The sequence below is a fragment of the Pseudomonas sp. B16(2017) genome (assembly GCF_002113205.1).
In the GTDB taxonomy this organism is placed as follows: Bacteria; Pseudomonadota; Gammaproteobacteria; order Pseudomonadales; family Pseudomonadaceae; genus Aquipseudomonas; species Aquipseudomonas pharyngis.
The window spans coordinates 113,284-170,954 of sequence record NZ_NEKA01000013.1 but is presented as its reverse complement, the minus strand read 5'-3'; the positions used below and the strand labels follow the sequence as shown (position 1 = coordinate 170,954).

At 62.0% G+C, this 57,671-nt stretch carries 24 protein-coding genes (2 of these 24 only partly in view); 13 read left to right on the top strand and 11 right to left on the bottom strand.

Going from position 1 to position 57,671, the window contains the following annotated elements; translation table 11 throughout:
* From CAG25_RS21760 to CAG25_RS21750, 3 genes are all read left to right on the top strand, one after another.
* Positions 1-12,220, top strand: partial view of a non-ribosomal peptide synthetase gene (locus CAG25_RS21760; protein ID WP_085612875.1) — the 3' portion only. It extends 3,341 nt beyond the left edge of the window; 12,220 of the gene's 15,561 nt are visible here — the last part of the coding sequence; its start codon lies beyond the left edge, outside the window; its stop codon occupies positions 12,218-12,220.
* A gap of 21 nt (positions 12,221-12,241) precedes the next feature.
* On the top strand, positions 12,242-25,855 hold the full coding sequence (locus CAG25_RS21755; RefSeq protein ID WP_371857740.1) for a non-ribosomal peptide synthase/polyketide synthase: 13,614 nt from the start codon (positions 12,242-12,244) through the stop codon (positions 25,853-25,855).
* A 63-nt stretch (positions 25,856-25,918) separates the two neighbouring features.
* Positions 25,919-26,866, top strand: a complete 948-nt coding sequence (locus CAG25_RS21750; protein ID WP_085612871.1) for an alpha/beta hydrolase — start codon at positions 25,919-25,921, stop codon at positions 26,864-26,866.
* A 99-nt stretch (positions 26,867-26,965) separates the two neighbouring features.
* Here CAG25_RS21750 and CAG25_RS21745 read toward each other — a convergent pair whose 3' ends face one another.
* The 7 genes from CAG25_RS21745 to pvdM all read right to left on the bottom strand — a co-directional run bounded on the left by CAG25_RS21745 (position 26,966) and on the right by pvdM (position 37,545).
* Positions 26,966-27,226 (bottom strand): bacteriocin immunity protein, encoded by a 261-nt coding sequence (locus tag CAG25_RS21745; RefSeq protein ID WP_085612870.1) that lies wholly within the window; start codon positions 27,224-27,226, stop codon positions 26,966-26,968.
* A complete protein-coding gene (locus CAG25_RS21740; RefSeq protein ID WP_256575374.1) occupies positions 27,223-29,325 on the bottom strand; it encodes an S-type pyocin domain-containing protein in 2,103 nt (700 codons plus the stop codon). Before CAG25_RS21740 ends, CAG25_RS21745 begins: the two co-directional genes overlap by 4 nt.
* A 289-nt stretch (positions 29,326-29,614) precedes the next feature.
* Positions 29,615-32,041 carry a TonB-dependent receptor gene (locus CAG25_RS21735; protein ID WP_085612868.1) on the bottom strand — a complete coding sequence of 809 codons (2,427 nt, stop codon included), beginning with the start codon at positions 32,039-32,041 and terminating at the stop codon, positions 29,615-29,617.
* 153 nt (positions 32,042-32,194) lie between these two features.
* The gene (locus CAG25_RS21730; protein ID WP_085612866.1) at positions 32,195-33,844 is read right to left on the bottom strand and encodes a cyclic peptide export ABC transporter; all 1,650 of its coding nucleotides are present in this window, start codon (positions 33,842-33,844) and stop codon (positions 32,195-32,197) included.
* 118 nt (positions 33,845-33,962) lie between these two features.
* A complete protein-coding gene (locus tag CAG25_RS21725; RefSeq protein WP_064594772.1) occupies positions 33,963-34,856 on the bottom strand; it encodes a formylglycine-generating enzyme family protein in 894 nt (297 codons plus the stop codon).
* A 30-nt stretch (positions 34,857-34,886) separates the two neighbouring features.
* Positions 34,887-36,167: an aminotransferase class V-fold PLP-dependent enzyme gene (locus tag CAG25_RS21720; protein ID WP_085612865.1), complete on the bottom strand. Its 1,281-nt coding sequence runs from the start codon at positions 36,165-36,167 to the stop codon at positions 34,887-34,889.
* Between the two features lie 28 nt (positions 36,168-36,195).
* Positions 36,196-37,545 (bottom strand): pyoverdine-tailoring dipeptidase-like protein PvdM, encoded by a 1,350-nt coding sequence (gene pvdM, locus CAG25_RS21715; protein WP_064594775.1) that lies wholly within the window; start codon positions 37,543-37,545, stop codon positions 36,196-36,198.
* A gap of 222 nt (positions 37,546-37,767) precedes the next feature.
* Between pvdM and CAG25_RS21710 the strand changes: the two genes are divergently transcribed.
* The gene (locus CAG25_RS21710; RefSeq protein WP_085612863.1) at positions 37,768-39,396 is read left to right on the top strand and encodes a PvdJ/PvdD/PvdP-like protein; all 1,629 of its coding nucleotides are present in this window, start codon (positions 37,768-37,770) and stop codon (positions 39,394-39,396) included.
* Between the two features lie 100 nt (positions 39,397-39,496).
* Here CAG25_RS21710 and CAG25_RS21705 read toward each other — a convergent pair whose 3' ends face one another.
* From CAG25_RS21705 to CAG25_RS21695, 3 genes are read right to left on the bottom strand one after another with little or no spacing between them, the layout of a single operon-like run.
* The gene (locus CAG25_RS21705) at positions 39,497-40,900 is read right to left on the bottom strand and encodes an efflux transporter outer membrane subunit (RefSeq protein ID WP_085612861.1); all 1,404 of its coding nucleotides are present in this window, start codon (positions 40,898-40,900) and stop codon (positions 39,497-39,499) included.
* Between the two features lie 7 nt (positions 40,901-40,907).
* The gene (locus CAG25_RS21700) at positions 40,908-42,881 is read right to left on the bottom strand and encodes a MacB family efflux pump subunit (protein ID WP_085612859.1); all 1,974 of its coding nucleotides are present in this window, start codon (positions 42,879-42,881) and stop codon (positions 40,908-40,910) included.
* Entirely contained in the window at positions 42,882-44,054 is a 1,173-nt protein-coding gene (locus CAG25_RS21695; protein ID WP_085612857.1) for an efflux RND transporter periplasmic adaptor subunit, read from the bottom strand.
* A 333-nt stretch (positions 44,055-44,387) separates the two neighbouring features.
* Here CAG25_RS21695 and CAG25_RS21690 point away from each other — a divergent pair, with 333 nt between their 5' ends.
* The 7 genes from CAG25_RS21690 to CAG25_RS21660 all read left to right on the top strand — a co-directional run bounded on the left by CAG25_RS21690 (position 44,388) and on the right by CAG25_RS21660 (position 54,894).
* Complete coding sequence (locus CAG25_RS21690; RefSeq protein WP_085612855.1) at positions 44,388-44,870, top strand: sigma-70 family RNA polymerase sigma factor; 483 nt, start codon at positions 44,388-44,390, stop codon at positions 44,868-44,870.
* A gap of 133 nt (positions 44,871-45,003) precedes the next feature.
* On the top strand, positions 45,004-46,341 hold the full coding sequence (locus CAG25_RS21685; RefSeq protein ID WP_085612853.1) for a lysine N(6)-hydroxylase/L-ornithine N(5)-oxygenase family protein: 1,338 nt from the start codon (positions 45,004-45,006) through the stop codon (positions 46,339-46,341).
* A gap of 571 nt (positions 46,342-46,912) precedes the next feature.
* On the top strand, positions 46,913-49,612 hold the full coding sequence (mgtA, locus tag CAG25_RS21680) for a magnesium-translocating P-type ATPase (protein ID WP_064594790.1): 2,700 nt from the start codon (positions 46,913-46,915) through the stop codon (positions 49,610-49,612).
* A 54-nt stretch (positions 49,613-49,666) separates the two neighbouring features.
* Positions 49,667-50,383: an MgtC/SapB family protein gene (locus CAG25_RS21675; RefSeq protein ID WP_085612851.1), complete on the top strand. Its 717-nt coding sequence runs from the start codon at positions 49,667-49,669 to the stop codon at positions 50,381-50,383.
* Positions 50,384-50,492: 109 nt separating this feature from the next.
* Positions 50,493-50,927 carry a chemotaxis protein CheY gene (locus tag CAG25_RS21670; RefSeq protein ID WP_085612849.1) on the top strand — a complete coding sequence of 145 codons (435 nt, stop codon included), beginning with the start codon at positions 50,493-50,495 and terminating at the stop codon, positions 50,925-50,927.
* A gap of 108 nt (positions 50,928-51,035) precedes the next feature.
* The gene (locus CAG25_RS21665) at positions 51,036-51,662 is read left to right on the top strand and encodes a response regulator transcription factor (protein WP_085612848.1); all 627 of its coding nucleotides are present in this window, start codon (positions 51,036-51,038) and stop codon (positions 51,660-51,662) included.
* A 10-nt stretch (positions 51,663-51,672) separates the two neighbouring features.
* Positions 51,673-54,894 carry an ATP-binding protein gene (locus tag CAG25_RS21660; protein WP_143492970.1) on the top strand — a complete coding sequence of 1,074 codons (3,222 nt, stop codon included), beginning with the start codon at positions 51,673-51,675 and terminating at the stop codon, positions 54,892-54,894.
* A 4-nt stretch (positions 54,895-54,898) separates the two neighbouring features.
* Here CAG25_RS21660 and dkgB read toward each other — a convergent pair whose 3' ends face one another.
* Positions 54,899-55,702 carry a 2,5-didehydrogluconate reductase DkgB gene (gene dkgB / locus CAG25_RS21655; RefSeq protein ID WP_085612846.1) on the bottom strand — a complete coding sequence of 268 codons (804 nt, stop codon included), beginning with the start codon at positions 55,700-55,702 and terminating at the stop codon, positions 54,899-54,901.
* Between the two features lie 221 nt (positions 55,703-55,923).
* On the opposite strand from dkgB, the gene CAG25_RS21650 reads away from it, so the two are divergent.
* Both CAG25_RS21650 and CAG25_RS21645 read left to right on the top strand, forming a co-directional pair.
* Entirely contained in the window at positions 55,924-56,790 is an 867-nt protein-coding gene (locus CAG25_RS21650; protein ID WP_085612898.1) for a pirin family protein, read from the top strand.
* A 139-nt stretch (positions 56,791-56,929) separates the two neighbouring features.
* On the top strand, positions 56,930-57,671 hold the 5' portion of the coding sequence (locus CAG25_RS21645) for a mechanosensitive ion channel family protein (RefSeq protein ID WP_085612844.1). It continues 701 nt past the right edge of the window; only the first 742 of its 1,443 coding nucleotides appear in the window; the start codon lies at positions 56,930-56,932; its stop codon lies off the right edge, out of view.

Below are 57,671 nucleotides of genomic sequence, written 5' to 3'. Positions count from 1 at the left end.
GATGCCTCGGCGTGAACATTGGAACCAGTCACTGTTGCTGACCCCGCGCGAGGCGCTGAATGCGCAGTGGCTCGATGCCGCATTGACCCATGTGATCAATCATCACGATGCCTTGCGCCTGCGTTTTGTCGAGGGCGCGGAAGGCTGGCAGCAAGCGTACGCCGCACAGGTCGAACGCGCTGAGCTGTGGCTGCGCACGGCCGAGACGACCGAGCAGTTGACGGCCCATTGCGACGATGCCCAGCGCAGTCTTGATCTGGCCAACTGGCCGTTGTTGCGTGCCGTGTTGGTGACCATGGCCGATGGCAGTCAGCGCCTGTCGCTGATCCTCCATCACCTGGTGGTGGACGGCGTGTCGTGGCGCGTGTTGCTGGAAGATCTGCAGCAAGCCTACGAACAGCTGGCGGCGGGCGGTGGCGTGCAATTGCCGGCCAAAACCAGCGCGTTCCAGAGCTGGACGGCGCGCCTGAGCACCGAGGCTTCGCGCTTCGACGATCAACTGGCTTACTGGAAAGCCCAGCACCACGACGCACGGGATCTGCCGTGCGAGCGCCCTGAAGGCAGCCTGCAAAACCGCTTCGGGGAAAAGATCGAATGGCGTCTGGACGCCGAGCGCACGCGCCAGTTGCTGCAACAGGCGCCGGCGGCGTATCGCACGCAGGTCAACGATCTGCTGCTGACGGCACTGGCGCGCACCATCAGTGGCTGGAGCGGTCAGCCGGGCACCTTGATTCAACTCGAAGGCCATGGCCGTGAAGACCTGTTCGACGACATCGACCTGACGCGCAGCATCGGCTGGTTCACCAGCCTGTTCGCCGTCAATCTGGTGGCGAGCGAGGATCTCGACGGTTCGATCAAGGCGATCAAAGAACAACTGCGTGCGGTGCCGGACAAAGGTCTGGGTTACGGCGTGCTGCGTTATCTGGCAGCGCCGTCGGTGCGTGAAGAGCTGGCGTTGCTGCCGCCGCCGCGCATCACCTTCAACTATCTGGGGCAATTCGACCGGCAGTTCGATGAGCAGGCGTTGCTGGTGCCATCCACCGAGTCCGGCGGTGTCGCCCAGGATTCACAGGCGCCGCTGGATAACTGGTTGACGATCGAAGGCCAGGTCTATGGCGGCGAATTGAGTCTGAGTTGGGGCTTCAGTTCGCAGATGTTCGACAGTGCCACCGTGCAAAGGCTGGCTGATCGCTACGCCGCCGAACTGACGGCACTGATCGAGCACTGCTGCACCCTCGACACCGCGCAAGCGACGCCATCGGACTTCCCGTTGGCACGCCTCAGCCAGGCGCAACTGGATGCGTTGCCGGTCGCCGCCGCTGTCATCGAAGATGTCTATCCGCTGTCGCCGATGCAGCAGGGCATGTTGTTCCACACCTTGTACGAACCGCAGGCCGAGGCCTATATCAGCCAGATGCGTCTGGACATCCAGGGCCTTGATCCGCAGCGTTTTGCCAGTGCCTGGCAAGCGGCGCTGGCGCGTCATGATGTGCTGCGCAGCAGCTTCCACTGGCAAGGCCTGGACAGCGCCCATCAGGTGATCAGCCGCGAGGTGCAACTGCCGCTGCAGATACTGGACAACACTGACACCGATGCGCTGGCCGAGACCGAGCGGGCGCAGGGTTTCGAACTCGACTGCGCGCCGTTGCTGCGCCTGAAACTGGTGCGCACCGGCGCCGATCATTGGCACTTGATCTACACCAGCCATCACATCCTGATGGACGGCTGGAGTAATGCGCAGTTGCTCGGCGAGGTGATTTCCCACTACGCCGCCGGGCGCTCACTGCCGGCGCCGGTCGGGCATTACCGCGATTACATGGGCTGGTTGCAGCAGCAGTCGGCGGGCACCGGCAAGGCGTTCTGGAATGCTGCGCTGGCCCCGTTGCAGGCGCCGACGCTGCTTGCCGACACCCTGCGTCCACCCGTGGGCGGCCACGGCACAGACGAACATCGCGAGGTGCTCGACGAAGCCGCAACACGGCGTCTGGGCGAGTTCGCCCGTCAGCAGAAAGTCACCCTCAACACGTTGTTGCAAGCGGCCTGGAGCCTGCTGCTGCAACGCTATACCGGTCAGGACTGCGTAGCGTTCGGCGCCACAGTGGCCGGTCGTTCGGCGCCGCTGCCGGGCATCGAGCAGCAACTGGGGCTGTTCATCAACACCCTGCCGCTGGTGTGCAACCCGCGCCCGGATCACCGCGTCGGCCAGTGGCTGGCTGATCTGCAGGCGCAGAACCTGGCCCTGCGTGAGTTCGAGCATGTGCCGCTGTACGACATTCAGGGTTGGGCAGGGCATCAGGGCTCGGCGCTGTTCGACAGCCTGCTGGTGTTCGAAAACTTCCCGGTCGCCGAGGCGCTGAAACAAGGTGCTCCGGCCGGGTTGACCTTCGGCAACCTGCACAACCACGAACGCACCCACTATCCGCTGACGCTGGGTATCGAACTCGGTGCCACGCTGACTCTGGAGATGAGCTACGACGCCGCACGATTCAGCGCCGCCCAGGTGCACAGGCTCTGCGCCAACCTGCGCCACTTGCTTGAACAACTGATCAGCAATGCCACAGGCTGCCTGGGCAACCTGACGCTGCTCGATGACGCCACCACGCGCGCCATGCTCGCCCACTGTCAGCCGCCAGCGTTGCAGTTGCAGCATGCAGGTCTGGTGCACGAACGCATTGCCGCGCAGGCCAAAGCCACACCGCAGGCGCTGGCCGTGCAGTGCGGTGAACAGCGCCTGAGCTATGACGAACTGAACCGCCAGGCGAATCGCCTCGCCCACCGTTTGCTGGCCAGCGGTGCGGCGCCGGGCAAGCGTGTCGGCCTGGCGCTGCGTCGTGGCCCGCAAATGATCGTCAGCCTGCTGGCAGTACTGAAGACGGGCGCCGCGTACGTGCCGCTTGATGCCAACTACCCGGCCCAGCGTCTGGCCTACATGATCGAAGACAGCCGTGTCGATCTGCTGCTCGATGAATCCGCTCTCCTGCAAGACGTGCCGCTTGCGGCTGGCCTGGAGTATTTGCACCTGGGCGACATCATCCAGACGCTGGGCGCTTATCCGGACAGCGATCCGCTGAATCACGCCACGGCCGATGACCTGGCCTACGTGATCTACACCTCGGGCTCCACCGGTCAGCCAAAAGGCGTGGCGATTGCTCACGCGGCGCTGCGCGAGTTCTGCCAGACCGGTGCCGAGTATTCGGCGCTCACGGCCGATGATCGCGTGCTGCAGTTTGCGACCTTCAGCTTCGACGGTTTTGTCGAGCAGTGTTACCCGCCGCTGTGTGTCGGCGCGGCGCTGATCATGCGCGGCGACGAACTCTGGGACGTCGTGCAACTGGCGGACGAGATCGTCGACCATGGCGTGACTCTGGCGGACTTGCCGGCGGCCTACTGGTTCTTGCTGGCGCGTGAATGCGCGGGCGGCAACATCACCGGTCTGGGCGCGTTGCGTCAGGTGCATGTCGGCGGCGAAGCCATGTCGGTCGAAGGGCTGCGCCTGTGGCACGAAGCAGGACTGAGCCACGTGCGCTTGCTCAACACCTACGGGCCGACCGAGGCGACGGTGGTGTCGAGCGTTCACGACTGCCGCTTGAGCGATGCCAGCGACAGCTTCGGCATTCCGATTGGCCGGGCCATTGCTGGCCGCGCGTTGTACGTGCTCGACAGCGCCGGGCAATTGCTGCCTGCCGGTGGCGTCGGCGAGTTGTGCATTGGCGCGAGTGCCTGTCTGGCGCAGCAGTATTTCGATCGTCCGGCCCTCACCGCCGAACGTTTCCTGCCAGACCCGTTTGCCACCGAGCCGGGGGCGCGGCTGTATCGCAGTGGCGACCTGGCGCGTTACAACGAAAACGCTGATCTGGAGTACGCCGGGCGTATCGACCACCAGGTGAAGATCCGTGGCTTGCGCATTGAAATGGGTGAAATCGAAGCCTGCCTGCAAGCACAGGAGGGCGTGCGCGCCGCTGCGGTGATCGCGCAGGATTTCCCGGGTGGCGCGCAACTGGTGGCTTATGTGGTGCCCGAGACAGGAACCGAACCTGCGACCGCGCAGGCGCAGTGGCTGGACTCGCTCAAGGCTTCGCTGCAACAGCTGCTGCCTGATTACATGGTGCCGGCGCACCTGCTGTCGCTGGACGCGTTGCCGTTGAACAACAACGGCAAACTTGATCGCACCGCACTGCCGAAAGTCGAGCTGAGCCAGGACCTGTGCGCATATGTTGCGCCGCAGACCTTGCTGCAACTGCAACTGGCGCAGATCTGGGAAGCCGTGCTGGAGTCCGGCGCGGTGGGGCTCAACGATCACTTCTTCGAGCGAGGCGGTCACTCGCTGCTGGCCACCCAGGTGATTTCCCGGGTCCGCCAGACGCTCAAACTCGATGTGCCGATGCGCACCCTGTTCGAGCAGCCGACGCTGCAAGCCTTTGCCGCCGCCTGCGCCACCCTGCAACACAGCGAAAGCGTGCCGATGATGGCGCTGCAACGCGGTGCTGCACTGGCGTTGTCTTATGCCCAGGAACGGCAGTGGTTCCTCTGGCAGCTGGAGCCGGACAGTGCTGCTTACCACGTGCCGAGTGCGCTGCGCTTGCGCGGTGCTCTGGACATCGTCGGGTTGCAGAACAGCTTCAATCAACTGGTGGCGCGTCACGAACCGTTGCGCACCACGTTCCGCCAGGACGACGAGCGCACTGTGCAGGTGGTTCATGCGCACGGTCAATTGACGATTGAACAGCACAGCCTCGACGCCGAGGACAATCTTTCGAGCTGGGTGCAGGCGCAGATTCGCCAGCCGTTCGATCTGCTGAACGGGCCGCTGCTGCGCGTCAGTCTGTTGCGGTTGGCGGCGGATGATCACGTATTGGTGATCACCCAGCACCACATCGTGTCTGACGGCTGGTCGATGCAAGTGATGGTGCGCGAACTGATGGCGATGTATGCCGCAGAACGCGCCGGAAAACCGCTCGAACTGGCCGCGCTGCCGCTGCAATACGCCGATTTCGCGCAGTGGCAACGGCAGTGGATGGAGGCGGGCGAGCGGCAGCGTCAACTCGATTATTGGGTGGGCCAGCTTGGCGGCGAACAACCGGTGCTGGAGTTGCCGCTGGACCATTCGCGTCCGGCAGTGCAGAGCTACCGTGGCGCGCGGCTGGAGGCGCCATTGGAATCTGCATTGAGCGCGCAGTTGCAGGCGCTTGCCCGACGTGAGGGGGTGACGATGTTCATGCTCTTGCTGGCCTCGTTCCAGACCCTGCTGCACCGTTACAGCGGTCAGGACGATATCCGTGTCGGCGTGCCGATTGCCAACCGCAACCACGCCGAAACCGAGGGCCTGATCGGCTTCTTCGTCAACACCCAGGTGATGCGCGCACAGTTTGCCGGCGACCTGAGTTTCCGTGATCTGCTGGCGCAGACCCGTCAGGCTGCAATGGGCGCCCAGGCGCATCAGGATCTGCCGTTCGAGCAATTGGTGGAAGCACTGGCGCCGGAGCGCAGCCTCAGCCACAGCCCGTTGTTCCAGGTGCTGTTCAACCATCAGCGTGACGCCGCGCCGGTCACCGATGTGGCGGATCTGCGCATCGAAGGCCTGCCGTGGGACAGCGCCACCGCACAGTTCGACTTGACCCTGGACACCACGGAAACCGCCGCCGGGCTGATGGTCAGCCTGACCTACGCCAGCGACTTGTTTGAAGCGGCAACCATCGCGCGCCTGTTCGAACACTGGCAGGCATTGTTGCGGGCGATTGTCGCAGCGCCGCAGCAATCGGTCGCTGCGTTGCCGATGCTCGCCGCGCAAGAACGCCAACGGATTCTCGAAGACTGGAACGCTACCGCCACCGAGTACCCGTTACACCTGAGCGTGCAGCAGCTGATCGAGGCACAGGTCCTGCGCACCCCGGACGCCGCAGCGCTGAAGTTCGCCGATGAATGCCTGAGCTACGCGCAGCTCAATGCCCGCGCCAACCGGTTGGCACACAAGCTGATGGCGCTGGGTGTCGGACCTGAAAGCCTGGTCGGCATCGCTGCCGAACGGTCGATGGAAATGGTCGTCGGTCTGTTGGCCGTGCTCAAGGCCGGAGGCGCCTACGTGCCGCTCGACCCGGAATACCCGCAGGATCGCCTGGCCTACATGATCGAAGACAGCGGCGTGCAGCTGTTGCTGACCCAGGCGCATCTGCTCGATGCCTTGCCATTGAACGGGCAGGTGCAAACCCTGTTGCTTGAAGCATCGCTGGAGGGCTTCGCCAGCCACAATCCGGACGTCGCGGTCACCGGGGAAAACCTCGCCTATGTGATCTACACCTCCGGTTCCACCGGCAAACCGAAAGGTGCCGGCAACCGTCATGTCGCCCTGACCAACCGTCTGTGCTGGATGCAACAGGCCTATGAGATCGGCGCGGGCGACAGCGTGCTGCAGAAGACGCCGTTCAGCTTTGACGTTTCGGTGTGGGAGTTCTTCTGGCCACTGATGACCGGCGCACGGCTGGTCGTCGCAGCGCCGGGCGATCACCGCGATCCAGCCAAACTGGTGGCGTTGATCAAGCGCGAACACATCACCACGCTGCACTTTGTGCCGTCGATGTTGCAGGCCTTCCTGCAGGACGCCGACGTTGCCACGTGCACCAGCCTGCAACGCATCGTGTGCAGCGGCGAAGCGCTGCCGGCGGACGCGCAACAGCAAGTCTTCGCCAAACTGCCAACGGCCGGGCTTTATAACCTTTACGGCCCGACGGAAGCCGCCATCGACGTCACGCACTGGACGTGTGTAGAGGAGGGCCGCGACAGCGTGCCGATCGGACAGCCGATTGCCAACCTCGGCTGCTACATCCTTGACGATAACCTCGAACCGGTGCCGACCGGTGTGCTCGGCGAGTTGTACCTGGCGGGCGTCGGTCTGGCGCGGGGCTATCATCAGCGTCCGGCGCTGACCGCCGAACGTTTTGCCGTCAGCCCCTATGGCGATGGCGAGCGGATCTACCGCACCGGTGACCTGGCGCGTTACCGCGCCGACGGCGTGATCGAATACGCCGGCCGGATCGACCATCAGGTCAAGCTGCGCGGCTTGCGTATCGAGCTCGGTGAAATCGAAGCGCGTCTGCTGGAGCATGGCAACGTCCGTGAAGCGGCGGTGCTGGTGATCGACGGCAAGCTGCTGACCGCTTACGTGGTGTTGAACGAAGAAAGCGCGGACTGGCGCGACGCCCTGATGCGGCATCTGCACGCCGGACTGCCGGAGTACATGGTGCCCAATCAGTGGCTGAATCTTGCGCAGATGCCGTTGAGTCCCAATGGCAAGCTGGACCGCAAGGCGCTGCCGAAACCTGAATCGGGGGCGGGCAAGGCCGAATACATCGCGCCGCGCAATGCGCTGGAGCAGCGTATCGCTGCGGTGTGGGCCGATGTACTGAAGCTGCCGCGAGTCGGGCTGGGCGATAACTTCTTTGAACTGGGTGGCGATTCGATCATTTCGATTCAGGTGGTGGCCCGTGCCCGTCAGGCCGGCATCCGCTTTACCCCCAAAGACTTGTTCCAGTACCAGACCGTCCAGGCGCTGGCGGGTGTGGCGACGCTGGGCGATGGCGCGGGGCAGATCGATCAGGGCCCGGTCGGCGGCGCTACGCCGCTGCTGCCGTTCCAGCAGTGGTTCTTCGCGACAGACATTGCCGAGCGTCACCACTGGAACCAGTCGGTGATGCTCAAGCCGGCCATCAGCATCGAGGCCGATGCACTTGAGCAAGCCTTGCAAGCGTTGGTCGAGCATCACGATGCCTTGCGCCTGTCGTTCACTGAAACCACCGACGGCTGGACCGCGAATCACCACGCAACAACCGTCAGACACCACCTGCTGATGCAGGCTTCAGTCAGCGATGAACAACAGTTGCAGGCCGCCTGCCTGGCAGCGCAGCGCAGCTTCGACCTGGCGCAAGGCCCGCTGTTGCGTGGCTTGCTGGTGACTGTGGGCGATGGTTCGCAACGCTTGCTGCTGGCGGTGCACCACCTGGTGGTGGACGGTGTGTCCTGGCGGATTCTGCTGGAAGATCTACAAAGCGCTTATCAGCAGCGCATCGACGGCAAGCCCCTGGTTCTGCCGGCCAAGACCAGCGCCTTCAAGCACTGGGCAGAACGTTTGCAACAGCACGCGCCACGACTCGCGGGTGAACTCGAGCTGTGGCGTACACAACTGGCCGATGCGCCGGTCGACCTGCCGTGCATCAATCCGCAGGCCAGTCTGCAAAACCGCGATGCGCACACCGTACAGACACGCCTCGATCAAGCGCTGACCCGACAACTGCTGCAACAGGCGCCGGCGGCGTATCGCACTCAGGTCAATGACTTGCTGATGACCGCGCTGGCCCGAGTCATCTGTCGCTGGACGGGGCAGGCTTCGACCTTGATTCAGCTGGAAGGGCACGGTCGTGAAGACCTGTTCGACGACCTTGACCTGAGTCGCAGCGTCGGCTGGTTCACCAGTCTGTTCCCGGTGCGCCTGACCCCGACTGCGTCGATTGACGGTTCGATCAAGCAGATCAAGGAGCAGTTGCGGGCGATTCCCGGCAAGGGCCTGGGCTTCGGCGTGCTGCGTTACTTCGGTGATGAAGCGACCCGCCGTGAGCTGGCGGCGCTGCCGACACCGCGCATCACGTTCAACTACCTCGGACAATTCGACCGCCAGTTCGATGACGGCGCGCTGTTCGCCCCGGCCCGCGAAAAAGCCGGGGACGAACAGAGCCCGTTGGCGCCACTGGGCAACTGGCTGGAACTCAATGGTCAGGTTTACGCGGGCGAGTTGAGTCTGGGCTGGACGTTCAGCCGCGAGATGTTCGATGAAGCCACCATTCAGCGACTGGCCGATGAGTACGCGATCGAACTGGCGGCGCTGATCGAGCATTGCTGCGCTGCACAGAACGCCGGCGTCACGCCGTCGGACTTCCCGTTGGCGCCGCTCGACCAGCAACAGCTCGATGCCTTGCCGGGCGCCGGTGCCGAGGTCGAAGACATCTACCCGCTGTCGCCGATGCAACAGGGCATGTTGTTCCACAGCCTGTACGAACAGGGTTCGGGGGATTACATCAACCAGATGCGCGTCAGCGTCGAAGGCCTCGATCCCGAGCGTCTGCGTCAGGCCTGGCAGGGCGCCGTTGATCGCCATGGGATTCTGCGCACGCGTTTTGTGTGGATTTCCGAGCAGGAGCAGCCGCTGCAAATCGTCCAGCGTCAGGCCGAATTGCCGTTCAGCCTGCATGACTGGCGAGGTCGCGCTGACCTGACGGGGGCGCTCGACGTGCTGGCACAGGAGCAACTGCAACAAGGCTTCGACCTGTTGCAGGCGCCACTGCTGCGTCTGGTGCTGGTCCGCACTGACGATGACCGCTTTGAGATGATCTACACCAGCCATCACATTCTCATGGACGGCTGGAGCAACTCGCAGTTGCTCGGCGAAGTGATGCAGCGCTACGCCGGTGAAACCCCGGCCGCGCCGGTGGGCCGTTATGGCGATTACATTGGCTGGCTGCAGCGTCAGGACGGTCAGGCCAGCGAGCGATTCTGGACTGAGCGTCTGGCCGACCTGGATGAGCCGACCCACCTGGCCCGCAGCTGCCTCGATACGCTGGCGACCGCCGGGCAGAGCGGTTACGACCAGCAGACCCGTTGGCTGGACCGTGAGCAGACTCAACGTCTGGGGGCGTTCGCCCGTCAGCACAAGGTCACCCTCAACACCGTGGTGCAGGCCGCCTGGTTGTTGGTGTTGCTGCGTTACACCGGGCAACCGACCGTGGCGTTCGGCGCTACGGTCGCCGGGCGTCCGGCCGAGCTGCCAGGTGTCGAGCAACAGATCGGTTTGTTCATCAACACCTTGCCGGTGATCGCCACCCCGCGTGTCGAGCAATCCCTCGGTGAGTGGCTGCAAACGGTGCAGGCGCTGAACCTGGCCATGCGCGAATTCGAATACACGCCACTGGCGGACATTCAGCGCTGGTCCGGGCAACGCGGCGAAAGCTTGTTCGACAGCCTGCTGGTGTTCGAGAACTACCCGGTGTCGGAGGCGTTGAACAACGGTGCGCCGCAAGGCTTGCGTTTCGACCAGGCACGCAGCCAGGAACAGACCAACCTGCCGCTGACGGTGCTGGTGGACCTGAGCGACAGCCTGTCGTTGCAATTGGCCTATGCCCGGCAGCATTTCAGCGCTGCGCAGATCGAGCAGATCGCCGGCCACTTGCAGCACCTGTTGCAGCAAATGGCCGACTCGCCCGCGCAACGTCTGCTGGCCGATCTGAGCCTGTTCGATGCCGCACAACAACAGGCGACGCTGCACGACTGGAACCGTGCGCCAGCCACCTTTGCCCAAACCCGCACCCTGCCACAGCTGATCGAAGCACAGGTGCGTCGCGCACCGCAGGCGATTGCCGTGAGTCTGGGCGAGGAGCAATTGAGCTACGGCGAACTCAACGCCCGTGCCAACCGTCTGGCTCATGCCCTGATCGCGCGGGGTGTCGGTGCCGATGTGCTGGTGGGTCTGGCTGCCGAGCGATCCATCGAAATGATCGTCGGCCTGGTCGCCATCCTCAAGGCTGGCGGGGCTTACCTGCCGCTGGATCCGCAGTACCCGGCCGAACGTCTGCAGTACATGATCGAGGACAGCGGCATTGCCCTGCTGCTGATGCAGCCGGGTGTGCTCGATCACCTGGAGGTTGCCGAGAGCGTTGAAACCCTGCTGTTGGGTGATGACAGCCGCTGGCAGGATCAGTTGGCAACCGACCCGCAGGTCTGGGCCGACAGCGCCAGCCTCGCTTACGTGATCTACACCTCGGGCTCCACCGGCAAACCGAAAGGTACGCTGCTGGCTCACGACAACGTGCTGCGCCTGTTCGAGGCAACAGAGCCTTGGTTCAGCTTCGGTGCCGAGGATCGCTGGACGCTGTTCCACTCCTACGCGTTTGACTTCTCGGTCTGGGAAATCTTCGGCGCACTGCTGCATGGCGGGCGCCTGGTGATCGTGCCGCACAGCGTCAGCCGCTCGCCGCAGGAGTTCCATGCGCTGCTGTGCCGTGAGCGCATCACCGTGCTCAACCAGACGCCGTCGGCATTCAAGCAACTGATGCAGGTCGCTTGCGACGCGCCCCAGGATCCGCAACTGTCGTTGCGTTACGTGGTGTTTGGCGGTGAAGCGCTGGAAGTACGCAGCCTGCGCCCATGGTTCGAACGCTTCGGCGATACCGCGCCACAGCTGATCAACATGTACGGCATCACCGAAACCACGGTTCATGTGACTTACCGTCCGTTGACCCTGGCCGATCTCGAACAGGACGCCGGCAGCCCGCTGGGCGAGCCGATCCCGGACCTGGGCTGGTACGTGCTCGACGCCGACCTGAAACCGGTGGCCAAGGGCTGCATCGGCGAGTTGCACGTCAGCGGCGCCGGGCTGGCACGCGGTTATCTCAAGCGTGCCGACCTCAGCGCCTTGCGTTTCGTGCCCAACCCGTTCGGGGGCGACGGTGCGCGGCTGTATCGCACCGGTGACCTGGCGCGCTATCGCGCCGATGGCCGGATCGAGTACGCCGGGCGCATCGACCATCAGGTGAAGATCCGTGGTTTCCGGATCGAGCTGGGTGAGATCGAGGCGCAACTGTTGGCACTGCCGCAAATCCGTCAGGCCGTGGTGCTGGATCAGCCAGGCGCCGGCGGCGTGCAGCTGGTGGCGTATCTGGTGGCCGATCAGTCGGTCGAACTCGACCAACAGGGCCAGTGGCGTGAGCTCCTGCGCCAGGCGCTCAAGCACAACCTGCCGGATTACATGGTGCCGGCGCACCTGTTGCTGCTCGACAGCCTGCCGCTGACCGCCAACGGCAAGCTTGACCGCAAGGCCCTGCCACAACCGGACGCCAGCCTGCTGCAAAACAGCTATGTGGCGCCTGATAGTGAACTGCAACAGCAGATCGCCGGGGTCTGGGCCGACGTCTTGAAACTGGAGCGGGTCGGCCTGACGGACAATTTCTTCGAACTCGGCGGCCATTCGTTGCTGGCCACCCAGGTGGCCCTGCGTCTGCGCGAGTTGCTGGGCTTCGACGTGCCGTTGGCCAGCCTGTTCGCCAGTGCCGATCTGGCGGCTTTCAGCGACGCCGTACAAGCCCTGCAACCCGATTTGCAGCCCGTTCATGATGTTTTGGCTAAATCCTTGGAGGCTCTCAATCGTTTATCAGCAGATGAACTTGAAAAACTGATTTCCTGAGAGGACCACGGCATGCAGCAGTTGATTGAATCGGTAGGCGCGCTTTCTCCCGAGAAACGCAAGGCGCTGGCGATTCTACTGGGCAAACAGGGCATTAACCTTTATGGCATCGCGCCGATTTTTCGGCGCACCGAAGGTGAACCGCTGCTTTTGTCTTATGCCCAGGAGCGGCAGTGGTTTCTCTGGCAGATGGAGCCGGACAGCGCGGCGTACCACATTCCCACGGCGTTGCGCTTGCGCGGTGCCCTGGACATGGCGGTACTGCAGCGCAGTTTCGATACGCTGATCGAGCGTCACGAGAGTCTGCGCACCGGGTTTGCCCGAGGTGATCAGGACAAGGCCATTCAGCTGATCAAGGCGCCGTTTGCCTTGCAGATCGAGGTTCGCGAGCTGGAGGGCGAAGTCGATGAGCCGCGTTTGCGCGCGGCCATCGAAGCCGAAATTGCCCGCCCGTTCGATCTCGAACAGGACACCTTGCTGCGCGTCTGCCTGCTGCGGCTGGCACCGGACGATCACGTTCTGGTGATGGTGCAACATCACATCATTTCCGATGGCTGGTCGATGCAAGTGATGGTCGGCGAACTGATCGAGCTCTATGCCGGGTTCAGTCAGGGCGCACCGGCCACGCTGGCACCGTTGCCGATCCAGTACGCCGATTTCGCCCAGTGGCAACGCAGCTGGATGGACGCCGGTGAGCGCGAACGGCAATTGAGCTATTGGGTCGAGCATCTGGGTTCGGATCCGGGCGTGCTGGAACTGCCGGCCGATCACCCGCGCCCGCTGGTGCAAAGCTATCGCGGTGCACGTCTGGATATGCAGCTGGACGCCGCGTTGAGCAAAGGCCTGCAAGATCTTGCGCGTCGTGAAGGCGTGACGATGTTCATGCTGTTGCTGGCAGCGTTCCAGACCTTGCTGCATCGCTACAGCGGTCAGGACGACATTCGCATCGGCGTGCCGATTGCCAACCGCAACCGTGCGGAAACCGAAGGGCTGATCGGCTTTTTCGTCAACACCCAGGTCTTGCGTACCACCCTCGACAGCAGCATGACGTTCAGCGCCTTGCTGGCCCAGGCCAGGCAATCGGCGCTGGGCGCGCAGGCGCATCAGGATCTGCCGTTCGAGCAATTGGTCGAAGCCTTGGCGCCAGAACGCAGCCTGAGCCGCAGCCCGTTGTTCCAGGTGATGTTCAATCACCAGAGTGGCGCGCGGCAGGCCGGACAGGCCATGCAATTGCCGGGGCTTGCCGTTGAAAGTGTGAACTGGGACAGCCTCACGGCGCAGTTCGACCTGACCCTGGAAACCCATGAATCGCCGGAAGGCGTGTGGGCCTCGCTGATCTATGCCACGGACCTGTTTGAAGCGGCGTCCATCGAGCGTATGGGCAGGCATTTGCAGACGTTGCTCAAGGCTATCGTCAGCGATGCGCAACAACGTGTCGGCGAGTTGCCATTGCTCGATGCCCGTGAGCGGCAGGTATTGCTGCACGACTGGAACCCCGTGGACGCACCGTTTGCCAGCGATCTGTGCATTCATCAGTTGATCGCTCGTCAGGCGATTCGGACCCCGGATGCGCGGGCGGTGACCTTTGCCGAGCGGCATCTGACCTATGCTCAGCTTGAAGCACGGGCCAACCCGTTGGCGCATGCCTTGATCGAGCGAGGCGTCGGCCCGGAGGTGCGCGTCGGTGTGGCGATGCAGCGCTCGGAGAATCTGCTGATCGCGCTGCTGGCCGTGCTCAAGGCCGGGGGCGTGTACGTGCCGCTGGATCCGGATTACCCGGCCGATCGCGTCGCCTACATGCTCGAAGACAGCCGCGCGCTGTGCCTGCTGACCGAACGGGAGGTCGCCGCCAGTCTGGCGATTGCGGCGGACACCGACGTGCTGCTGATGGACAACGCCGCCGATGATTTCGCCGCGTACCCGGCGCATGCACCGCAAACGCGGGTGTCGGCCGATAACCTTGCGTATGTGATTTACACCTCCGGTTCGACCGGCAAACCGAAAGGCGTGGCGATTGCCCACCGCAACGTGCTGGCGCTGATCGACTGGTCGCAATCGGTGTACAGCCGCGACGATATCCAGGGCGTGCTGGCCTCGACGTCGGTGTGTTTCGACCTGTCGGTGTGGGAGCTGTTTGTCACACTGGCCAACGGCGGTTCGTTGATCATCGCCCGTAATGCCCTGGAGTTGCCGCAGTTGCCGGCGCGCGATCAGGTGCGTCTGATCAACACCGTGCCGTCGGCGATTGCCGCCCTGCAACGCAGCGGCGAGATCCCGCCGAGCGTGCGCATCATCAATCTGGCCGGCGAGCCGCTCAAGCAGTCGCTGGTCGACACCTTGTATGCGCAACCGACGGTCGAACACGTTTTCGACCTGTACGGCCCGTCGGAAGACACCACCTATTCGACCTGGACACGGCGCACGGCCGATGGCCAGCCAAGCATCGGCCGGCCGCTGAAACACACCGCCAGCTATGTCCTTGATGGCGAGCTGCAACCGGTGCCGCAAGGCGTCGCCGCCGAACTGTATCTGGCCGGTGCCGGCATCACGCGCGGTTATCTGGCACGGCCGGCGTTGACCGCAGAAAAGTATCTGCCGAACCCGTTCGGCGCTCCGGGCGAGCGTTTCTACCGCACCGGTGACCTGACGCGTTATCAGGCTGACGGCAACCTGCAATACGTCGGGCGTATCGACCATCAGGTCAAGGTGCGTGGTTTTCGCATCGAGCTGGGCGAGATCGAAGCGCGTCTGCTGCAACAAGACACGGTGCGCGAACTGGCGGTGCTGGCGCAGGAAGGCGCGAGCGGTCAGCAATTGGTCGCCTACATCGTGCCGAGCGCTGCGCTGGGTAACGCCGAAGAACGAGCGCGGCTGCGTGAAGTGCTCAAGGCCGGCCTGCGCGAGCACCTGCCGGAATACATGGTGCCGGCGCACTTGCTGTTCCTCGAACAGCTGCCGCTGACGCCCAACGGCAAGCTCGATCGCAAGGCTTTGCCCAAACCTGACGCAGCGCTCGAGCAGCACACCTATCTGGCGCCGGGCAACGACAACGAACGGCAGTTGTGCGAGATCTGGCAAGCCGTGCTCGGGCTGGAGCAGGTAGGCGTCACGGATAACTTCTTTGCCCTTGGCGGCGACTCGATCATCTCCATTCAGGTGGTCAGCCGTGCACGTCAGGCCGGCCTGCGCATCACCCCCAAGGATCTGTTCCAGTACCAGACTGTGCAAGGTCTGGCCCGGGTCGCTCAGCGGGGTGAAGCGGCGTTCAGCATCGAGCAGGGCGCTGTCACCGGCAGCACGCCGTTGCTGCCGTTCCAGCAACGATTCTTCGAACTGGCGATTCCCGAGCGGCAGCGCTGGAACCAGTCGTTGCTGCTGAAACCTTCGCAGGCCATTGACGCCAGTGTCCTCGAACAGGCCTTGCAGGCGCTGGTTGCGCATCACGATGCCTTGCGCCTGAGCTTCAGCGAAGGCGCTGAAGGCTGGACGGCCACGCACCGCGCGCCGGATAACCGGCCGTTGCTGCAACAGGCGAGCGTGCAGCACACCGACGAAATCGAAGCGGTGTGCGACGCCGCGCAAGGCAGCCTCGATCTGCAAGACGGCCCGTTGTTGCGCGCCGTGCTGTTGAATGTGGCTGACGGCAGCCAGCGCTTGTTGCTGGCGATCCACCACCTGGTGGTCGACGGTGTGTCCTGGCGCGTGTTGCTGGAAGATTTGCAGAATGCCTGCGAGCAGGCGCAAAGCGGCCAGGGGATCAAGCTCGCGGCCAAGACCAGCCCGTTCAAGGACTGGGCGCAACGCCTGCAAACGTTCGCCGCCGGCGAGCTGCACAACGAACTGACGTGGTGGGCCGGACAGTTGGGCGAGGCGCCCGCCGATTTGCCCTGCGACAACCCCGCGGCGACCTTGCAAAACCGTCACGTGGTGAGCGTGGAAACCCGCCTGAATGCGGATCAGACCCGCCAACTGTTGCAGCAGGCGCCCGCCGCCTATCGCACGCAGATCAACGATGTGCTGCTGACAGCACTGGCGCGGGTTATCTGCCGCTGGACCGGTCAGGCCTCGACCCTGATCCAACTCGAAGGTCATGGCCGTGAAGAACTGTTCGACGACATCGACCTGAGCCGCACCGTTGGCTGGTTCACCAGCCTGTTCCCGGTGCGTCTGACCCCGGCCGTGGGCCTGGCCGACTCGCTCAAGTCAGTCAAGGAACAGCTGCGTGGCGTACCGAACAAGGGCCTGGGTTTTGGTGCCCTGCGTTACCTGGGCGATGAACACGCGCGACAGACGCTCGCCGCGCAGCCGGTCCCGCGCATTACCTTCAACTACCTGGGCCAGTTCGACAGCCAGTTCGACGAGGCTGCGCTGTTTGTGCCCGCCAGTGAAAGCACCGGCCGCGAACAAAGTTCGCTGGCACCGCTGGCGAACTGGCTGGACATCAACGGCAAGGTCTATGGTGGTGAGCTCAATCTCAGCTGGTCGTTCAGCCACGAAATGTTCAATCAGGCGACGATCCAGCGTCTGGCTGATGACTATGCGCAAGAACTCAATGCGCTGATCGCCCATTGCTGTGAAGCGCACAACCGCGGTGTGACGCCGTCGGACTTCCCGCTGGCTGAGCTGACTCAGGCGCAGCTCGATACGCTGATCACGGATCCGCAAGCGGTGGACAACGTTTATCCGCTGTCGCCGATGCAGCAGGGCATGCTCTTCCACACCCTGTACGAACAAGGTTCGGGGGATTACATCAACCAGATGCGGGTGTCGGTGGAAGGGCTTGATGTCGAGCGTTTCCGTCAGGCCTGGCAAGCGGCGCTGGAGTCCCATGACATTCTGCGCACGCGGTTTGTCTGGGGAGGGGAGCAGGCCCAGCCGCTTCAGATCGTCGAACGCTCGGCGACGCTGCCGTTTACCGTTCACGACTGGCGCGGCCAGCCGGGCGAAGCGCTGGATGCGCTGGCCGAGGCCGAGCGCTGCCGTCCGTTCGATCTGAGCGAGGTGCCGCTGTTGCGCCTGGTGGTGGTGCGCACCGCGCAGGACCGTCACGAACTGCTCTACACCAGCCACCACATTTTGCTGGACGGCTGGAGCAACTCGCAGTTGCTCGGTGAAGTGTTGCAACGCTATGCCGGGCAAGTCCCTGCAACGCCCATTGGCCGCTACAGCGATTACATCGCCTGGCTGCAGCGTCAGGACAGTCGCCTCAGCGAGCAATTCTGGCTTGAGCGTCTGGCCCGGTTCGATGAGCCAACCCGCCTGGCCCAGGGGCTGGCGGACCGTTCGGCGAACGCCGATGGCGGTACCGGACAATATCAGCAGTGGATCGACGCCACTGGCACGTTGCGCTTGAGCGAGTTTGCCCGTCAGCAGAAAGTCACCCTCAACACCTTGGTGCAAGCGGCGTGGCTGTTGCTGTTGCAACGTTACACCGGGCAACCGACCGTGGCCTTCGGCGCCACTGTGTCGGGACGTCCGGCCAACCTGCCGGGGGTCGAGCAGCAGGTCGGCCTGTTCATCAACACCTTGCCGGTGATTGCCCGTCCGGAACCGCAACTGACGGTCAGCCAGTGGCTGCAAACCGTGCAGGAACTCAACATCGCCCTGCGTGATTTCGAACACACGCCACTGGCCGATATCCAGCGCTGGTCGGGGCAGGGCAGCGACGGCCTGTTCGACAACCTGTTGGTGTTCGAGAACTACCCGATCTCCGAAGCGCTGGAGCAAGGCTCGTCGCTGGGCCTGAAGTTCGGCGCGGTCGACACCCGTGAACAAACCAATTTCCCGCTGACGGTCGGGGTCAACCTCGGCGAAACCCTCTCGGTGCATTACAGCTTTGCCGCCGCCCGTTTCAGCACGGACTCCATTGTGCGTTTGCACGCGCAACTGGCCTCGCTGCTGGAGCAGTTCGTACAGTCGGCGAATGCGCGTCTCGGCGCGTTGACCCTGCTCAGCGGTGAAGAGCAGCGTCGATTGCAGGAAAACAATCGTGCGCAACCGTGCACGGATCCGTTGCTGGTGCATCAGCGCATCGCGGTGATTGCGGCGCAGCAGGCGCAACAGGAAGCCGTGCGTTGTGGCGATCAGGCGTTGACCTTCGCCGAGCTTGAAAGCCACGCCAATCGCCTCGCGCATGTGCTGATCAATGAAGGCGTCGGGCCGGAAGTGCGCGTCGGCGTAGCCCTGCCGCGCAGCCCATCGATGCTGGTGGCCTTGCTCGCGGTGCTCAAGGCCGGCGGCGCCTATGTGCCGCTGGATGCCAGTTATCCGCGCGAGCGCCTGGCCTATCTGATCGAAGACTCGGGCATCGCGCTGTTGCTCAGCGATTCGCAACTGCGTCCTCGGTTGCCACTGAGCGCCGGAGTGCGTGCCCTGGATCTGGACACGTTGTCGACTGCCGAATGGCCAGACGTTGCGCCGCAGGTCGAGGTACACGCGCAAAACCTGGCTTACGTGATTTACACCTCGGGTTCCACCGGCCAGCCCAAGGGTGTGTGCGTGGAGCACGGACCGCTGGCGATGCATTGCCAGGCCATCGGCCAGCGCTATGAAATGACCCCGGACGATTGCGAGCTGCACTTCATGTCGTTCGCGTTCGACGGCGCTCATGAACGCTGGTTGACCCCGCTGACCCATGGCTCGCGGCTGTTGCTGCGCGATGACAGTCTGTGGAGCCCGGAGCAGACCTACACCGCCATGCAACAACACGGCGTGACGGTGGCGGCGTTCCCGCCGGTGTACTTGCAGCAATTGGCCGGGCACGCCGAACAGGTCGGCCAGCCGCCCGCTGTGCGGATCTACTGTTTCGGCGGCGATGCCGTGCCCAACGACAGTTTCGAGCGGGCGCGTGCGGCGCTGGCGCCGCAGTACATCATCAACGGTTACGGGCCGACCGAAACCGTGGTCACCCCATTGATCTGGAAGGCCGGGCGGCATGACGCATGCGGCGCAGCCTATGCACCGATCGGCACGCGGATCGGCGACCGCAGCACCTGTGTGCTCAGCGCTGACCTCAATGCGTTGCCCCAGGGCGTGATGGGCGAGCTGTATCTGGGCGGCACCGGGCTGGCCCGGGGTTATCTGGATCGTCCGGCGCTGACCGCTGAGCGCTTTGTACCCGATCCGTTCGGGGCGCCGGGCAGTCGTCTGTACCGCAGCGGTGACCTGGTGCGTGAGCGCGCCGATGGCGTGTTCGACTATCAGGGCCGCGTCGATAACCAGGTGAAAATCCGTGGTTTCCGCATCGAACTGGGCGAAATCGAAGCGCGTCTGCTGGAACTGAGCAGCGTGCGCGAAGCCGTGGTGCTGGCGCATGCCGGGCCAAGCGGCAAGCAACTGGTGGCCTATCTGGTCCCGACACAACCGGTGGCAGACGCACATCTGGCTGAATGGCGCGACAGCGTGCGCAACGCTCTCAAGGAGCGTCTGCCAACGCACATGGTGCCGGCGCACTTGATGGTGCTGGCGCACCTGCCGCTGACCCCGAACGGCAAACTGGACCGCAAGGCGCTGCCTGCACCGGACGCCAGTCTGCTGCAGAACAGCTACGTGGCGCCGCGCAATGAAATGGAGCAACGTATCGCCACGATCTGGGCCGATGCGCTGCGCCTTGAGCAGGTCAGCGCCACGGACAATTTCTTCGAGCTGGGCGGCGATTCGATCATCTCGATTCAAGTAGTCGGCCGTGCGCGGCAGGCCGGTATCCAGTTCACGCCCAAGGATCTGTTCCAGCACCAGACCGTGCAGGCACTGGCGGCGGTAGCACAGTCGGGCGGCACGGTGCTGAGCATCGACCAGGGGCCGGTCAGCGGTGCGACGCCGTTGTTGCCGTCCCAGCAATGGTTCTTCGCCAGCGAGATCCCCGAGCGGCATCACTGGAACCAGTCGTTGCTGCTCAAACCGGCGATGACGCTGCACGCCGAGACCGTTGCGCAGGTGCTCCAGGCACTGGTTGCGCATCACGATGCCTTGCGCCTGTCGCTCATTGAAACGACTGACGGCTGGACAGCCACTCACCGCCCGATCGAGCCTGTGCAAGCACTGCTCTGGCAGCGCACGCTGACGGATTCGGCTGCAATCGAAGTGCTCTGTCAGCAGGCCCAGGGCAGTCTCGATCTGCACGACGGTCCGCTGCTGCGCGGCGTGCTGTTCGATCTGCCGGATCAGACTCAGCGCTTGTTGCTGGTGGTGCATCACCTGGTGGTCGACGGTGTCTCCTGGCGGATCCTGCTGGAAGATCTGCAAACCGCATTCAGCCAGATCCAGGCCGGGCGCGAGGTCGCGTTGCCGGCCAAGACCAGCGCCTTCAAAGCCTGGGCCGAGCGCCTGCAGGCGCACACCGTCAGCCTCGATGACCAACAGGCCTTCTGGCGTGGGCATTTGCAGGGGGCGACCGCCACGTTGCCGTGCGAGCGCCCGGACGGCAGCCTGGAAAACCGCTACGCGCAAAGTGTGCAGACGCGCCTTGCCCCTGAACTGACCAGACAACTGTTGCAACAGGCCCCGGCGGCTTATCGCACGCAGGTCAACGACTTGCTGCTGACCGCACTGGCCCGGGTCATCAGTCGCTGGAACGGACAGGCCTCAGCCCTTATTCAACTGGAAGGACATGGTCGTGAAGACCTGTTCGACGACATCGATCTGAGCCGCACCGTTGGCTGGTTCACCAGCGTGTTCCCGGTGCACCTGACCCCGGCCAGCGGTTTCGCTGATTCGATCAAGCAGATCAAGGAGCAGCTGCGTGCGATTCCCGACAAGGGCATCGGTTTTGGCGCCTTGCGTTATCTGGGCGATGCCTCGGCGCGTGAGGCTCTGGCAGAACTGCCCACGCCGAAAATCACCTTCAATTACCTCGGCCAGTTCGATAGCCAGTTCGACGAAGCCGCGCTGTTCCTGCCGGCCGGCGAAAGTGCCGGCAGTGACCTCAGCGATCGCGCCCCACTGGGTAACTGGCTGTCGGTCAATGGTCAGGTGTATGGCGGTGAACTGAGCCTGTCGTGGAGCTTCAGCGAGCAGATGTTCGACACCGCGACCGTGCAGGCAGTGGCCGATGAATACGGGCGTGAACTGACCGCTCTGATCGAACACTGCGTGACCCCGGGCAACCACGGCCTGACGCCGTCGGACTTCCCGCTGGCAGCGCTGGACCAGACGCGTCTGGACGGTTTGCCGGTGCCGGTCGCGGACATCGAAGACATCTATCCGTTGTCGCCGATGCAGCAGGGCATGTTGTTCCATACCTTGTCCGATGACGGCGACGATCTCTACGTCAACCAGCTCAACCTGACGGTGGAAGGCCTCGATATCGAGCGCTTCCGTGCCGCGTGGGAATGCGTGGTGGAGCGCCACGAAATTCTGCGCACGTCGTTCCATTGGCAAGACAGCCAGGCCTCACCGGTGCAGGTCGTCCACCGTCAGGGCATTGTTGACCTGCAAGCACTGGACACGCCGATGGATGAGGCGCAACTCGCCGAGTTTGCCCGTCAGCAGCGGGTTCAGGGCTTTGCGCTGGACCGCATGCCGTTGCAACGCACGCGCCTGATTCGGCTGGATGCCGACAAGTACCAGTTGATCTGGACCAGCCATCACATCCTGATGGACGGCTGGAGCAGTTCGCAGTTGTTCGGCGAGGTACTGCAGCACTACGCCACCGGCCAGGTCGAAGGCGAAAGCGGTCGGTATCGCGACTTTATCGCGTGGTTGCAGCAACAGGATTCGGCGCAGCTCGAGCAATTCTGGCGCGGCCACTTGCAGACGCTGGTCGAACCCACCGCGTTGAGCCAGGCGATGCACCCGCGTCACGAATCCGCCGAGCACGGCCACCAGGCGTTGTACACCCGTTGGGATGCGCAGCAGACCGCCTTGTTGCAGCAGCATTGCCGGGCTCAGGGCATCACCGCCAACACGTTGATTCAAGGCGCATGGTTGCTGCTGTTGCAGCGCTACACCGGTCAGCACAGCGTGGCGTTTGGTGCCACCGTGGCCGGGCGCCCGGAGGGATTGCCGAATGCCGGCAGCATGCTGGGGCTGTTCATCAACACCTTGCCGGTGATCCAGACCCTCGATCCGGCGCAGCCGCTGAATGCCTGGCTGAGCAATCTGCAGGCCTATAACCTCGATCTGCGTGAACATGCTCACGCACCACTGGCGGACATTCAGCGCTGGTCGGGGCAGGGCGGGCAAGCCTTGTTCGACAGCATCATCGTGTTCGAGAACTACCCGATCGACCAGCGTCTGGAACAGGCACCGGGCGGCCTGCGTTTCGGCACCTCGGCCAGCCATGACGTGACCAACTTCCCGATGGACCTGGCCGTGCATCTTGGCGAAGAGTTCTCCATCGAGTATCTGTTCCTGCGTGATCGGTTCAGTGTCGAAGCGGTCGAGCGGATCCGCCAGACCATGGAAGTGCTGCTGCACAGCATGATGCAGCAGCCGACGGAGCGACTGGGCAACCTGCAGCGTCTGGCCGCGCCACAATGGCAGGCCTTGCAGCAGTGGGGCGCAGAACCGGCGGCGGTGCACAACCGTGAGCTGTTGCCGGCGATGATTGCTGCGCAACGGCCTGAGGCCATTGCCGCCGAATGTGGTGACGAGCAGTTGAGCTATGCGCAACTCGAGCACCGGTCCAACCAGCTGGCGCATCATTTGATCGCGGCGGGTGCCGGTCCGGAAGTCCTGATCGGTGTCGCTCTGGAACGTTCGCTCGACATGCTGGTGGCCTTGCTCGCCGTGTTCAAAAGCGGCGCTGCCTACGTGCCGCTGGACATCGACTATCCAGCCGATCGCCTGGCCTTCATGATTGAAGACTCCGGCATGCGTCAGATGATCAGCCGTGGCGCCGCCAGCCAGCGTTTGCCGCTGCCGGCGAATTTGCCATTGCTTGATCTGGATCTTTTCGATGGCAGTCAGTACCCGAACACGGCGCCGCGGGTGCAGACCTGTGATGACAGCCTCGCCTATCTGATCTACACCTCGGGTTCCACCGGTTTGCCCAAAGGTGTGGCGGTAACCCACGGACCGCTGAGCATGCATTGCCAGGCAATCCGCGAGTTGTACGAAATGGACGCCAGCACGCGCGAATTGCACTTCATGTCGTTCGCTTTCGACGGCGCCCATGAACGCTGGCTGACCACCCTGGCCTTTGGCGGCACGCTGGTGCTGCGCGATCATGAACTGTGGACACCGGAGCAGACCAGTCACGCCTTGCTCAACCGTTCGATCGATATCGCCTGCTTCCCGCCGGCCTACCTCAAACAGGTGGCCGAGTACGTCGAGGCCAGCGGCATGGCCGTGCCGAAGGTGCGCATTTATTGCCTGGGGGGTGACGCGGTGCCGGAGCAGACCCTGGCGCAGGTGCGCCGCGTGTTGCAGCCGCAGTTCATCACCAACGGTTACGGCCCGACCGAAACCGTGGTCACGCCGATGCTCTGGAAAGCGCCGAATGATGAGGCCTGTGCGGCTGCCTATGCGCCGATCGGGCGAGTGGTCGGTCAACGCTCGCTGTGGGTTCTGGACGACGATCTCAATCCGCTGCCACAAGACTTGTCCGGCCAGTTGTACATCGGAGGCTACGGGGTTGCCCGTGGTTACCATGGCCGTGCGGCGATCACCGCCGAGCGCTTCGTGCCGGATCCATTCGGCGCGCCGGGCAGTCGTCTGTACCGCAGCGGTGACCTGGTGCGCCTGCGCCATGACGGCATCCTCGATTACGTCGGCCGCGCCGACCATCAAGTGAAGATTCGCGGTTTCCGCATCGAGCTGGGTGAAATCGAAGCCTGCCTGCGCGCTCAGGAAGGTGTCACCGACGCTGTGGTCATCGCCCGTGACGGCGTCTCCGGCAAGCAGTTGATCGGCTATGTGGTCAGCAGCGACGACAACGTCGGGGATCGTCTGAAGACCCTGTTGCGCGCACAGTTGCCCGAATACATGGTGCCGCTGCAGATCATGGCTCTGGCGCGCCTGCCGATCTCGCCGAACGGCAAACTGGATCGCAAGGCGCTGCCGCAGCCCGAGTTTTGCGCCGATCAATATCAGGCGCCGCGCAACGCGCAGGAAACCTGGCTGGCCGATATCTGGGCCGACGTGCTGCAAGTGGAGCAGGTTGGCATCAGCGACAACTTCTTCGAGTTGGGCGGTGATTCGATTCTCAGCCTGCAGGTGATTTCCCGGGCGCGGAACCATCCGCAACTGAAACTGGACATCAAGCTGCGTGACCTCATGCGCTTCCAGACCATTGGCAACCTGTTCGACCAGCAAGCAGTCACCCGCTCGAGCCAGGCTGGCGACAGCAGCCACGTAGCACAGGCGGGTGCGTTTGGATTGTTGCCGATCCAGGAGTGGTTCTTCGCCGAGGGCATGAGCGAACCGCATCATTTCAACCAGGCAATGATGCTGCGTTCGCGCCAGGCGCTGGATGCCCCGGCGCTGGAGCAGACGCTGCGGTTGATGCTGGCCCAGCATGATTCATTGCGGCTGCGTTTCTATCAGGATCAGGGCCGCTGGTTGCAGCACTATCAAACGTTGCAGGACAGCCTGCGCAGCGCCGAGCACAAGCCGTTGCTGTGGCAGCGTGAGATCAGCGACATCGAGCAACTCGACGCACTGGTCAACGAAGCCCAGCGCAGCCTCAACCTGCTCGACGGGCCACTGATGCGCGGCCTGCTGGTGAATCTGCCGGACGGCGAGGTGCGCCTGCTGCTGGTGGTGCATCACCTGGTGATCGATGCGGTGTCGTGGCGGGTGTTCCTGCAAGACTTGCAACTGGCCTACGAGGCGTTCAGTCAGGGCCGCGAGCCGCAACTGGCGCAGCGCACCAGCAGCTATCGCGCCTGGGCCGATGGCCTGGCGGCGCAGGTGCCGGCACTGGTCGAGCAAGAGCTGGATTACTGGCTCGGACAGCTGGATCAGCCGGGCAAGGATCTGCCGTGTGACAACCCGCGCGGCAAGAACCTGGTGCGTTTTCGCGAAGAAACGTTCATGGGCCTCGACGCCACCCGCACCGGGCAACTGCTCAAACAGGCGCCAGCGGTATACGGCACGCAGATCAACGACCTGCTGCTGACCGCGCTCGGTCGGGTGCTGTGTCGCTGGAGCGAGGCCGAGTCGGTGCTGGTGCAACTGGAAGGGCACGGTCGTGAGGACCTGGTCGAAGGGCTGGACCTGAGCCGCACCCTCGGCTGGTTCACCACCATGTTCCCGGTGCGGCTGGCGCCGTTGGCGGAGCAGGATTTCGGCGCATCGATCCTGGCGGTACGCGAGCAGTTGGCGGCGGTGCCGCAGAAAGGCGTCGGCTACGGCGCGCTGCGCTACATGGCCGATGCGTCGGTGCAACAGCGTCTGGCGGCGTTGCCACAGGCGCGGCTGACCTTCAACTACCTGGGGCAGTTCGACCAGACCTTTGACGAGCAGGCGATGCTGATGCCGGCGGACGAGCACATCGGCGACGTCTATAGCCTGGATGCCAACCTCGGCAACTGGCTGGAAATCGTCGGTCAGGTGTTCGACGGCAAACTGTCGATGCGTTGCATGTACAGCACCCGTCGCTTCCGCCCGGGCACCATCGAGACCTTGATGCAGCAGTATCAGGCCGAGCTGGAAGCGTTGGTCGACCATTGCCTGCAACAGTCGGCGCGTTGAGCCGGTCTTTAACTTTTTGAGAGGGCCGGTGCGCATTGTGTGCATCGGCCCGGGATGTGGTGCATGTCATTGAATTCGGAAGTAGCGGCGTTTCTTGATCTGGTCGAAGACAGTCAGAACGGCGCGTTTCACCAAGGGACACCTGAGCAGGCCCGTGAGGCGTTCGAGCGGTCCTCGCAACAGATGCGCTGGGATGTGCCGGATGTCGAAGTGAGTGAGGTGCGACATCTTGCCCGCGACGGCGCTGAGCTGACCCTGTGGCTGTACCGTCCGTTGCACAGGGGGGGTGTCCTGCCGGTGCTGCTGTTTTTGCACGGCGGTGGTTTTGTGGTCGGCAGCCTCGATTCCCACGACGGTATTTGCCGTGAATTCTGCGCGCGCACGCCGTGTGCAGTGCTGTCGGTCGGCTACCGCCGCGCGCCGGAACACAAATTCCCGGTGGCGTTGCACGATTGTGCCGATGCACTGGATTGGCTGCGCGAACAGGCCGGCGAATTCGATCTCGACCTGTCGCGCCTGGTGTTTGGCGGCGACAGCGTCGGCGCCACGCTGGCGACCGTGCTGGCGCTTGAGGCGCGCGCGCCCGGCGCGCTGAAACCGTGCCTGCAATTGCTGTGCTACCCGGTAACCGACGCCTCGCAGCGCCGTGAATCGATGGACCTGCTCGGCGAAGGTTATCTGCTGGAAAGCGATACCCTGGAATGGTTCTACCAACACTACGCCCGCCGCCTCGAGGATCGCCGCGACTGGCGTTTCTCGCCACTGCTGAGCACCGACCTTGCCGGCGCCGCACCGGCCTACGTCGCCCTGGCAGGCTTCGACCCGCTGGTGGACGAAGGCCGCGCCTACGCCGAACGTCTGGCCAGCGCCGGAGGATTGCTTGAATGCCGCGAATTCAGTGGCTACGTGCATGACTTCCTGCGCATGCGCATGGTCACGCAAGAGGTGGAGGCGATCTATCAGGAACTGGTGAGCGTGCTGCGCACCGTGATGTATCCGGAAACGGTCTGATCCGACTTGGCCTGATGTGCGCGTCCACACACCAGGCCATCAACACTCGACTCTGTGGGAACGAGCTTGCTCGCGAAGAGGGCGCGTTTCAGGAACTGACTATTCCGGTTTGAAACCTGGTTTTCCGTTGGCGGCCCGCCATTCCTTGATGGCTTTTAATGCACCAGCGGGGCTGTCTTCGACCCCCTCGGCAGGGTAGTACAAAATATCCGAGCCGCTCGGGTGTTCCGAAATTTTCACTATGTTGTCCACTATCGCGTCGTGCTCTCTCTCGGATGAGTAGTCTCCTTCAACCAAGCGGTTTATGAGGGCGATAAACTCTGACTCTGTATATTCTTCAAACCTGGATTTAAATTTCATTGTTTGGTCCTCCTCTGCTTGGCGTGGATTTTTATGTGTTGGCGCGGTGTCAACAGTCGGAGATTGTCTGCATCGTAAACCATGCCACCTTCACCGATAGGCACAACATGATGTATCTCTATTTTTACCCTTCTCCCTACATGTTCTGCTTGGGGGGCACGTGGTGAAAGCCCCTTTTTGATATCGAGTTGATTAAAGTATGGAAACTCATGCATTAATTGCTCATTACTTTCCACTGCCTTCCAAAACGCCCGCCTAAACGCTTTAAAACTGGAAAATTCCTGTCCCCTCAGCGTATCCGCAATCTGCGCGGGTATCGGCGCACCTTCCGGGGTTGACGCGGCCCCCAGCCAATTCCCCGATATCACTTGCCCATTCCCCGAAGCGACTCCCGGATCCTGACGACGATCCCTGAACATCGTGAAGGTCGGCGGGATGCCGGACTCGATCGGGAATACGGTGATGAAGCCACCGAAGTCGTACTGGTCCAGTTCGGGAAAGGGGTCGATTCGCCCGCCTTGCGGGGTGACCGTTGCACCTTCGTAGATCGGCAGATCGGTGTCGGCGAACGGCAAATCCGTCGAAGGATTCAGCGGTTGTACCAAAGGTGTCCAGGTCAGGGTGGGACCCTTGGCCTCGGCGTCGCCGGAGATGTACGCATTTTTTCCTGCATCAAAACGGGCCAGTCTTACCGGCACGTTGGCCGGTACTGTGACGCCGTCCGTACCGACGACAACAATCTCCGCGCGGTTGCCGATCGTCCTGGAACCGAGCCTCACCGGCAGGTCGACATCTTTGCCGCTGGCCGCCCGTTCGTACAGGTCGACAGCGTTCAGATCGGGAGCGAGTTCCGAGAGCGGAACACTGGCCGAATAAAGATCGCCATTGCCCAGCCTGGATGGCATCAGCAGTGCTGCGAAACCGACCAGAACGGGCGCCGCTGCGGCGCTCACGACAGAAACGGCGGTGCGCAAAGCAGTTCTGAGCGCCAGTGAGGTGGCCTGGCTGGTGGCGATGTGGCCGAGCGTGGCGCTAAACGTTGAGTCAAACGCAGCCAGTGAACCAACGTTGGCAAATGTCGGGTTTTGCCAGCGGGCGTCGCTCTCGGCTTGCCATTGTTCATGCAGGCGTTTTTGTTGCGCGGCCAATCTGGCCCTGGCCCGGCGCGCTTGCTGCTGCTTTTTCCTTTTGGCCTTCCTCTGCGCCTGACGCTGCTCCTTCAAGCGCTGTGCTTCCTGTTCTCTTTGAACCCGCGCCTGTTCAGTCTCTGCCAGTTCACGTTGGCGACGAGCCTCTTCGGCCAATGCATGTTGACGCTGCTGCTCGGCGGCGATAAGGGCCCGTTCGGCAGCCACGCGCTGAGCCTCTGCCTGTTCACGCTGGCGACGTGCTGCATCTGCCAACGCCTGCTGACGCTGCTGTTCAGCGGAGATTCTGGCGCGCTCGGCGGCCTGACGCGCCGCTTCGGCGGCAGCGGCTTGTGCCTGTTCGTTGGCCTGCACGGTGGCCAGCCAGTTGTGCACATTGGCTTGTTGTTGATGAAGAACGTTGAGGGTCTGAGCCAGCAATCTGGCTTCGAGCGCTGCTCGATAGGACAGTTTCCACAGGTTCATTCCCGGGCCGTTGGGGCTGAGAATCGGGTCGATGATCTGTGCGCGGGAGAGGAACTGGGAAACCGTTTTGTCGGTAGGATCGCTGCCGTAGAAACCGTGGGACAAATGGGTCTGGTGTTGCAGTTGTTGGTTTTTTCGCTGAATCACGGTGTTGCGTACACCCAGCTCGCGGACCAACGATGCAGCCGGTGGTAGCGGGTGGGTCGAGATTTCCTGTCGTGCGGCTGCCAGATCCGTTTCGATGGTCTGCGGAATCTGTGCTGTCTTGCCTTGATATTCCGCCTCCAGCGGGCCGGTAAAGTTTTGCAGTACTTGCTGATATTGGCCGGTGCTTCGCGGAGGGCCGAATCGGCCGCTGTTGGGAATCGTGGTGCCGGTCGAGGGGTTTATTCGCATGCCTGGAGGTGCTTTCCCGATTGTGTGGACGGCCTCGGTCAATTCGAACGACGATGGTTTTTGCATATTCATATCCTTTTGAATGTGCATTGTTTTTCGATAAGTAACGGGTGAGCAGTCAATTGCTTCCTGCCAATCAACGTTACAACGAAGTGCTCAGGGAAATACCCGAGTCTTCTGTAGGCGCTGACAGGAGATAAGGCGGAAGTTTTCGCCGAAAAGAGGGTTTTGGCGGATGCTTCTTTTATGTAATCGGACGTTTCCTATGCAACGAAAGGAAATACCTTTCAAGCCGCATGTTTTGTAGTGCCGTTAAACCTTCATCCAAAAAAAAGCGCCCCGGTTTGGCCGGGGCGCTTTTTGTGTTGCAGCGGTTAAATCAGAACGTGTACTTGAAGCCGGTCATGATGTTGCGCGGTGCGCCGTACATGCCGTGGTCGCCGGCGTAGCTGAGGTATTCGCGGTCGAATACGTTGTTCAGGTTGACCGAGGCGCTGAGGTTTTTGCTGATGTCGTAACGCGCCAGCAGGTTGGTGACGGCGTAGCTGCCTTGCTGGAAGGTATGCAGGTCGGCACCGGTCTTGCTCTGCCAGTTCACACCGCCGCCAACGGTGACTTTGTCCAGGATGCCCGGCAGGCGATAGCTGGTGAAGGTCTTGAGGCTGTGACGGGGCAGGGTGGTGACGATGCGCTGGTCATCGGCATCGGTGCTGACTGCATAGGCGTAACCGGCAGACGCTTGCCAGCCTTCGGCCAGTTCGCCATCAAGGGTGAATTCGGCACCCTTGGTGGTGGTGCCCTGTTCGGATTTGTAGGTGTTGCCGCCTGGGGTGTCGATCCAGATCGCCAGGTTGTCCTGCTCGATCTTGAACAGCGCGAAGCTGGAGTTCAGCTTGCCATCGAAGTGGCTGCCCTTGACGCCGACTTCGTAGCCGGTGCCTTCCATCGGGTCCAGAGGCTTGTTGTTGATGTCGCGAACCCACGACGATTGCGGGTTGAAGATCTTGGTGTAGCTGGCATACAGCGACCAGGTGTCGTTGACGTCGTAGACCACACCCGCGTAAGGAATGTAGACACCGGTTTCCGATTCCTTGGTCTTGGTTTCCGCTGCGCCGTACGGCTTGTCTTCGATGTCGCGATGCCAGTCGACCACGCGGCTGCCGAGCAGGATGCTCAGGTCATCGGTGGCACGCAGGCGGGTGGCCAGGTACGCGGCGTATTGCGTTTCATCGACGGTGGATTTGCCGGTGACGTTGAATTCGGGTTTGACCGAATCGCCGTTCCAGTTCAGCAGGTTGTCGATGGCGCCGGCAGGGGAGCCGGAGTAGTCGTATTTCCAGCTGCCGTAGTTCGGCACGTTTTCGTTGTATTGCGACAGGGTCACACCGGCGATCAACTCATGCTCGCGACCCAGCAGGCCGAACGGGCCGGTCAGGTAGGCGTCGATGTTGTTCTGGCGCGGGGTACCGGAGAAGCGCACCGGCAGTTGGGTCGTGCCGCTGCCGTCCGGGTTCAGGCCACCGTTGACGTAGTTGAAGACCTCGTCGAATTTGTTCTCGGAGTGAGTGAATTCAACCTTGCCGCTCCAGCCATTGCCGAACTGCTGTTCGATCGAGGTGAAGAAGCTGGTTTGTTCGTGATCGTTATACGACCAGGTCTGCGCCGAGTTCAGCGAACGGCTGAGGTTGGTGCGCGAGCCATCGGTGAAGCGGGTTGGCAGGCCCGAACGCATTGGCGAATCGACGTCGGTGCGCTGGTAGCTGAAACCCATGGTCAGCAGCGTGTCTTCGCTCAGGTCGAATTCAGTGATGCCGTACATCAGCTGCGAATCTTGCTTGTAGCGGTCGATCCAGGACTGTTCGGTCTTGAAGTCGCCGACCAGTCGGCCACGGATGTTGCCGGTTTCGGTCAGCGGCCCGGAGACATCGAAACCGGTGCCGTAGCGATCCCAGTTGCCGGCTTCAGCGGTGACGCTGGCCTGAGCTTCGGCAGTCGGACGCTTGCGGATCAGGTTGATGGTCGCCGACGGGCTGCCCAGGCCGCTGATCAAACCGGTGGCGCCACGCACCACTTCCACACGGTCATACATCGCCATGCTCTGGGTGTAGTTGTCCATGCGCTTGACGGTCGGCACGCCGTCGATTTCGAAGTTCTGGATCTCGAAACCACGGGAGAAGTAACCGTCGGACTCTGCGCCCTGGCCGTCACGCAGCACAATGATGCCCGGTGTGGCGTCGAGGGTGTCGCTGAGGTTGGTCAGACGCTGGTCGTCGAGGCGCTGACGGGTCATGACGGTCAGTGACTGCGGGGTTTCCTTGGGTGTCAGGTTCAGGCGCGTCGAGCTGCTGGACGAGTACGTGGTGTACAGCCCGGAGCCTTCAGTGGTCGACCCCGGCGCCTTGCCGGAAATCGATACCGCGCCCAGCTCCAGTGCGTTTCCCGCGCCTGCACCGGTGGCCGGCACCAGCGAAACGGAGTTGCCGGTCAGTTGGTAGGTCATGCCGCTCCCCAGCAGCAAGTTGTCCAGTGCCTGTTTCGGCTCCAGGTGCCCGGATACCGCGTTCGAGTTCAGGCCAGCCAGGGATTCCGGGCTGTAGAGAATCTGCAGATTGGCTTGTTGCCCCAGCTGTTGCAGTGCTCGGGACAGCGGTTGCGCAGGGATGTTGACGTCGACCGGCGTCGCTTGAACCTGGGTGCTGCCCAACAGCATCAGCGTCAGCAGAGCACCTGACAGCATTGCGCCACGCGGATTGCGGCGGGAGATGGCCTCGGCCAGAGGGGTGCGGGACAACTTTAAGGCTTGCATTTGCTCGGGATGCTCCTGAAGTGCGAGTGCAGTTTTATAAGTTAATGATAATTAGACGCAACACTGCGTAAAAACCGGAAAAATCCCGCGAACCGCGAAAGTCTCTGCTATCGCGCGAAGGCGGGATCAGCTCATCCCTGAGCGGTTGGCGTATCAGGCCGGGTTGAGCGCGGTTTTGACTTTGCCGGCATCCATGCGCACCAACTGGTCGGCGACATCGAAATAACGGTCATCGTGGGAGATCACGATGATGGTCTTGCCCAGGCGTTTGAGATCGGGCAGCAGCTCGGTGTAGAAGATCCGGCGGAAGGTCGGGTCCTGATCCGCGGCCCATTCGTCGAACACCAGCACCGGGCGCTCCTCCAGCCACGCATTGACCAGCGCCAGACGCTTGCGCTGGCCGGTGGACAGGTCGGTGGTGGTGAAGCTGCCGTCCTGCACGCTGACCTTGTGGGCGATTTCCAGGCGTTGCAGGTATTTGTTGGCGTCGTCGGGAATGTGCGTATCGCCTTGCACCACGTCATCGAACAGGTAGTAGTCGGCAAACACCGTGGTGAACAACTGGCGGTAATCGTCGCGGGTGAGGGCAGTCACGCATTCGCCGTTGAGACGGATTTCTCCTTGTTGTGGCGGATACAGGCCCAGCAGCAGTTTGATCAGGGTGGTCTTGCCGCAGCCGTTTTCGCCGACGATGAATACGATGTCGCCTTGTTCGATCTTCAGGTTCACCGGCCCCAGCGTGAACGGCTTGGCCTCGCCCACGGCCGGGAAGGCGTAGCTCACGTCCTTGAGTTCCAGGCTCTGCACCGGCTCGGCTTTCTTGCCCTGATCGCTGAGCAACAGATGCGGCTCGGGCGAGGAGAACTGCGCCGACAGTTCAGCGATGCGGCGGAAGGCAATCTGCGCGCGGCTGACCACCGGCAACGTGCCGACCAGGTGTTCCAGCGGACCTTTCATGTACAGCAGCACCAGGACGAAACCGCTCATCACGGTTTTGTCAGCGCTGGGCCAGAACGATTGCAGGGCCAGCGCCAGACCGATGACCACAAAGAACAGCATCGAGCCGAAACTCTTGGCAATCACGAACGTGTTGATCGATTTGATCTGGGTCTTGCAGATGAAATCGGCCGTGCCCTTGATGCCACTATTGAACATACGCTGGCGGCGCGGGCGGTGTATGCGCAGTTCCTTGGCGCCTTCGGCAATCGCGTTGTAGTGCTTTTGCAGTTCGTCTTCAGCGTCACGGGCGGCGAAGAAACCCTTGATCCCGCGACCTTGGGCGAAGTACTGGATGCCAGTGCCGATCAGGATCGCCACGACCATGATCAGGAACATTGGCCACGACAGCATCGCCAGGTACCCCATGCAACCGAGGGTCACGGTCAGCGAGATGGCCAGTGGCGCGAAGGCGAAGGCGAAGTCACTGATGGTGTCGACGTCGTGGGTCAGCACCGGAATCAGGCGATGGCTGCGATAGCGTTCAATCTGTTCGATCGGTGCCGACAGCACTTTCTCGCCCAGCTGTTTGCGCAGGGTGGCGATGATGTGCTGGCCGACATAGTTGGTGCCGATGTCCGAGCAGATCGAGCTGAGCAGCGCCAGCACGCACAGGCCACCGAACAGCGCGACCACGCCTTGGGTCAGGCCGGATTCGGAGTGCAGCGCGTTATTGATGGTGGCCAGCAGGACCGTAACACTCAGGCCACCGACCATACCCAGAATGACCGACAGTGCGACGACGAGCCGAAAAGGTTTGAGTAGGGTGAACAATTCATGAATTGCACCGCGCGTAGGCTGGGTCATGACAGGACAGTTCCTTGGGTCGTAAGGCAGATACCCTGTAGAACGTCTGATCCGGAGCTTAATTTAGACGGTCGCCGACTGGCGGCGACCGTGGGGAGAGCAGAAGCGTTACTGCGGATTACAACTCACGCACGACACGGAAACCGATCCAGTCGCCGCGGGTCTTCGGATCGATGTCGTTGCGGTTGCCCGAACGAGAGAATACCGGCGCTTCCCCCCAGTCATTGCCACGAATGCGCAGGGTGTCGCAGTTGGGTTCAAGCCACGCGCTGCCATCGGTTGGCGCACCCTTATAGTCCGGGTGATAGCAGTCTTCGACCCATTCATAGACATTGCCGTGCATGTCGTACAGGCCAAAGGCGTTGGCCGGGTAGCTGCCCACCGGCGAGCTGAAGCTGTAACCGTCCGCCGGGCCGTAGGTGTTGGCGTGTTTGGCGATGCTATAGCCTTTGCCCTCGTCGAACGGGAAGGGAAAAGGGCCTTTGGATCCTGCCCGGGCACCGTATTCGCGCTGGGCTTCACTGAGCATGCTGTACTTCTGCCCGGTTTTTTTCGACAGCCAGGCGACGTAGTTCTTGATGTCCTGGAAATCCATGCACACCGCCGGCTGACGCGGGGTTTGCGGATAGCGCGGTTTGCTGGCGATGCACTCGCGACCGGGGCGCGTGTCGCCGTTGGCGATCACTGCACCGCTCTGGCGAATGTAGCTGTCCCATTCACCGGCGGTGATCTGGAAGCGGCTCATGGCGAAGGGTTTGGCGAAGGTTACTTCATGCATCGGGCCTTCGTCAGGTTCGCGGCCCACTTCATCCTCAGGCGTGCCCATGGTAAAGGTGCCGGCCGGCAGTACGACCATTTCCGGGCAATCTTTGCAGTCCTTGAATACTTTACCCGCGGCGGGCGGTGTCGCGGCCTGTGCGGCGGTCGGCAGCAGACCGGTCATGAGGGCGGCGAGGGCCAGTGCCTTGAGCGCGTTGGCGCCGTGGGCAGGGGGCAACAGATCACGTTTCATGAGTCATCTCGTTTAAAGGAAAGCGGGGTGTCAGAGCTGTTTGTCGAGTACGGCCATGAAACGCTCGATGTCGTTTTCGCTGTTCAGCAGGCCGGGGGCGATGCGGATCACCGGGCCGACGTCGCGCTCCACCGCGTCACACACCACGCGGTTTTGCATGAGCTGGGCGGCGACCTGTTCGCAGTCGCGATCCTTGATCCGGAAGAAGGTAAAACCGGCAGACAAATCGGCGCTGCGGGGTGTCACCAGTTCAATCGAGCGGTGTTCCAGCAAGCGGTTCTTGGCGTAGGTGTTGAGTTCGTGAATGCGCGTTTGCACCTCGCGTTTGCCCAGCGCCAAATGCAGCTTGAACGCTTCGTCCAGTGCCCAGCGGTGTTCGAAACTGTGATACCCGCCGGGGGTCATGATGGTCGAGAACGTGGTGGCCTCGGAAAAGGTCGGGATGGTCGGGGTGACGTCCTTGAGTTCACTGGAACGTGCGCAAATGATCCCGGTACCGCGGGGGCCGAACATCCACTTGTGGGTGCCGGCGATAAAGAAGTCGCAATGCATGTCGGGGAAGTCGAGGTCATCGACACCGAAACCATGCACGCCGTCGACGACGTACAGGATGCGATCCTTTTCCTCGCGCTGGCGATTGTGCTGATCCACCAGTTTGCCGATCTCGCCGATCGGCAGTTTCACGCCGCTGCCCGATTGCACCCAGGTCATGCCCAATACGCGTGTTTCGCGGCGAATGCCTTTGTCGATGTTGCTCAGCACTTCGTCGACGGACACTTTGGCGCTGCTGTCGAACAACTTCAGTTTGCGCACCTTTACGCCATCTTTCTGTTGGCGATAACCCAAGGTGTAATTCGTCGAGTAATGTTCGTGTTCGGTGGTGAGGATTTCCTGATCGGCGCGTACATGAATGCCGCCATAGATCAGCGCCAGACCTTCGGTGGTGCTGCCGGTGAGAGCAATCTGCTCGGGCTTGGCCTTGAGGTAGCGACCGGCCCATTCGCGCACGGCTTGCTCGCGCTTTTCGCTTTCACCCAGATCCCAATCCATCGCACGTCCGGGGTTGCGGTCGAGGGTTGCGCGGTAACGCTCGATGGCTTCGCGCACCGGGCGCGGATGGGAGGTCACGAGGAAGTTGGCGAAATGCAGGTAATCCGGGTCCTGATCGAACAGCTGGCGCAATTGCGCCCATTTGTTTCCGGCGGGCGGTTGTGGATTGGCGGCGCCGGCCGGCAGGTTGACGGCAGCGCCCAAGGGCAGGCCGGCGGCAAGGATGCCGGCCTGTTTGAGGAAAGAACGACGGTTGGTCATGAGATCAGATCGCTTGTTCGAATAGGTGTCAGCGGTTGACCACAGGCCTGGAGGATTTTTGTACCTGTTCCCAGACCCGCAAGAAGTTGCCGCCCCACAATTTGGCGATGTCGGCCTCGCTGTAGCCACGCGAGATCAGCTCGGCGGTTACGTTGCGCGCTTCGCTGACGTCCTTCCAGCCATCCAGGCCGCCGCCATCGTTGAAGTCGGAACTGATGCCGACATGGTCGATGCCGATTTTCTTCACGGCGTAATCAATGGCGTCACCGAAGTCCTTGAGGTTGGCCTTGGGTTCTTCGTCGACGATTGAATAGAGCTGGCCGGCGTACTCGCCAAAGCGTTGTTCCGGCCACACAGTGATGATCGGGTCGCCAGGCATCAAGGCCATTTCCAGGCCCTGCAGCGGCTGCAGATCAAACTTCGCACGCAACGCGTTGAGCTTGTCCTGGGTGGCCTGGCTCAACGGGCGCAGGTAAGTCGGGAAACCGACAATCTGCACGACGCCGCCGCTGTTCTTGATCAGTTGCATTTCCTGGTCGCTGATATTGCGCGGGATATCCACCAGCGCCCGGGGAGCCGAATGGGAGGCCACGATCGGTGCGCGGCTCAGCTGTGCGACTTGTTCCAGGGCCTTGGTCGACATCTGCGAGACGTCGATGATCACGCCCAGATCGTTGAGCCGATGCACGGCCTGTTTGCCAATGTCCGACAGACCGCCAAGCGCATCGCGGGTGTCATTGAAAAACGGCAGGGGGCGCGAGGAGTCGGCCCAGTCGTTGTTGCCCACGTAACTGAAGCCGAACATGCGCATGCCGCGTGCGGCCCACTTGTCCAGGGCGTTGAGATCGTTGCCCAGTGGATAGGCGTTGAGCATGCTGATGAAAATCGCAAACTTGCCTTCGCCATGCAGGCGGCGGAAATCGTCCGGGGTGTAGGCGATGGCGACCTGATTGGGGAAATCGCGGACCAGGGTGCTGATGATCTTGTAGCGGGTTTCCTGTTCGAAGCGGGCCTCTTCTACAAAACCGGCGGTGGGACGGTGTGGCGCGTTGGCGCCGTTCCAGATTTCCGGCCAGCCGAAGATCGTCAGGGCGGCACCGGACAGGCGCCCGCGGGCGGTTTTCACCAGATCGAACTGGCCGCTGCCATCCTTGTCGGCTTCGTTGCCGGCGGTGCCGAAATCCAGCGGCACGGTGATGTGGCTATCGAACGAAATGATCCGATCCTGCAACTCATCGGCTTGCTGCATGACTTTGACCGGGTAGCCGGGATTGTCCTTGAACCAGTGTTCCCAGACCGCAAAGCCTGCGGCAGCACTGATCGCCAGGGCCAGCGGCAGGCCAATGTAAAGAGCCTTTTTCGAACGTGGTGTTGTCATTGCCATCTCAGTCAGGTTCGCCGTCGAGTTGCGGGCGCAGGGGCCTTCGCTATTTGGGTGGAACGACTGGGCAGCCGGGTAATTTAGGCCTGGCTGAAAAGAACGCAGCCCGATTCAGGCACTGCCGAAGGCTGCGAACTTTTCGGGGCGCCATAAATTTACCTCTGCAACAAACGTTCTAGCTTGGATAAAGCCTGCTTCATGGCTGACACAGGTAGGGCAATGAAGATTTCTCGACGATGGTTCATGGCGGGCCTGGCACTGACCGGCGCCGCTGTGCCAGCAGCGTATTTTGGGCATCGTGAATGGACGAAGCCGGATCCGACGATCACCCCGGGTGAGGCGTCGTTCGACATCGCGGATGTTGCCGGGCAACGCCTGGCGGATGCGCTGCGCGGTATCTGGCAGATTCGTTTCGAGGGCCATGACGCCGGTATCGCGGGTTTGCCCAGGGACGGTCTGGAAGTGTTTCTCGATGTGGCCCACAAAGGGCGCGGCGTTATCGGCTTTCTCGACACGGCCGAGCGTTTGCGCTCGCCTCAGGCGCCGCGCTACCGCATTCTCGCGGACCTCGCCGATGTCAAAGCCTCGCAGTTGAGCTGGCGTCTGGTCAGCACATCGGCGGCCGACGGTGCACCGGACTACGAATTCAACATGGCGCTGGATGAAGTCTGGGGCGGCTTCGGCAACGCCGGCAGCGGCAGCCTCAGCGGGCGCGTCCTCAGACTGGATCGGCCGTTAATGCTGCCGGCGCAGGACAATCGTTTTATTGCCGTAAAACGCATGTTCCCCGAGGCACGCGAGCGGGCCGGGTTGAACCCGACGTTGCTGGCCTGGCTGATCTCCCCCGAGCACCGCCTGTTCCACCAACTCTGGCACGCCAGCCGCGACAAGTGGCACACCTTGAGCGAGGAAAAACGCGGCGCCCTGCGCGGTATCGGCTGGCAGCCTGGCCCGCGTGGCAAGGAGCGCGACGCCCGTGGCCCGCGCAAGGATCGCAATGGCTCGGGTATCGATTTCTTCTTCATGCACCGGCACATGCTGGGCACGGCGCGATCAATGCAGGATCTGCCGTCGTGGCAGCATTTTCCCCTGCCGCAGCCGGAATTGATCCGCGATCGCCAGGGTTTTGCCGATTATTTCGACAATCACGACGGCACTTCGCTGCCGCCGACCTGGCTGGCCGAGGACGATGACGAATACTCGCAATGGGTCAGCGACATCAAGACGGCCGAGACTTATCACAGTAATTTCCTGGTGTGGGAATCGCGCTACCGTGACCCGCGCTACCTGGCCAAACTGACCTTGGGGCAGTTCGGCTCGGAGGTTGAGCTGGGGCTGCACGACTGGCTGCACATGCGCTGGGCGTCTGTGCCGCGCGATCCCTCCAACGGGCACCCGGTGCCGTTTGCGCGTGATCCGGCCGATTTTTCCGCGCGTTGGTACGCCGCTGAAAACGATTTCCTGGGCGATCCGTTCTCCTCTCATGTGAGCCCGGTGTTCTGGGCGTTCCATGGCTGGATCGATGATCGTCTGGAAGACTGGTTCCGCGCGCACGAGCGCTTTCATCCGGGCGAAGTCAGTCGCTTGCAGGTCAATGGCGTGCCGTGGTTTGCACCGGGACGCTGGGTGGAAGTCGCCGACCCATGGCTCGGGCCGAGCACCCACGGCTGCAGCACGGTACCGGGCCTGCAGCCAGGCAAGTCAGTGGAGATGGATCCGGAAACCATGAAGCTGGCCCTGCGCATCACCTTCAGCGATGACGAGAAAGTGTTGTCGTCGTTGTTGCGCAAGGTGCCGCAGCGTCCGTGGTATGCGCGTCATCTGAAGCCCAGACAGACTCCGGTCTGAGACGGTATTCACTGCCATCGCCAGCAGGCTTGCCCCCCACCCATTCAGCTGCACCGATGAATGTGGTGGGGCCCGACCTGCTGGCGATTGCACTTGCAGGTCAGCGCGATGCCAGTACCTGCCAGCCGCCGCCTAATGCCTTGTACAAGGCAATGCTTGCCTGCATTCGTGACAATCTCAACTGCACATTCAAATCCTGCGCGGCATAGAGCGTGCGTTGGGTTTCCAGTACCGTCAGCAAATCCTCTGCGCCGGCCTGGTAGCGACTCTGGGCGATGTCGAACGCCGTTTGCGCTTGCCGCAGCTCCTCGCTTTGCCATTGCCGTTGCTCGTCGAGGCCGCGAATGCTGTTCAAGGCTTTTTCGACATCGGCGAAGCCATTGATGATCGCGCCGCGATAGTTCTGCAGCAGTTCTTCCTGGCGCGCAGTGGCTTTGTCGCGCTCTGCGCCGAGACGACCGTTATTGAAGATCGGCCCGATCAATCCGGCGGTCAGGTTGTAGAAGGGGTTGCGCAGAACGTCGCGGAACTGGTCGGCCCCGGAGCCGATATCGGCACTGAGGCTGACAGTCGGCAGCATGGCAGCGCGGGCAACCTTGACGTCGGCCTCGGCGGCGGCCAGTTGCGCTTCGGCGCGCGCGATGTCCGGGCGGCGATTGAGCAGATCGCTTGGCACGCCAGTGGCGATTTCCGGCCAATGCAGTTGATCGAACGATTCCCGGTTCAGCACGAGAGCCTGAACCGGGCGACCCAGCAGGGCTGCGAGGCTGATCGAAGCGTCCCGGGCCTGTTGTTGCACCAGCGGCAATTGCCGTTGCTGGGCCGCTACCAGGCTTTTCTGCTGAGCCAGTTCCAGGGCGGTGGCTGAGCCTGAGTCAAAACGTGTTTGCACCAGTTTCAAAACGCTTTTCGCGTTGGCCAGATTGAGCTCGGCAATGCGGCTCTGCTCGCGCAGCGACAAGGTTTGCGCATAGGTGTCGGCGACACTGCCGAACAAGGTCAGCTCCACCGTGGCACGATCGAACTCGCTGGCCTGCAAGGCGAATTGCGCACTGTCGCGAGAGGCTTGTTTGCCACCCCAAAAGTCGATTTCGTAACTGGCATTCAGATTGGCGTCGAAGTAATCCACGGCCTTGTTACTGCTGTCGGCGTCCAGTTGGCTGTAGCCCTTGCCGCGTAACAGTTTCTGCCGATTGGCATTGAGCGTGGCCTGCACTTCAGGCAATTGTGAACCGCCGGCGATCACGGTGCCGGCCTGGGCCTGGCGTACCCGAGCCATGGCGGCGGCGAGGTCGAAACTGCCAGTGCGAGCCTGTTCGATCAGGCGATCGAGCTCCTGGCTGCCGAACTGCGTCCACCATTGCGGGTTGTTGCGGGCAGTGCTGGCAGCCTGCGCTGACTGCCACGCGGCGGGAGGCTGCAAGCCGCTGTCCGGACGCTGGAGGGGATTGGCGCAGGCGCTGAGAATCAGGCACACGGTCAACAAACTGAAGCGCGGTTTCATAGATCGATCATTCACTGGTAAGGGCCGTGACCGGGTCGAGCCGGGCAGCTTTGCGGGCCGGCATGAAGCCGAAGACAACACCGGTGACCAGGGCGCAGCCAAAAGCGCCGAGCACTGCCAGCAGCGAGAAGGCGACGGCGATGTCACTGAGGATCAGCACGCCACCGACGATCAACGCCAGGGCAATCCCGGCGATCCCGCCGACCACCGAGAGCATCACCGCTTCGGTGAGGAACTGACGCAGGATGTCGCGCTGGCGAGCGCCGGTGGCCATGCGAATACCGATCTCGCGGGTACGTTCGCGCACCGTCATGAGCATGATGTTCATCACGCCGATACCGCCGACCAGCAGCGAAATCGCCGCAATCGATCCGAGCATCAGCGACAGGGTATTTTGCGTGCGCGCTTCGGCCTGGATCATGGCGGCGTTGTTGGTCAGTTCGAAATCCTTTTTGCCGTTATGCAGGCGCAGCATCATGCGCTCGATTGCCTGTTCGGTTTCCTTGACCTTGCGTGCATCGGCGGCAGCGATGGCGACGTACTCCGGGTTATACGTGCCAAACAGGCGCGTGCTGGCGGCGGAGTAGGGAATGGCGATGCGGTCGTCACTGTCGGAATCGCCGGAACTGGAGCCTTTTTCGGCGAGAACCCCGACCACTTGAAAGGGCACGTTTTCAATCAGGATGTACTGTCCGATGGGATTGGCGACGTCCTTGAGCAACTTGCTTCGGACTTTGTGGCCGATGACGGCAACCGCAGCGCCACTGGCTTCGTCGGCGGCGGTGAAGTAAGCCCCTTCAACCACCGGCCAATTGAAAATCTTCGGGAAATTGGTGTCGTTGCCGCCCACGTAACTGTTGTGATCGAGATTGCCGTAACGCACCACGGCTTCGGCGCCGTTGACGGGCATGATCTGCTTGATCAGCGGCAGGGTGGCGAGCACTGCGAGGTCGTCGAGGGTGATGATGCCCTGCGGTGCACGTGGGTGCGGAGGGACGCCACCCAGGTAAATGATGTTCGAACCGAAAGCGCCCATCTGCGCCATGACCTGACGCTTGCTGCCTTCGCCCACTGCGAGCATGACCACCACCGAGGCTACGCCGATGATGATCCCGAGCAGGGTCAGCGCCGTGCGAAAGCGGTTGATCCACATCACTCGCCAGGCGGCATGCAGAGCGTCCACCAGCTCGCCTTTCCAGGCACCGGAGGCTTGCGCACCTTCGCTCAGGCGCTTGCGCAGATCGACGGCTTGCAGGGCGCCGGGGTTGGCCGTGGCCTGGGCTTCGGGGTTGTCCCGGGCGCTGTCGCTGATGATCAGGCCGTCGCGGATCTCGATGATGCGCTTGGCCCGCGCTGCGACTTCGCGGTCGTGGGTGATCAGGATGACCACGTGGCCCTGGCTCGCCAGCTCGTCGAGCAACGCCATGACTTCCTTGCCGCTGTGGCTGTCGAGGGCGCCGGTGGGTTCGTCGGCCAGGATGATGTGGCCGCCGTTCATCAGTGCCCGGGCGATCGACACCCGCTGCTGCTGGCCGCCCGACAACTGATGTGGACGGTTGCCGGTGCGCGAGGCCAGGCCGAGGCGATCGAGCAGGGCGGCCGCGCGGGCGTGGCGTTCGGCGGCGGGGGTGCCGGCGTAGATTGCCGGCATCTCGACGTTCTCCTGGGCCGAGCCGGACGGAATCAGGTGATACCCCTGAAACACGAAACCGAAGGCTTCACGCCGTAGCCAGGCCAGTTCGTCGGTGTCGAGGCCGGCGACGTTTTCCCCGGCAAAACGGTATTCGCCGGAGGTGGGCCGGTCGAGGCAGCCGAGAATGTTCATCAGCGTCGATTTGCCGGAGCCGGAGGCGCCGACAATCGCCACGAACTCACCGGCGTGGATCGACAGGTCGATCCCGCGCAGCACATGCACTTCGGGGGCGTCGCCACCGCCGTAGGATTTGCGGATGTCCTGCAGGTCGATCAGGGGCGTCTGCATTCAGCCTCCGCTGCCGTCGGCCGGGCCGATCAACAGGTGATCGCCCTCGTTCAAACCTTCCAGCACCTGGACTTTCAAGCGATCGCTGATGCCGGTGTGTACTTCGCGGGACTGGATGTCGCCATTGGCGGCGATCACCTGCGCGGTCTGCCGGTTTGCCGTGGCAGTGCCTTGCAGGGCGGCAACCGGTGCGGTGAGAACGTCTTTTGCCTGACTGGCGACGAAGAATACCTGGGTGGTCATTTCCGCCATCAGTGCGTTGTCGGCGTTGTCGACATCCAGCAGCACGGTGTAGAGCACCACGCGGGCGCTGCCGCTTTTGCTGGAATTGGCAGGACTGCCGCCGCCCTGGCTGGTCTGGTCCAGCGGCTTGGGCGGCACCGGCAGGATTTGCCGCACGGTGCTGCTCCAGCGCCGCTGGCCGCCGCTGAGGGTGGTGAAGTAGGCGGTCATGCCCGGTTTGACGTGGCCGATGTCGGCTTCGGAAACCTCCGCCCACACGGTCATTGGCGACAGCTTGGCGATGCGCAGGATCAGCGGTGTCTGTTGTTGTGCGTTGAGGGTCTGGCCTTCGCGGGCATCGAGGGCCACCACGGTGCCGGCCATCGGCGCATAAATGCGGGTGTAGCCGAGTTCCGCCTGATCGCTGCGCAGGCTGGCTTCGGCCTGACGGATCTGGGCCTGGAACATGTCGATGCGTGCCTGGGTGGCTTTCAGTTCGGCGCGGGCGGTCTGCACGTCTTCTTCGCGGGTGGCGCCGCCAGCGGCGAGATGCTGCTGGCGCTGGTATTTCTGCTGCGCGAGTTCGTGCTGGGCTTTCTGTTCCTGTAATTGGGCCTTGAGGTTTTCGATGGAAAAACGCCCGGCGTCGAGTTTGGCTTTCTGGGTCGACGGATCGATTTCCACCAGCAGCTGACCTTCCTTGACCACGTCGCCGACCTCTACATGGATCTTGCGGATCTGCCCCGACGCCTGGGCGCCGACGTCCACATAACGCCGTGGTTGCAGGGTGCCCAGTGCGGTGACGCTGCTTTCGATATCGCCGCGGGTCACTTGTACGGTGGCGAACCTGTCCCGCCCGGGAGGCAGGATCTGCCAGGCGGCGTAGGCGATAACGGGGATCAAGCAAAGGACTACGAGCAGGGCGCGTCGGGCGGGGCGGGGACGTTTCATGCAGGGTTCCGGCCAGTGGAAATCGGCCCGTCGTTCAGAGGAGTGCGCGGGGTCAGGCACCGTTGAACGCTGCCGCAGGGCGCGACAGACACGGGGAGCTGTCCTGTAAACGAAGAAAGCGGAACGGAATTTAAGTGGCGACACAGGTTGTTACAGCAATCTGAAGGTATAGCCGGCCACTATTTGTCGGGCAACGACAAACACTACTTTAAATCTATATGAGAATTACTATAAATTACGCACCTCAAGTTGCCACTATCTTGCTACTGCCTCGGGCGGCTCGGCAGAACAGTGTGCTCAAGGACAAAACCCGCACTCGGGCGGCCGGGAGTCATGTTGGAAAACTACTATCGTGAGCTGGTGTGTTTCCTGAACGCCAGGCTCGGCAACCGACAGGTGGCCGAAGATGTGGTGCATGACGCTTATGTACGGGTCCTGGAGCGTTCCAGCGATACGCCGATCGAACAGCCCCGGGCCTTCCTTTATCGCACCGCGCTGAACCTGGTGATCGACGACCATCGGCGCAATGCCCTGCGTCAGGTCGAATCGCTGGAAGTGCTCGACAGCGAAGAGCGCTATTTCACGCCGTCCCCCCACAGCACCCTCGATCATGGCCAGCGCCTGGACATGTTGCAGCGTGCGCTGGCCGAGCTTTCGCCGCTGTGCCGCGAGAGTTTTCTATTGCGCAAGATCGAAGGCCTGTCGCACCCCGAGATCGCCGAGCACCTTGGTATTTCCAAGGCCCTGGTGGAAAAGCACATCGTCAACGCCATGAAACATTGCCGCCTGCGAATCAAACAATGGGATGCCCATTGAGCCGTCGCCGTTAAATTTTATTTCACTGTCCTCGTTCCTACTCAACAGACGATCTGCTGTCCTGCTCCGGGCCGGCCGGTCACCCAAGCTCTTCCTCCGCGCTGTTCGGGGGTTCATCCAGAGGACACTGGAAATGACACAGGCAATTGCATCGCCCATCGTTCACGACCTGATCGGCGTCGGTTTCGGCCCTTCGAACCTGGCGCTGGCCATCGCTCTGCAAGAGCGCGGCGCGACCCAGGGCGAGCTGGATGTGCTGTTCCTCGATAAACAACCCAACTACAGCTGGCACGGCAACACCCTGTCGACCCAGAGCGAGTTGCAGATTTCCTTTCTCAAGGATCTGGTCACCTTGCGCAATCCGACCAGCCCGTACTCGTTCGTCAACTACCTCAAGCACCACGGCCGTCTGGTGGACTTCATCAACCTCGGCACCTTCTATCCGTGCCGCATGGAGTACAACGACTATCTGCGCTGGGTGGCCGCGCAGTTCACTGAGCAGAGCCGCTACGGCGAAGAAGTGCTGACCATCGAGCCGGTGCTGCACAATCATCAGGTCGAAGCCCTGCGGGTGATTTCCCGCGGCACGGACGGCCAGCAGTTGGTGCGCACCGCGCGTTCGGTGGTGGTCAGCGCCGGCGGCACGCCGCGCATTCCCGAGGCGTTCAAGGCGCTGAAGGGTGACGCTCGGGTTTTCCATCACTCGCAATACCTGGCCGAGATGGCCAAGCAGCCGTGCATCAACAACCAGCCGATGAGCATCGCAATCATCGGTGGCGGCCAGAGTGCGGCGGAAGCCTTCATCGACCTGAACGATTCGTTCCCGTCGGTGCAGGTGGACATGATCCTGCGTGGCTCGGCCCTGAAGCCGGCGGACGACAGCCCGTTCGTCAACGAAGTGTTCTCGCCGGAGTTCACTGACCTGATCTTCCAGCAGAACAGCAGTGAGCGTGAGCGTCTGGTCAACGAGTACCACAACACCAACTATTCGGTGGTCGACATCGACCTGATCGAGCGCATCTACGGCATCTTCTATCGTCAGAAAGTCTCCGGCGTCGCACGTCATGCGTTCCGCACCCTGACCACGGTCGAGAAAGCCACCGCCACCGAACGCGGTATCGAGCTGACCGTGCGCAACAACGCCACCGGTGAAGTCAGCGTGCGTGCCTACGATGCAGTCGTGCTGGCCACCGGTTACGAGCGTCAGATGCACCGCAAACTGCTGGCGCCGCTTCAAGAGTACCTGGGTGACTTCGAAGTTGATCGCAACTACAAACTGATCACCGACGAGCGCTGCAAGGCCGGTCTGTACATGCAGGGCTTCTGCCAGGCCAGCCACGGTCTGAGCGATACGCTGCTGTCGATCCTGCCGATCCGCGCGGACGAGATTGCCGGCTCGCTGTATGAGCATGGCAAGAACCGTGGGCACAGCCGTTCGGTGATGGACTTGTTGTTGGCGACTGCCAGCTAAGTTTCACGATCGCCATCGCGAGCAGGCTCGCTCCCACAATGAATCTGTAAATGCAGGAAAAATGTGGGAGCGAGCCTGGTCCGGGCGGCGATCCGACGATGACTCTTCCAGAGCACCGGAAGTTTCCAATCCTGAACCCTTCCTGAACACCCGCCACATTCCCCGACACACTTCCTTTCGCGGGTTTACTCTCCAGACATCGGGGCGTAAGCTTCGCGCGTTTTCATCAATAGCGGAGACCCACAGTGGGTACTTGTTCGAGTGACAGTTGTCGGCCGGTCCTTGTAACCGGCGGATTCTCGGCAAGATAACGCGCATTCCTTTGTGCCGTTGTCTCGCCGAACAGCGAGCAGCGGCATCCCGATCATGACCGGTCCCGGTCATGTCCTGACGTCCTTCTCATCGACACTGAAAAGCCTGTGAAGTCGACTTCATCGTCGTCATTGCAGCCCTATCGACACGCCTGTCTTTTCTGACCGGCGCGCCACGCCTTGCCGTGCCGGTTTTCCGGTGCCCAGGACGAGGACGTACCTGCTCGACGGTTTCCCGGCTGACCATAGGGGCAACAGCCATGAAACTTACGCTCAAGGAATTTTTCGCAGGCTTCCTGCGGACCCGTCACATCGCCCGGCACTTCCGTCGCCTGGCCTTGCTGGAAACCCTCAGCGACACCACGGTCAGCCGTGAAGTGCCGCCCACCTTGGCCAATACGCTGGTGGACGCCGCCCATTGCGACAGCGGCGTGCTGTTGTCGAACCTCGGCACCCACACCGATGGCCTCACTGATTTCGAAGTCGATGTACTGCGTGCGCAGCACGGCCTCAACGAAGTCGAACACGAGCAACCGCTGCCGTGGTGGACCCATCTGTGGCATTGCTACAAAAACCCGTTCAACCTGCTGCTGACCCTGTTGGCGGTAATCTCGTGGCTGACCGAAGACCTCAAGGCCGCGATCGTGATTTTCTCGATGGTGGTGCTCTCGACGCTGCTGCGCTTCTGGCAGGAAAGCAAATCCAACCAGGCCGCCGATGCGCTGAAGGCGATGGTCAGCAACACCGCCACCGTGCTGCGCCGGGATGCGCCGCGTGCTGAGTTGCCGATCAAGCAACTGGTGCCCGGCGACCTGATCGTGCTCTCGGCCGGCGACATGATTCCTGCCGATTGCCGGGTGCTCAGTGCCAAGGATCTGTTCGTCAGCCAGGCGGCAATGACCGGTGAATCGATGCCGGTGGAGAAATTCCCGCGTCAGGCCGATCGCGACACGCGCAATCCGCTGGAACTCGAGAACATCCTGTTCATGGGCACCAACGTGGTGTCCGGCACGGCGGTGGCGGTGATTCTCACCACCGGCAACAGCACCTATTTCGGTGCACTGGCACAGCGGGTCGGGGCGACGGATCGTGCGGTGACTTCTTTCCAGCAAGGGGTGAACAAAGTCAGTTGGCTGTTGATCCGCTTCATGTTCGTCATGGCGCCGCTGGTGTTGTTCATCAACGGTTTCACCAAGGGCGACTGGACCGAAGCGCTGCTGTTCGCGCTGTCGATCGCCGTGGGCCTGACCCCGGAAATGCTGCCGATGATCGTCACCTCGACGCTGGCCAAGGGCGCGGTGTTCCTGTCGCGCAAGAAAGTCATCGTCAAACGCCTGGATGCGATCCAGAACTTCGGCGCCATGGACGTGCTGTGCACCGACAAGACCGGCACCCTGACCCAGGACAGGATCTTCCTGGCGCGTAATGTCGACGTCTGGGGCGAAGACTCCGATGACGTGCTGGAAATGGCTTACCTCAACAGCTACTACCAGACCGGCCTGAAAAACCTGCTGGATGTGGCGGTGCTGGAACACGTGGAAATCCACCGTGAGCTGAAGGTCGGTACGGCGTTTCGCAAGGTCGATGAAATCCCGTTCGACTTCAACCGCCGGCGCATGTCGGTGGTGGTCGAAGGGCGCGGCCAGCCGCATCAACTGATCTGTAAAGGCGCAGTGGAAGAAGTATTGGCGGTGTGCAGCCGGGTGCGTCACGGTGAAGTCGACGAAGCCTTGAGCGATGAATTGCTGGCGAAAATTCGTCAGGTCACCGCAGCATTCAACGCTGAAGGCTTGCGTGTGGTAGCAGTGGCGGCACGGTCGATGCCTGAAGGTCGCGACACTTACAGCCTGGGCGACGAGCAGGAACTGACGCTGATCGGTTACGTGGCGTTTCTCGATCCACCGAAGGAAAGCACCGCCCCGGCACTCAAGGCCCTGGCCGAGCACGGCGTGGCCGTGAAAGTGCTGACCGGCGACAACGAACTGGTGACCGCCAAGATCTGCCGCGAAGTGGGCCTGGCCCAGCAAGGCCTGTTGATGGGCAACGACATCGAACGCATGAGCGACGCCGAACTGGCGGTGGCGGTAGAAACCACCAACGTGTTCGCCAAACTGACGCCGTCGCACAAGGAACGCATCGTGCGCATCCTCAAGGGCAACGGCCACGTGGTCGGGTTCATGGGCGACGGCATCAACGACGCACCGGCGCTGCGCACCGCCGACATCGGAATTTCCGTGGACAGCGCGGTGGACATCGCCAAGGAAGCGGCCGACATCATCCTGCTGGAAAAGAGCCTGATGGTGCTGGAGGAGGGCGTGCTGGAAGGGCGTCGGACCTTCGCCAACATGCTCAAGTACATCAAGATGACCGCCAGCTCGAACTTCGGCAACGTGTTCTCGGTGCTGGTCGCCAGTGCGTTCATTCCGTTCCTGCCGATGCTGCCGATGCACCTGCTGGTGCAGAACCTGCTGTATGACATTTCGCAGATCGCGATCCCGTTCGACAACGTCGACGACGAGATGCTGAAACAGCCACAACGCTGGCAGCCAGGGGACGTCGGGCGCTTCATGCTGTTCTTCGGGCCGATCAGTTCGATCTTCGACATCACAACGTTCGCCTTGATGTGGTACGTGTTCGATGCCAACACCCCGGATCACCAGACCCTGTTCCAGTCCGGCTGGTTCGTGGTGGGGCTGCTGACCCAGACGCTGATCGTGCACATGATCCGCACGCCGAAGATTCCGTTCCTGCAAAGCCGCGCGGCGATGCCGCTGCTGGTGATGACCGCAATCATCATGGCCGTGGGCATCTTCCTGCCGATGGGGCCGCTGGCGCACTACTTCAAATTGCAGGCGCTGCCGTCGATGTACTTCGTGTTTCTGCCGGTGATCCTGCTGGCGTACATGGCGCTGACCCAGGCCGTCAAAGGCTTCTACATCCGCCGGTTCGGCTGGCAGTAACAGGCCAGATTCCCCCCTTGTGGGAGCAAGGGGGGCGGTTTCAAGGAGTTCGACATGCAAGCGATCAACAATCTCAACCTCAGCTCATTGCTCGACACTTTGGTCAGCCTCAGCGCGGCGTTCATCCTCGGCGGCCTGATCGGCTTCGAACGCCAGTACCGCCAACGCACGGCGGGCTTGCGCACCAATGTGCTGGTGGCGGTCGGCGCGGCGATTTTCGTCGACATGGCCAACCGTCTCGCCGGGGCCGAAGGCGCGGTGCGAGTGGTTGCCTACGTGGTTTCCGGCATCGGTTTTCTCGGTGCCGGGGTGATCATGCGCGAAGAGGGCAACGTGCGTGGGCTCAACACCGCCGCCACGCTCTGGACCTCGGCGGCGGTTGGTGCCTGCGCCGGTGCCGACCTGCTGGCCGAAGCGGTGCTGGGCACCTTGTTCGTGCTCGCCGCCAATACCTTGCTGCGGCCGATCGTCAACAACATCAACCGTCAGCCGCTGGACGTGGTCTCGGCGGAAGTCACCAACATTGTTTATGTCATCGCTCGGCGTTCGCAGCAGAAAGCCGTTTTCGCCTTGCTCGAGGCCGAGCTGGAACGCAGCAATTACCCGGCCAGCGATGTCGATGTACATGCCTTCGGTGCCGATGAAATCGAGATCGAAGCGACGCTGGCCACCACCTCGGTGGACGGTGATGAACTGGATGCGCTGGTGGCGCGAATCTCGACGTCGACGCTGGTGGTGCAGGCGTTCTGGAGTCCGAGCACCACGGAGTAACTTTTTCAATCCCGATGAGTGACCGTGTTTTTCGGAAAAGTCCTACAGAGTGTATCCCGATGCTTGGGTAGTCTTGCCGCCACTTGAAGCGACTACCCGGACTTCCACATTGACCGACAAAACCCTGCGCATCCTGATCGCCGACTTGCAGCATTTTCAGCGGATGAAGATCGAGCGCCTGTTCAATGGCCTCGATTATTACCGCATTGCACCGGTGCAAAGTCTTGCCGAACTGTTGACCCTGGTCGATTACGGCTGTCAGCCGTTCGATGTCCTGGTGGTTAATGCCGAACTGGCGAGCGGGATCGCGGATCTGCCCGGTGTTCTGTTCGATCACCCACAAGTCCGACGGGCCCTGGTCTATGGCGAGCCGGCGGATTCCACAGGGGTTCCCGGGCATTTCGGGGCAAAGATCACCACCAGCCCTGCAGCGCTGCCTTCATTCGACGAAATCGAACAGCTGATGACCTCGGTCGAGGCATCGCTTGGGCGGTCATCGCGTGCGCTATCACAGATCGGTCTGGCGCGCACCTGTCAGATCTGACAGGTGCTTCATCGTACAGTCTGTGCAACAGTTGTAGCGCAGCTACCAATAGTCCCGTTCATGCAAGATCGGTGGCTTCATCACTATGTAATCGCACCGGGAGTGGTCATGGGTCGAGTACTGCTTGCCGAAGATCACCCGGTGGTCGTCTCTGCCATCCATATGCTGTTGCATGGGTTGGGCTATAAGCAGATTCACGTGGTGTCGAGCGGCGTCGACGTCGTGCCGATGATTCGTGAACATGCGCCGGATCTGATGATTCTCGACCTGAACCTTGCAGGTATGGGCGGGCTGGATGTATTGGAGCGTATCAGGGCTATCGGGCTGGTTTGCAAAGTCGTGATTTTCACCTCGGCTCCCCGGAACAGTTTCCTGATGCGTTGCCGGCGTGCCGGAGCGATGGCCTTCGTGGAAAAGTCTGCCGACCTGAAACAGCTCGAGAATGCGATCAAGGCTGTGCGTTCGGGCTACACTTTTTTTCCTGAAATGCACGGTGTCAGTTCAGGACAACTCGATGCACTGAGTGATGAGCGGCAGTTGATTGATCGGCTGTCCGACCGCGAACTGCATATTCTGGTGCAACTGGCTCACGGCAAGTCCAACAAACTCATCGCCTTGGAAATGAACCTGAGTCACAAAACCGTCAGCACCTACAAGACCCGATTGATGCTCAAACTGGGAATAACGTCCTCAGTGACGTTGCGAGAGCTGGTCGTGCGCAACGATCTGTTCTGAGAGGCTTTCCATGATGAGACCGTTGCGGTTGGTGTTTCTGTTGGCACTTTTGTTTGCAGGCACAGCTCAGGCGGCGACGAGTGCGCAAAGACTGGAAATTGTTTCCCGCACCCGCCTGGAAGGCGTGCAGGTTCGCCTTGATGATCAGGATAAACAGTGGCTGAGCGCTCATCCGGTATTGCGCATCGGTGCCTCCTGGCCGGATTACCCGCCCTTTGAACTGACCCGCAAGCGCCATGAGCTGGAAGGCCTCACCGCCGATTACGCCGATGCGATCGCACAGGTACTCAATCTCGCCGTCGAAGTCTGGTGCTATCCCGACCGCGCAAGTGCGATGGCCGCGCTCAAGGCCGGTGATCTGGATTTGCTGGGCACGTCGAACAACTTCGAGATCGCCGACCCCGAACTGATGCTGTCCCGTGCCTACGCCGAAGATCAGCCGATGTGGGTGACCCGGCTCGACGAACCATTGCCCGACGATCTGGCCGGCAAGCGAATCGCCATGGTGGACGACTACCTGCCAGCCTCGACCATCGAGCAGGCTTACCCGCAAGCCTCCCTGCAGCGCTATCGCTCGATTCTCGATGCCCTCGGCGCGGTGGCGTTCGGTCGGGATGCGCTCTACCTTGGCGACTTCATCAGCGCCAGCTATCTGATCAACACTCATTTTTATAACGACCTGCAACTGGCGGGCCCCTCGGGCCTTGACGCCAACCCGTTCGGCTTCGCCCTGACCCGCAGCAACACGCGGTTGAAACGTCTGGTCGACAAGGCCCTGCTGGCGATTCCCATGGAGCAGCGCCTTGCGATGGAGCTGCGCTGGAGTGCCGGGCGCGCGGACAGGGCAGCGCAGTCGCGGGTAAGTCTGAGCGACAGCGAGCAGCAATGGCTGGATCAGCATCCGGTGGTGCGGGTCGGTGCTATCGACGATTTTGCGCCGCTGGCATTCTTTGATGCCGATGGCCGGTTCAGCGGCCTGACTGCACAACTGCTCAACCTGATCAGTCAGCGCAGTGGCCTGACATTCGAGGTGGTCCGAGGTCAGTCTCTGGATCGTCAGGTCGAGCAGCTCAGGAGCGGGGAGCTGGATCTGTTGCCGGTGCTGACACCGAGCCGCGAGCGTGAACTTGAAATGCGGTTCACCCGGTCGTACGCCAACAGCCCCTTCGTCTTGATCACCGATTTGAAGGCACAGGCGCCGCGCAGTCTCGAGGAGATGGCGGGTAAACGTCTGGCGCTCTATCGCGGTAATCCGCTGCGCGAATATCTGTTGGAGCAGGTGCCGCAGATCAGCCTGATCGAGTTGCCGAGTCCGGCGGACGGTACGCGGGCGCTGCTTGATGGTCGGGCTGATGCGACATTGAGCTCGTTGCTGGTGGCGCGTTATCAGATCGATCACCAGTACCGTGAGCGCTTGCGGATTGTCTCCACGCTGGGTGATCAACCGGCCCGGATTGCCATGGCCACGGCGCCCGATGCCCCGCAACTGCAATCGATTCTGAACAAAGCGCTGCTGGGCATTGCACCCCAGGAAATTGATGGCCTGGTCGCGCGCTGGAGTCGTAACGTGGTGTTGCAGGACAGCTATTGGCAGCGTCATAGAGAGCAAATCCTGCGCGGGTTTGCCATTGCCGCCGGGTTGCTGTTGCTGGCGTTGGGCTGGATCGCCTTTCAGCGTCGGCAGATCCGTCAGCGTCAACAATGGTTAAGACAGTTGCAGGAGGCCAAGGAGGCGGCCGATGAAGCCAATCGTGCCAAGAGCACGTTTCTGGCGACCATGAGCCATGAAATCCGCACACCGATGAATGCCCTGATCGGCATGCTTGAACTGGCCCTCAAGCGTGCCGATGAAGGCGTGACCGATCGCCAGGCGATCGAGGTGGCGTCCAGTGCCGGGCAGCAATTGCTGGCATTGATCGGCGATATTCTCGACATCGCGCGCATTGAGGCTGGGCATTTGTCGCTGGTTCCCGAACGGGTCAATCTGCGCGAGGTGGTGCAGTCGGTGTGTCGGATTTTCGAAGGCCTGGCCCGGCAGAAGCAATTGTTGTGGCATGTGGAGCTGGATGAACGCAGCAACGTCGAGGTGATGATCGATGCCCTGCGTTTCAAACAAGTGCTGTCGAATCTGTTGAGCAATGCCATCAAGTTCACCGATGACGGCGAGGTGAGCCTGCGCTTGCGCGTATTCGGCGAACAGGACGGGCTGATTGAAGTGGGTGTAGCCATTGAAGACAGTGGCCGGGGAATCAGCGCCGAGGATCAGCAACGCTTGTTCAGCCCGTTTGTGCAGGTCGGCGATCATCAGTCTGCGGCGCAGGGCGGTTCTGGCCTGGGGTTGGTGATCAGCCGCAACCTGTGCCGGATGATGGGGGGTGATTTGTGGATGACCAGCGAGCCGGGCAAGGGCACTCAGGTCATGCTGCGACTGGAACTGCCAGTGCTGCAGCCGCTGGTGCAGGAGGCTGCACCGGCACCCGTGGCGACGGCGGTCAAGTCGCTGAACGTGCTGGTGGTGGATGACCATCCCGTGAATCGCCTGTTGTTGTGCCGACAGTTGAGTGAACTCGGCCATCGCCCCGTTGAAACCGAAGGTGGTGAGAGCGGGCTGGCGCTGTGGCGCAGGCACTCCTTCGATGCACTGATCACCGATATCAACATGCCGGGGCTCAATGGATATGAACTGACGCGCGCGGTGCGTCAGGAAGAAGCCGCAACGGGCAGGGGGCCCTGCCTGATCCTTGGATTTACCGCCGATGCGCGGATGGAACAGAAGCACCGATGCCGGGCGGCCGGGATGGACGATTGCCTGTTCAAGCCGGTTCTGCTGCGGGAATTGAGCCAGGCGCTGATGGTCGCCACATCCGGGGGAACGCAGGTCGAGAGTGTGGACGATCCGGCAGTGGCCGCGTTCGACCTGAGTGCGCTGTTACAAATGGCAGGCGCGGACAACCCGCTGATCGGGCAATTGCGTGAGGAGGTGCTGAGCAGTCTGCGCATCGACCTGAAGCGTCTGGATGAATCAGGCCGCAAAAATGACCGCGCCGATTTGCGTGATCTGGCGCATCACGTCACGGGCGGGGCGCACATGATCGGTGCCGAGCGCGTGGTCTCGGCGTGTCGGCTGCTCGAACAGGCCTGCCGGGCCGATCAGCCCGAAGCGGCATTGATGGCCGCCATCGATTCGCTGCGCGAGGCCATGCACGACCTCGCGCAGCAGCTTCAGGCCTGATCGGTCAGTCCCACTGCGGCGCGATGCCTTTGGGGCTGGTCAGGCGATGGCCGCGATCCAGTGTGGCGATCAGCGCCATGTCGGCGTTGCTCAGGGTCAGCGCCGTGGCACCGAGGTTGCCTTGCAGGTTGGCGCGTTTGGTCGACGACGGAATCACCGCGTAACCCGATTGCATCGCCCACGCCAGCGTGACCTGCGCCGGGGTGGCATGCAGGCGCTCGGCGATCTGCACGATCAGCGGATCCTTCAGCACTTCGCCGTAGGCCAGGGTCATGTACGACGTGATCTGAATGCCCTGACTTTGCGCAAACTCGACGACCTTACGGTTTTGCAGGTATGGGTGCAGTTCAATCTGGTTGGTGGCGATGTTTTGCGCACCGACCGCAGCAATCGCCTGTTTCATCAGGTCGATGGTGAAGTTGGACACGCCGATCTGCCGGGTCAGGCCCAGGCGTTTGGCTTCCAGCAACGCGCCCATGAATTCCTCCACCGGCACCTGATCTTCCGGCGACGGCCAGTGGATCAGCGTCAGGTCAAGGTAGTCGGTCTGCAGCTTTTGCAGGCTTTCCTTGAGGCTTTCGATCAGACGATCCCCGGCGAAGTTGGCGATCCAGATCTTGCTGGTGATGAACAGCTCTTCACGGGCAATGCCGCTGGCAGCGATGGCTGCGCCAACGTCGGCCTCGTTTTCGTAGATCTGTGCGGTGTCGATGACTCGGTAACCAAGTTCAAGGGCAGTGCTCACCGAATCGATGACCACCTGGCCTTGCAGGCGAAACGTACCAAGACCGAAAGCGGGAACAGACATGCAGGGACTCCAGGATTGCAATGGGAATGGGCAGGAGTATCCGCGTCTGATTCCTCGGGAAAAACCGCTGTCGGGGCAAAGTACTGTTGACTGAAAGTCACGAATCACCGTGATCGATATCGTTCCACCAGTAGAACGATGAGGACGGTTTTGGCTGACTAGTACTAAATACGTGGCGAATTTATGATCGGCCCATGAACAACCCGATTGCGGAGTCCACCATGAAAAATCTTATCGGTCTCTACACCAGCCCTCGCGGCCACTGGGTCGGCGATGGGTTTCCGGTGCGTACCCTGTTTTCCTACGACAACCTGGGCCAGCACATCAGCCCGTTCCTGCTGTTGGATCACGCCGGGCCTGCGCATTTCACCCCGACTACTGAACGCCGCGGCGTGGGGCAGCATCCGCACCGTGGCTTCGAAACCGTGACCATCGTTTACGAAGGCGAAGTGCAGCACCGCGACTCCACCGGCAGCGGCGGCACCATCGGCCCGGGCGATGTGCAGTGGATGACGGCGGCTTCCGGCATCCTGCATGAAGAATTCCACTCGGAAAACTTCGCCAAAACCGGCGGCAACCTGGAAATGGTGCAACTGTGGGTGAATCTGCCGGCCAAGGACAAAATGGCCGCGCCGGGTTACCAGACCATTCTGGACAGTGATATTCCGCAAATCGCGCTCAAGGACGGTGCCGGCAACCTTCGTCTGATCGCCGGTGAGTTCGACGGCCACAAAGGTCCATCCCGCACGTTCACGCCTATCGACGTGTGGGATCTGCGACTGAACACTGGCAAGTTGCTCTCGCTGGATCTGCACGAAGGCCGCAACACGGCGCTGGTGGTGTTGAAGGGTTCGGTTCAGATCAACGGTGGGGAGTCGATGCGCGAAGGCCAGTTGGCGCTGTTCGAGCGTGATGGCGATCGCATCACCCTTGAAGCCAGCGCGGACGCGGTGGTGCTGTTGCTCAGTGGCGAGCCGATCGACGAGCCGATTGTCGGCCACGGCCCGTTCGTGATGAACACCGAGCAGGAAATCCACCAGGCTTTCGCCGACTTCCAGTCCGGCCGCTTCGGCCAGATGCACGGCTGAAAATCCCGGCAGGCGCCACGTGCGCCTGCCGGTTTTTTTTGAGCGCGCGCAGTGGCGCTCATCCCGCCAAATCAATTACTCCTACACTGAGGCCAATCTGTGCGATCTTCTCGCGACTGGCCCCTGTCGGAGTTGTTTGATGCTGTCTCTGCTCACCGATCATCCGTTGTTTTGCGCCTTGATCCTGATCCTGGTCGATCTCGGTCTGTGGCGCCTGATCAGCGCCCACGGCAGCGCGTGGAAACTGTTGGTGCGGGTGCTGATTTTTGCCCTGTTCAGCATCCTGCTGTTCAACGAAGGGCTCAACCCGATGGAGCCTGCGCCGTGGGCCGACAATGTACCGTTGCACCTGGCGGCGACCGGGTTGCAGATCGGCTGGTGGCTGTTCGGCGCGCGCACCCTGACGGTTCTGATTGGCGCGGTGATGATGCAGCGGGTCGGGCACACTGGGCGGCTGTTGCAGGATCTGCTCGGTGCGGTGATCTTCCTGATCGCCATTATCGCGGCGCTGGCCTACGTGCTGGATCTGCCGGTCAAGGGCGTGCTGGCAACCTCCGGGGCGCTGGCGATCATCGTCGGTCTGGCGTTGCAGAGCACCTTGAGCGACGTGTTTTCCGGGATCGTGCTCAACACCACCAAGCCTTATCAACTGGATGACTGGATTTCCATCGACGGCACCGAAGGCCGGGTCACCGACATCGACTGGCGCGCCACGCGCCTGCAAACCAGTCAGGGCAGCATGGCGGTGATTCCCAACTCGCTGGCGGCCAAAGCCAAGATCATCAACTTCAGCCGGCCGAGCAATATGTTCGGGGTTGCCGTCAGCGTGCAGGTCAGCCCCCATGCGCGGCCCAGTTCGGTGATCGAGGCCCTGGAGCGGG

Excerpts from the sequence above, each read along its gene's own strand:
- CAG25_RS21750 (WP_085612871.1), top strand. The coding sequence starts at position 25,919 with ATGTCATTGAATTCGGAAGTAGCGGCGTTTCTTGATCTGGTCGAAGAC.
- CAG25_RS21745 (WP_085612870.1), bottom strand. The coding sequence starts at position 27,226 with ATGAAATTTAAATCCAGGTTTGAAGAATATACAGAGTCAGAGTTTATC.
- CAG25_RS21740 (WP_256575374.1), bottom strand. The coding sequence starts at position 29,325 with ATGCACATTCAAAAGGATATGAATATGCAAAAACCATCGTCGTTCGAA.
- CAG25_RS21735 (WP_085612868.1), bottom strand. The coding sequence starts at position 32,041 with ATGCAAGCCTTAAAGTTGTCCCGCACCCCTCTGGCCGAGGCCATCTCC.
- CAG25_RS21730 (WP_085612866.1), bottom strand. The coding sequence starts at position 33,844 with ATGACCCAGCCTACGCGCGGTGCAATTCATGAATTGTTCACCCTACTC.
- CAG25_RS21725 (WP_064594772.1), bottom strand. The coding sequence starts at position 34,856 with ATGAAACGTGATCTGTTGCCCCCTGCCCACGGCGCCAACGCGCTCAAG.
- CAG25_RS21720 (WP_085612865.1), bottom strand. The coding sequence starts at position 36,167 with ATGACCAACCGTCGTTCTTTCCTCAAACAGGCCGGCATCCTTGCCGCC.
- pvdM (WP_064594775.1), bottom strand. The coding sequence starts at position 37,545 with ATGACAACACCACGTTCGAAAAAGGCTCTTTACATTGGCCTGCCGCTG.
- CAG25_RS21710 (WP_085612863.1), top strand. The coding sequence starts at position 37,768 with ATGAAGATTTCTCGACGATGGTTCATGGCGGGCCTGGCACTGACCGGC.
- CAG25_RS21705 (WP_085612861.1), bottom strand. The coding sequence starts at position 40,900 with ATGAAACCGCGCTTCAGTTTGTTGACCGTGTGCCTGATTCTCAGCGCC.
- CAG25_RS21700 (WP_085612859.1), bottom strand. The coding sequence starts at position 42,881 with ATGCAGACGCCCCTGATCGACCTGCAGGACATCCGCAAATCCTACGGC.
- CAG25_RS21695 (WP_085612857.1), bottom strand. The coding sequence starts at position 44,054 with ATGAAACGTCCCCGCCCCGCCCGACGCGCCCTGCTCGTAGTCCTTTGC.
- CAG25_RS21690 (WP_085612855.1), top strand. The coding sequence starts at position 44,388 with ATGTTGGAAAACTACTATCGTGAGCTGGTGTGTTTCCTGAACGCCAGG.
- CAG25_RS21685 (WP_085612853.1), top strand. The coding sequence starts at position 45,004 with ATGACACAGGCAATTGCATCGCCCATCGTTCACGACCTGATCGGCGTC.
- mgtA (WP_064594790.1), top strand. The coding sequence starts at position 46,913 with ATGAAACTTACGCTCAAGGAATTTTTCGCAGGCTTCCTGCGGACCCGT.
- CAG25_RS21675 (WP_085612851.1), top strand. The coding sequence starts at position 49,667 with ATGCAAGCGATCAACAATCTCAACCTCAGCTCATTGCTCGACACTTTG.
- CAG25_RS21665 (WP_085612848.1), top strand. The coding sequence starts at position 51,036 with ATGGGTCGAGTACTGCTTGCCGAAGATCACCCGGTGGTCGTCTCTGCC.
- CAG25_RS21660 (WP_143492970.1), top strand. The coding sequence starts at position 51,673 with ATGATGAGACCGTTGCGGTTGGTGTTTCTGTTGGCACTTTTGTTTGCA.
- dkgB (WP_085612846.1), bottom strand. The coding sequence starts at position 55,702 with ATGTCTGTTCCCGCTTTCGGTCTTGGTACGTTTCGCCTGCAAGGCCAG.
- CAG25_RS21650 (WP_085612898.1), top strand. The coding sequence starts at position 55,924 with ATGAAAAATCTTATCGGTCTCTACACCAGCCCTCGCGGCCACTGGGTC.